This window comes from Pseudomonas sp. RAC1 (assembly GCF_030658255.1).
Lineage (GTDB): Bacteria > Pseudomonadota > Gammaproteobacteria > Pseudomonadales > Pseudomonadaceae > Aquipseudomonas > Aquipseudomonas boreofloridensis.
Genome location: NZ_JAUTXS020000029.1, coordinates 56,673 through 114,343, shown reverse-complemented (window position 1 = coordinate 114,343; position 57,671 = coordinate 56,673). Strand labels below are relative to the sequence as shown.

Sequence of the window (57,671 nt, the reverse complement as noted above, 5' to 3'; positions counted from 1 at the left end):
GCGCCATCACCGGCCGTGCCATCTACGAAGGCACTCTCGACGTCGCCCAGGCCCAGGGCTTCTGCGACAACTACTAAGAGCTGCAAGCTACAAGCGGCAAGCTGCAAGATGGAGAGCGCTATGCGAGCCGCTTGCAGCTTGAAGCTTGAAGCTTGCCGCTGCCTTCAGGAGGCTGACCCATGGCTTTAGCCAAACGCATCATCCCTTGCCTGGACGTGGACAACGGCCGGGTGGTCAAGGGCGTCAAGTTCGAGAACATCCGTGATGCCGGCGATCCGGTGGAGATCGCCCGGCGCTACAACGAGCAGGGCGCCGACGAGATCACCTTCCTCGACATCACCGCCAGCGTCGATGGTCGCGACACCACGCTGCACACCGTCGAGCGCATGGCCAGCCAAGTGTTCATCCCCCTGACCGTCGGCGGTGGCGTGCGCAGCGTGCAGGACATCCGCAACCTGCTCAACGCCGGGGCCGACAAGGTGTCGATCAACACCGCTGCGGTCTTCAACCCGGAGTTCGTCGGGGAAGCGGCCGATCGCTTCGGCTCGCAGTGCATCGTCGTCGCCATCGACGCCAAGAAAGTCTCGGGCCCCGGCGAAGTGCCGCGCTGGGAGATCTTCACCCACGGCGGGCGCAAGCCGACCGGGCTCGATGCCGTGGAATGGGCGAAGAAAATGGAAGCGCTGGGGGCGGGGGAGATCCTGCTGACCAGCATGGATCAGGACGGCATGAAGAACGGCTTCGACCTGGGCGTGACCCGTGCCATCAGCGATGCGCTGGGCATTCCGGTGATCGCATCGGGTGGTGTAGGCAACCTGCAGCACTTGGCCGACGGCATTCTGGAAGGGCATGCCAGCGCGGTGCTGGCGGCGAGTATCTTCCACTTCGGCGAGTACACGGTGCCGGAGGCCAAGGCCTACATGGCTTCGCGCGGGATCGTGGTGCGCTGATTCAGTGAAGCGGGCCGCCAGGCGGCCCAATCGCGGGGCACGCCCGCCCCCTGGGGCGGGGGGGAGGGGGCTTGCCCCGCGATGGCTTCAACCGTGGTTCTTGCCCAGCAACGCGTGGTACAGCTCGGTGTCGCCGAGGATGCCGACCACCTTGTCGTTCTCCTGCAACACCAGCTTGTTGCCCGTGTGATAGCGGATCTGCAGCGCCTCGCGCATGCCGATGTCGGCATGCACCAGGGTCGGCCTGCGACCGAGGCTTTCCACGTCCTGACCCGGTGCCCAGTTCTGCAAGTCCAGCCCGTTCTGCCCCTGACGTGCACGTTGCAGCGAACCGCCTTCGCCCAGGTCCAGCCACGAATCGCCGCTGGGGTCCAGGCACACCGAACCGTTGATCCGCTTGCAGTCGTTGACGCTGCGCATCAGGCTGCGGCCGCACAGCACGTTGAGTGGGTTGGTGTGGGCGACGAAGGTGCGCACGTACTCGTCGGCCGGGTTGAGCACGATTTCTTCGGGCTTGCTGTACTGGATGATCCGACCGTCCTTCATGATCGCGATACGGCTGCCCAGTTTCAGCGCCTCGTCCAGGTCGTGGCTGACGAAGACGATGGTCTTGCTCAGCTTGCGCTGCAACTCCAGCAGTTCATCCTGCAGACCTTGGCGGATCAGCGGGTCGAGTGCCGAGAAAGGTTCGTCCATCAGCAGGATGTCGGCATCCATCGCCAGTGCCCGGGCCAGGCCCACGCGCTGCTGCATGCCGCCGGACAGTTCGTCGGGCTTCTTGTTGCGCCACTGGGTCAGGCCCACCAGCTCGAGTTTCTCGTCCACCAGCTTGCGCCGCTCCTTCTCGGGGCGGCCCTGCATTTCCAGGCCAAAGCTGATGTTCTCGCGCACCGTCAGCCAGGGCATCAGGGCGAACTTCTGGAACACCATGGCGATGCGCTTGGTGCGCATCATCTTCAGTTCCGCCGGGGTGCAGTGGGCAATGTCGATGTGCTTGCCTTCGTGCTCGACGAACAGCTTGCCGCGGCTGACGGTGTTCAGGCCGTTGATGCAGCGCAGCAGGCTCGACTTGCCCGAACCGGACAGGCCCATCAGCACGCAGATCTCGCCCTTCTGGATGTCCAGGTTGGCTTTTTCCACGCCGACCACCAGGCCGGTCTGCTTGAGGATCTGCTCGCGGGTCTTGCCTTCGTCGAGCAGCGCCAGCGCTTCGCGCGGCTTGGTGGAGAAGATGACATCGACATCTTCGAAGCGAATGATGCTCATGCTTCACTCCTTGCCGGCTGTTCCGGTTGCTTGCAGATACGGTCGAGCATGATCGCCAACAGCACGATCGCCAGGCCCGCTTCGAAGCCGAGCGAGATGTCGGCGGTGTTGAGTGCGTTGACCACAGGCTTGCCCAGGCCATCGGCGCCGACCAGCGCGGCGATCACCACCATCGACAGCGACAGCATGATGCACTGGGTGACCCCGGCGGCGATGCTGGGCATGGCGTGGGGCAGTTCGATGCGCGTGAGCAACTGGCGGCGCGAGCAGCCAAAGGCCTTGCCGGCGTCCATCAGCTCCTGCGGTACGTCGCAGATGCCCAGGTAGGTCAGGCGAATCGGCGCGGCGATGGCGAAGACCACGGTGGAGATCAGGCCGGGCACCACGCCCAGGCCGAACAGGGTCAGGGTCGGGATCAGGTAGACGAAGGTGGGGACGGTCTGCATCAGGTCCAGCACCGGACGCATGGCGGTGTAGAACATCGGCTTGTGCGCGGCGACGATGCCCAGCGGCACACCGATGGCCACGCAGACCACCGTGGCGAAACTGACCTGGGCGAGGGTCTCCATGGTTTCCTGCCAGTAGCCCAGGTTGAGGATCAGCAGGAACGACACCGCGACGAACACGGTCAGCGCCACTTTTCGCTGAATCAGGTGCGCCAGGGCGGCGAAAATGGCGATGAGCACGAGTGGATTGAACCAGGTCAGCGTACTGGTGACGCCGTGGATCATGAACTCCAGCCCTTGGGCGATGGCATCGAAGTAGTTGGCGCCATGTTGGGTCAACCACTCGACGAATGAGGCCATGTACTGCCCCAAAGGTATTTTCTGATCGATAAGCATGATAGCGAGCTTCCACCTGCAAAGATTGAAATCAGTCCGGGACGTCACGGTGGCGTCCCGAGGTAGTGCCTAATGGCCGTTGGCGACCATTACTGCTACTGCGTATTTCATTGTTATTGCGTGAGCTTGGCCTTGGCCGCCTCCAGGCCCGGTTTGCCATCCACGGTGGTCACGCCCGCGAGCCAGGCATCCAGCTTGCCAGGGTTGTCCTTGATGAAGCGCTTGGCGGCGGCGTCGGGTTTCATCTTTTCGTCCAGGACATAGCCCATCATGGTGCTCTCGTCCTTGAGATCGAACACCAGGTTCTTCAGCAACTGGCCGACGTTGCTGCACTGCTCGGTGTAGCCTTTGCGGGTGTTGGTGTAGACGGTGGCCTTGCCGAAGTCGGGACCGAAATAGGCATCGCCGCCGGTCAGGTACTGCATCTTGAAGCGGGTATTCATCGGGTGGGGTTCCCAGCCGAGGAAGACGATGGCCTCGTTCTTGCGCTGGTCCTTGTCGACCTGGCTGAGCATGCCCGCTTCGCTGGACTGGACGATCTTGAAACCGGCGTCCTTCAGGCCGAAGGCGTTGTCGTCGATCATCTTCTGGATGGTGCGGTTGCCATCGTTACCCGGCTCGATGCCGTAGATCTTGCCGCCCAGTTCCTGCTTGAACTTGGCGATGTCGCTGAAATCCTTCAGGCCCTTGTCGTACAGGTACTGCGGCACGGCCAGGGTGTACTTGGCGTTTTCCAGGTTGGCGCGCACGGTCTCGACGGTACCGGCGTCGCGGTACGCCTTGATGTCGTTTTCCATGGTCGGCATCCAGTTGCCGAGAAACACGTCCAGGTCTCTGCCGTTGGCCAGCGACTTGTAGGTCACCGGTACCGAGATCATGGTGGTGTGGGTCTTGTAGCCCAGCGCCTCGAGGACGGCGCTGGTGGTGGCGGTGGTCACGGTGATGTCGGTCCAGCCGACGTCGGAAAAGCGAACCGTCTGACATTGCTCGGGTTCGGCGGCCTGGGCCAGCAGCGGGGCTGCGAGCAACGCGGCCAGTAACAGCGAGGGCGAAGCGTTCATGGGTGGACTCCTGTGATTTTTTCTTCGGGTTCGCGCAGTACGCCAGTCCTTTCTCGGGGGCTGATCGTCCGGGCCTGCAGAGGGCAGGTTGCGAGGCCGTGCAATACGAGTCGCTTTCGATAATCCACCAGCGTTCGGCAATCGCCTACTGGTGGAGTCGTAACCAGTGCAGGACAGGTCGCATCCAGTACGGGCAATGTCGTTTACGGATTTTTCCCTCCCCGAGGCCGTGCAATTGCGTCATTGGCTCGCCTGAAAGCGGCCAGACAGTGGCCATCCCCACAGGGCGCTGCCGGACAAAATCAGGTCGGTTGCAGACGGCGAAGGCTGGGTTAAAACCCCGATCATGCGTGCATTCGCGGCACCCGCCGCCCTCAGCCTAGCAGCTGGCTGCGCCGCCACCTGGCGCGCAGGAACAAGCCCATCAAGAGGTGATTCGACAATGGCCATCAGCGTGTTCGACCTGTTCAAGATCGGTGTCGGGCCTTCCAGCTCGCATACCGTCGGCCCCATGCGCGCCGCCGCGCTGTTCGTCCAGGGGCTGCGTGAGCGCGGCGAACTGGAGCAGGTGAGACGCGTCGAGGTGCGCCTGTACGGCTCGCTGTCGGCCACCGGTATCGGCCATGGCACCGACAACGCCACGATCATGGGGCTGATGGGCGAATGGCCCGACTCCATCGACCCGACCCAGATCACCCCGCGTATCGCCGACCTGCGCGCAACCGGCACGCTGTTGCTGGACAACCGCCTGCCCATCGACTTCGTCTGGGCCCGCGACATGCTGCTGCTCGACGAGAACCTGCCGTATCACCCCAACGCCATGACCCTGGTCGCCGAGGGCACCGCCGGTGAGCTGCACCGCGACACCTACTACTCGGTCGGCGGCGGCTTCGTGGTCGATGCGCAGCAGGCCGCCAGTGGCGTGCTGGATGCCGACCAGACCGTGCTGCCCTACGATTTCAACAGCGCCGCCGAGCTGCTCCGGCTGTGCAAGCAAAACGACATGCGCGTGTCGCAATTAATGATGGAGAACGAAAAGGTCTGGCGCAGCGAGGCGGAGATTCGCGCCGGTCTGCTCAAGCTGTGGCAAGCCATGCAGGAATGCGTGAACAACGGCCTGAAGTACGAAGGCACGCTGCCCGGTGGGCTCAACGTGCGGCGCCGTGCGGCCAAGCTGCACCGCAGTCTGCAAGAGATCGGCAAGCCCAACGTGATCGGCTCGACCATGAGCGCCATGGAGTGGGTCAACCTGTTCGCCCTGGCGGTCAATGAAGAAAATGCCGCCGGTGGGCGGATGGTCACCGCGCCGACCAACGGTGCGGCAGGCATCATTCCGGCGGTGCTGCACTACTACATGCGCTTCTCCGACGCGGTGGACGAGTCCAACGTGGTGGACTTCTTCCTGGGGGCGGCGGCGGTGGGCATCCTGTGCAAGAAGAACGCCTCGATCTCCGGCGCCGAAGTGGGCTGCCAGGGCGAGGTCGGTTCGGCGTGCGCCATGGCCGCCGCTGGGCTTGCCGACGTGCTCGGCGCCACCCCGGCGCAACTGGAGAACGCCGCCGAGATCGCCCTGGAGCACAACCTCGGGCTGACCTGCGACCCGGTCGGCGGTCTGGTCCAGGTGCCCTGCATCGAGCGCAACGCCATCGCGGCGGTGAAAGCCATCAACGCCGTGCAGATGGCCCTGCGCGGTGACGGCGAGCACTTCATCTCCCTCGATCACGTGATCCGCACCATGCGCGACACCGGCGCCGACATGCACGACAAGTACAAGGAAACCTCGCGCGGCGGTCTGGCCGTCAACGCCGTCGAGTGCTGATGCGCCGATCTGGCCCTTTTCTGGCCGCTGTGCTGCATCGTTGTGCAGCGGCCAACGCGACCGACCGTCGGCTGTCGCTATCGAGCGTGTCATTGTCGGTGACACTCATGGATGTCGCTTCTGAGCAACCTTCCCACAAGTGCTACCGAATTGCTCAGCCGTCACACGCAGAGGCGCTGGCGCGCTGCTTTGCGTTCTATGACCACCTCTTACAGAAAGGCCCTACAAGACGCACGGTAACGTCGTTTTTAGGTTTTTTTGGATAGCCGTTCAATTTCAGGCACGGCGTTTGCGTGGAGTTGGGTATAGCCCCCGCACAAGGATAGGGGGCAATAACAAGAAAACGGTGCCCGCCTGAGGCACACCCTGCATTTGTGTGAGGAGAAATCGCGATGACGTCGTACACCTCCGGGCCAACCCAGAACCGCACAGCTCCACAGTCCATCGGGTTTCTCCTTCTGGACAACTTCACCCTCATTTCCCTGGCGTCGGCGGTCGAGCCGCTGCGCATGGCCAACCAACTGTCCGGGCGCGAGCTGTATCGCTGGCACACCCTGACCGTGGATGGCGGACAGGTCTGGGCCAGCGACGGTCTGCAGATCACCCCCGATGCGCCGATGCACAGCGCGCCGGCCATCGACACGGTGATCGTCTGTGGCGGCGTTGGCATCCAGCGCGCCGTCACCCGTGAACACGTGACCTGGCTGCAGGCCCAGGCCCGCCAGTCGCGCCGTCTGGGCGCGGTCTGCACCGGCAGTTGGGCGCTGGCCTGTGCCGGTCTGCTCGATGGCTTCGACTGCAGCGTGCACTGGGAATGTCTGGCCGCGATGCAGGAAGCCTTCCCGCGGGTCAACATGAGCACGCGCCTGTTCACCCTCGACCGTAACCGCTTCACCAGCTCCGGCGGCACCGCGCCGCTGGACATGATGCTGCACCTGATCAGCCGCGACCACGGCCGTGAGCTGTCGGCAGCCATCTCCGAAATGTTCGTCTACGAGCGCATTCGCAACGAGCAGGATCACCAGCGCGTGCCGCTCAAGCACATGCTCGGCACCAACCAGCCAAAGCTTCAGGAAATCGTCGCGCTGATGGAGGCCAACCTCGAGGAGCCGATCGACCTGGACGAGCTGGCGGTGTACGTCAACGTGTCGCGTCGTCAGCTCGAGCGCCTGTTCCAGAAGTACCTGCACTGCTCGCCGTCGCGCTACTACCTGAAGCTGCGACTGATCCGGGCGCGGCAACTGCTCAAGCAGACGCCGATGTCGATCATCGAAGTGGCGTCGGTGTGCGGCTTCGTCTCCACGCCGCACTTCTCCAAGTGCTACCGCGAATACTTCGGCATTCCGCCGCGTGACGAGCGCGTCGGTTCCAACACCGCGCAGCAGGTGGCGATGATGCCGATTCCGCAGGCCATGGCGCTGTCGCCGCACAGCGGCCCGATGGCGGCGCTGAGCCAGGCGCGCAACGAGTCGACCTTTGCCAGTGTGAGGCTCTGAGCGGGCGCAGGTCTTATCGCGGATGATGTGCCGCGTCGATAAGGCCTGCGCCGAGCGCGCGGCTAGCCGCGCTGACTGAACTGCGCCAGCGCCGGCAGTAACTGCTTGTCGATGGCCTGGCGCACGGCCGGCAGGATCGTCGCGCTGCCGGTGTACATCTGCTCCACCATCCCCTTGAGCGCGCGTGCGTTGGGCTCGGTCAGCCCACGCACCGCCGCTTCGCAGGCTTGCTCGGCGCTGGCGCCGGCAGGAATCTCGAACCCGCGTGCGCGCAGGTGGCCCAGCAGGTCGTCCTGATCGATCAAATCGGCATGCATCATGGTGAAGGTCCTTGTCTGCGGTCAGTGATGACCGATTCTGTGACCACCACGACAGGCCCGCAAGCACCGCGCGTGGCGATGGCTGCCATGACTAAGAACAGGTCGTTTCCGGCTAAATCCATCCCCGTGGAAGTCAGCACACTGGACTCATTCACGGCACCGAGGGTTTGGTCACCCTCACTCTGGCACAGTGGATGTTGCTCGCTCTCTGCCCCGGATGCTCACGGCTTCCGGGGCTTTTTTTGTGTCGCAGTCGGCTGGCGTCACTCTGGCTATAGTCGAGCTTAAGCATTAGGATGACCAATAATAGAGTCGATGGCAGTTTGCTATCATTTTGAGATTATCCGTTGCTTGATGATTTCAATCGCATCAAGTTAGACGACATAGGGTATCCGTAATGTTGAAAACTCTTTCCTTGAAGGGGGTCGGGCCGGCGGAAGTTTTTGGTCCGGTCGAGTTTGCGCCTAGATTGAATTTCATTACGGGTGACAATGGGTTGGGTAAGAGCTTTTTGCTTGATACGGCCTGGTGGGTACTCACGCGTACTTGGGCTCGCGGCGTGGCGATGCCACAACGTGATCATCCACATCCCAGTATTGCATTCACCTTCAGCAAAGTGACGGCGGGTGACAAATCGGGCGAGGTAGAGTTTAAAAATGGTGCCTGGCCACAGCCCAAGGCTCGACCTCCCATACCCGGTGTGGTCATCTATGCTGGGGTGGATGGAAGTTTCTCCGCTTGGGATCCTGAGCGAAATTATTGGACGGATAAAGACTCTAGTTCAGACGAGAAAATTAGAGCGTTCAACTTCAATCCTGATCAGGTGTGGTACGGCGCTCGCTCGGCACAAGGCACCAATATTTGTAACGGTTTAATTTCTGACTGGGTCACCTGGCAGCTTGAGCAGGATCCAGCGTTCGATGAACTGTGCAATGTGTTGAATGCATTGTCACCCTCGGGTGTCGAGAAGATCCTGCCTGGTAAACCGCGCAAATTGATAGGACCGGATCAAACTCGCTATCCACATTTGAAAATGCCTTATGGTCAAGATGTGCCGTTGATTCACGCGTCGGCGGGTATGCGTAGGATCGCCGCGTTGGCTTACATGCTCGTATGGACTTGGAATGCCCATAAGGAAGCCAGTCGAGATCGTCGAAGTAAGCCCGCTAAGGAAATCATTTTTCTGATCGATGAGGTTGAGTGCCATCTTCACCCGCAATGGCAACGGCGGATAATTCCTGCGTTGTTGAACGTCATGCGCGTCATGACGGGCGAGGAGGTGGCCGTCCAGTTGATTGTTGCTACTCATTCACCGCTGGTACTTGCGTCCTCAGAACCCGATTTCGATGAAGACCGTGATGCGGTTTTCAATATTCAACTCGAATGCGGTAAGGCTGTTGTAACTAAGGAGGTTTGGGCGAAGCAAGGGGATGTCGTGAATTGGCTGGTGTCAGACGCATTTGGTCTCGCGCAGGCTCGCTCCGTCGAAGCTGAACAGGCCATTGAAATCGCGGAAGCGTGGATGCGTGGTGAACACGGTGGACTGCCTCGGAATCTGGATAATGCTCAAAAAATCCATGACGAACTGGTTCGCGTCTTGCCGGGAGGTGATCATTTCTGGCCTCGCTGGATCGGTAGTATGCATGTTAAATCCGTTGTGGATGGGGGCGTCCAATGATTCCGGTCATTGCGGTTGAAGAACCAGATGGTTTTGATGAGGCGTGTCGCAAGGCGGGTACTACCTGGCTTCAAAATAACCCCAATGCCAAGCGCCCACGCGATTTTTGGTCTCCATTCAGGTTGAAGCTGGCAGAGGCATTCAAGGACCGCTGTGGGTTTGGCGCGATGTGGATTTCCAGCGGCACCGTCGATCACTTCATGAGTTGCCATGAGGATAAAAATCTTGTCTATGAGTGGTCAAACTATCGATATGTCGAAGGGTGGCTGAATAGCTCCAAAAGCAAGAAAAGGCTGCGGAGTTGCTGGATCCCTTCTCCGTCGCTGATGGGTGGTTCGAGATCGTGTTGCCTTCAATGCAGATGGTTGTAAGTCAATGTATTCCGGAACCGTTTCGTGCTTTGGCGGAGCGCACTTTGACATTGCTACCGCTCCGCGACGACGAGCGTATATTGCGAACCCGACGTCAGTGGTTGGAAGCATACGAGAAGGGCATGCCTTTGGAGGTGCTTCGCGAGAAGGCACCTCTGATAGCTATCGCTGTAGAAAAAAGAGATCTGGCTCGAAAACTGATTGGGCGATAAAAACGCTATCCAGCGGAGGGTTTCGCTTGGGATAGAATTTCTTATTTCAGCTTCATCAAGCATCCCACCAATTCGTCACCTTTGAAGCCACTTTGCGTATCTACCAATTCTTGAATTTTTAGCGTTCGTTCATCGGTGAACGGCGCCGACTTCGGCCCCGCCAAGTCCACATGCAGCAGCATCTGCTCACTGGCCGCCAGCGCGCCGTCGAAGTCGGCGCGGTGCAGGCTGTGGTAGAGATGCAGGCGCTTGCGGTCGAAGCCGATGATCTGCGTCTGCACCCACACCTCGGTGCCGAGCTTCACCTCGTGCAGGTAATTGATGTGCGCCTCCAAGGTGAACAGCGAGTGCCCGCTCTGCCCGCGACTGTCGGCATCCAGACCGATGCGCGCCATCAGCGCATCGGTGGCGTAGCTGAAGATCAGCAGGTAGTAGGCGTCGCGCAGGTGCCCGTTGTAGTCCACCCAGTCCGGCTGGACCGTGGTGCGGTAGGTGAGCAGTACCGTCATCGATTTCTCCTCAGTCGCCGAAGGCCATGCCGTGGGCGGTCTTGCTCTGCTTCACCGCGTCCAGCACCGCCAGCAGGGTGTCGTCGCGGTAGCGCTCCAGCGCAGCGATGCTGTGCTCGCCGAGTTGCTCGGTAGTGCCTTCGACCACATCGTCGATCAACCGCTCGGTGAGCTCCGGGGCAGGCAGGTACGTCCAGGGTAGCTTGAGCGCCGGGCCGAACTGCGCCATGAAGTGACGCATGCCTGCATCGCCCCCGGCCAGGGTGTAGGTGAGGAAGGTGCCCATGAACGACCAGCGCAATCCGGCGCCAAAGCGGATCGCATCGTCGATCTCGCCGGTGCTGGCCACGCCGTCGTTGACCAGGTGCAGGGCCTCGCGCCACAGCGCTTCGAGCAGCCGGTCGGCGATGAAGCCGGGCACTTCCTTGCGCACGTGCAGGGGGCGCATGCCCAGTGCGCTGTACACCGTCCTGGCGGCGTCGATGGCGCTGGCGTCGGTGTGCCTGCCGCCGACGATCTCCACCAGCGGCAGCAGGTACACCGGGTTGAACGGATGGCCGACCACGCAGCGTTCCGGGAAGGTGGCGGTGGCGTAGAAGTCGCTGGGCAGCAGGCCCGAGGTGCTGGAGGCGATGATCGCCTCAGGCTTGGCGGCGGCGCTGATGCGTGCGTGCAGCTCGAGCTTCAGTTCCAGGCGCTCGGGCGCGCTTTCCTGGATGAAGTCAGCGTCGCGCACGCAGTCTTCCACGCTGGCCACGACGCGCAGACGGTCCTGACTGGCGCCGGGGGCCAGGCCCTGTTTCTCCAGGGCGGGCCAGGCATTGGCGATGCGCTTGCGCAGGGCCTGCTCGGCGCCGGGGGCCGGGTCCCAGGCGATGACGTCCAGCCCGTGGGCCAGCGCGCGGGCGACCCAGCCGCTGCCGATGACGCCGCTGCCGAGCGCGGCGAAGGTCTTGATCTCGGTGATGTAAGGCATGTGCTGCAACTCCTGGAACAAGGCTCAGCGGCGCTTGAGGTTCATTTTTTCGCGGCCTTCGGCCGGGGTGAGCACGCGCGCGCCGAGGCGCGAGATGATCTCCACCGCGCGCTCGACCAGTTGCCCGTTGCTGGCCAGCACGCCGCGGTCGAGGTAGAGGTTGTCTTCCAGGCCCACCCGCACGTTGCCGCCGAGCAGCACCGCTTGCGCGGCCATGGGCATCTGCATGCGACCGATGCCGAAGCCGGCCCAGGTGACGTCGGCTGGCAGGTTGTCGACCATGGCCTTCATGGTGGTGGTGTCGGCCGGGGCGCCCCAGGGAATGCCCAGGCACAGTTGAAAGAGGGGATCGTGCAGCAGGCCTTCCTTGATCATCTGCTTGGCGAACCACAGGTGGCCGGTGTCGAAGATTTCGAGTTCGGCTTTCACCCCCAGCTCGGTGATGCGCTTGGCACCTGCGCGCAGTTGGGCCGGCGTCGATACGTAGATCGAATTACCGTCGCCGAAGTTGAGGGTGCCGCAGTCCAGTGTGCAGATTTCCGGCAGCAGCGCCTCGACATGGGCCAGGCGTTCCAGCGGGCCGATCAGGTCGGTGCCGGTGCCGAACGCCATGGGGTTCTCGTCGGGACCGATTTCCAGGTCGCCACCCATGCCGGCGGTGAGGTTGACGATCACGTCCACGTCGGCCTCGCGGATGCGCTCCATGACCTCGCGGTACAGCGCGACATGGCGGCTGAAACGGCCTGTTTGTGGGTCGCGCACGTGGCAGTGGACCACGGTGGCACCGGCCTTGGCCGCCTCCACGGCCGCGGCGGCGATCTGCTTGGGGGTGACAGGGACCAGGTGGCTCTTGGCGGCGGTGTCGCCGGCACCGGTCAGGGCGCAGGTGATGATGACGTCATGGTTCATGGCGGGGCCTTGGGTTCGATGTGCTGGGATTCGAGGTGAAGGTGTCGCGAGCGCATTGCAGGGGGGGCGCGCGGCGCCCCACGCGGTTCAGTTGGCGCTGAGCTTGAGGTGCTCTGCCGCTGGCTGGCCATCGAAGGTGGTCACGCCTTCGAGCCAGCGGGCCTTGTCCTGGGGGTGGTCCTTGAGCCACTGGCGCGCCGACACCAGCGGGTCTTTATGATCGAGCAGCGGCTGCATCATGCGGCTCTCGTCCTCGGCACTGAAGGTCAGGTTGGCCAGCAGGCGGCTGGCGTTCGGGCAGCGCTGGGCGTAGTCGGGGGCGGTGACGGTCCATACCGTGGCGCGGCCCTCGTCCGGGCCGAGCGCGTCCTGGCTGTCGCCCAGGTAGACCATGTCGAGGTTGACGTTCATCGGGTGCGGCTTCCAGCCGAAGAACACCACGGCCTCCTTGCGCCGCACCGCGCGGTCCACGGCGGCGAGCATGCCTGCTTCGCTGGACTCCACCAGCTGGAACTTGCCCAGGCCGAACTGGTTCTTGGCGATCATCGCCTTGATCTGGGTGTTGGCGCCGGAGCCGGGTTCGATGCCGTAGATCTTGCCTTTGAGCGCCTTCTCGAAGGTGTGGATGTCGGCGAAGGTCTTCAGGCCCTGGTCGGCCAGGTACTTGGGCACCGCGAGGGTGGCGCGGGCATCTTCCAGGCTGGGCTTTTCCAGCACCTTGAGCTGGCCCGCCTCGATGAACGGGGTGATGGTCTGGGTCATGATCGGGTTCCAGTATCCCAGGAACATGTCCAGGCGCTTGTCGCGAATGCCCGCGAAGATGATCTGTTGCGAGGCGCTGGTCTGGGCAGTCTGGTAGCCCAGGCCGTCGAGCAGCACTTGGGCCATGGCACTGGTGGCGATGACGTCGGTCCAGTTGACCACGCCCAGGCGCACGTTCTTGCAGACCGCGGGTTCTGCGGCGAAAAGCGGGGTGACCAGGGTGCTGCTCAGGGCGAAGGACAACAGGCTGCGGCGGATCAAGCGATGCATGGTGGCTCTCCATCGGCAGTGCGTATTGTTATGGGATCCGGCCTCTGCGGGCCGTGGGAAAAACGTTACGCCCATGGCACAGTGGGCAATCGCACGCTGGCGACCAAGAGTTGCACTGCAGCGACCATCCATCTCCCAGGAGTCAGCGATGCCGGACACCATCCAGTTTCTGCTCTTGCCAGGGTTTTCCGCGCTGGGCTTCATCAGTGCGCTGGAGCCATTGCGGGTGGCCAACCGCTTTCGCGGTGCGCTGTATCGCTGGCGGGTGCTGAGCCTGGACGGCGGGCCGGTGCAGGCCAGCAATGGCATGTCGGTCAATGCCGACCTGGCGCTGGCCGACAGCGAGCGTGGCGCGATGCTGTTGGTGGTGGCCGGTTTCGAGCCGCTGGCGTGCCACGGGCCGGCATTGCAGCAGGCGCTGCGGCGGGTCGAGCACGAGGGCGGCATCCTCGGTGGCATCGACACCGGCGCGGTGGTGCTGGCCGAAGCCGGCCTGCTCGACGGTTACCGCGCCACCTTGCACTGGGAGGCGCTGGAGGCGTTCAAGGAGCGTTATCCACGCCTGCAGGCCACCCAGGAATTGTTCGAGATCGACCGTCGGCGCATCACCTGCGCAGGTGGCACTGCGTCCATCGACTTGATGCTCGATCTGATCGCCCAGGCCCACGGCAGCGAACTGGCGATCCAGGTGTCGGAGCAGTTCGTGCTCGGGCGCATCCGCCCACGCCAGGACCACCAGCGCATGGAAATCGCCACGCGCTACGGCATTCGCAACCGCAAGCTGGTGAAGGTGATCGGCGAGATGGAGCGCAATACCGAGCAGCCGCTGGACACCCTGGCGCTGGCCGAGACGATTCAGGTCACCCGGCGCCAGTTGGAGCGCCTGTTCCGCGTGCACCTGGACGACACGCCACGCGGTTTCTACCTAGGCCTGCGCCTGGACAAGGCCCGGCAACTGCTGCGCCAGACCGACATGGGCGTGCTGCAGGTGGCGGTGGCGTGCGGCTTCGAGTCGGCGTCGTACTTCACCCGTTGCTACAGAGCACGCTTCGCCCAGTGCCCACGGCAGGACCGCCTGGCGCGGGCGGTGTCCGCCTTGGCCTGAACCGGGCAGGGGCGGGTTCAGGCTGGACATTCACTGCTGCCCGATGGACTGCAGGTACTCCGAGCGCTCGTCGCTGCGCTGTGCCAAGCAGGTGTTCCAGGCGGCCTCGAAGGCCTTGCTGCCGGGCTTCTCGGCGTAGGTCTCGACCTTGCAGTCGGCGTCACGCAGTTGTGCCCAGAGCTTCTGCGCCGCGTCCATGCGCGCCGTGAGCGCGCTGGCCTTGTCGTTCTCGTCGGCGTACTGATCGCGGATGCGCTGCAGCAGGTCGTCGTAGGCCGACTTCAGCTCGCGCTCGGCCGTCTGCTTGTTATAGGTCGCGCACGCATAGGCCTGCTGGTCGTTCTCGACGCTGTCGCAGGGCGTGCTGTCTTCCTCGGCGGCCTGGGCGCCCAGCGCCACGCACAGCAGGACCAGCCATGCCTTTGATTTCATCCGTTTTCTCCTGAACAGACTGACGAATCGTCAGGGATTCTCGCTCAGCCTCGGGCTGGGTGATAGGGGGGGCGAAAAATGTTCATCGACCGCCCTTGTCGAGACTCGCTCTCATCGACCAACGGCAGGCCAGAGCGTGCCGTTCGCCGCCTTGACGCTTTCGGCAAACCCCCTGTCGTTTTTGCACCGAGGCGACACAGGCCGCAGGCATATGCTGGCCCCAAACCGCCGGCACCTGGTTCGGCGCGACCCATTACAAGCCTCACGATAAAAGGGGACAGCCTGATGAGCCCAGCCGAATTACACGCCGACAGCATCGTCATCGATGGCCTGATCATCGCCAAGTGGAACCGCGAGCTGTTCGAGGACATGCGCAAAGGCGGCCTGACCGCGGCCAACTGCACCGTGTCGGTCTGGGAAGGCTTCAAGGCGACCGTCGACCAGATTGCCGCCAGCCAGAAGCTGATCCGCGAGAACGGCGACCTGGTGATGCCGGTGCGTACCACCGCCGACATCCGCAAGGCCAAGGAGCTGGGCAAGACCGGCATCCTCTTCGGCTTCCAGAATGCCCACGCCTTCGAAGACCAGATCGCCTACGTCGAGATCTTCAAGCAACTGGGCGTGGGCATCGTGCAGATGTGCTACAACACCCAGAACCTGGTGGGCACCGGCTGCTACGAGCGTGACGGCGGGCTGTCGGGCTTCGGTCGCGAGATCGTCGCCGAGATGAACCGCGTAGGCATCATGTGCGACCTGTCGCACGTCGGCTCCAAGACCTCCGAAGAAGTCATCCTCGAATCGAAGAAGCCGGTGTGCTACTCGCACTGCCTGCCGTCGGGCCTCAAGGAGCACCCGCGCAACAAGTCCGACGAGGAACTGAAGTTCATCGCCGACCACGGCGGCTTCGTCGGCGTGACCATGTTCGCGCCGTTCCTGGCCAAGGGCATCGACTCGACCATCGACGACTACGCCGAAGCCATCGAATACACCATGAACATCGTCGGTGAAGACGCCATCGGTATCGGTACCGACTTCACCCAGGGCCACGGCCAGGACTTCTTCGAGTACCTGACCCACGACAAGGGCTACGCCCGTCGCCTGACCAACTTCGGCAAGATCATCAACCCGCTGGGGATCCGCACCGTCGGCGAGTTCCCCAACCTCACCGAGACCCTGCTCAAACGCGGCCATTCCGAGCGCGTGGTGCGCAAGATCATGGGCGAGAACTGGGTGAACATCCTGAAAGATGTCTGGGGCGAATAAGCCGCTCTCCAAGCCTGCAAGCCCCGGCCAATAACGCTGGGGCATCCAACACAAAAAATTCTGGAGTTAAGTTTCCATGGCCAAGATCGCCCCGCAATTGCCCATCGAAGTCGACAGCGAGACCGGTGTCTGGACCAGCGACGCCCTGCCGATGCTGTACGTGCCGCGCCACTTCTTCGTCAACAACCACATGGGTATCGAGGAAGTGCTGGGCGCCGACGCCTACGCTGAAATCCTCTACAAGGCCGGCTACAAATCGGCCTGGCACTGGTGCGAGAAAGAAGCCGAGTGCCACGGCCTGGAAGGCGTCGCGGTGTTCGAGCACTACATGAAGCGCCTGAGCCAGCGTGGCTGGGGCCTGTTCGAGATCCAGGACATCGACCTGGACAAGGGCACCTGCAGCGTCAAGCTCAAGCACTCCGCGTTCGTGTACGTCTATGGCAAGTGCGGCCGCAAGGTCGACTACATGTTCACCGGCTGGTTCGCCGGTGCCATGGACCAGATTCTCGCTGCCCGCGGCAGCAAGATCCGCACCGTGGCCGAACAGGTCTACGGCGGATCGGAAGAAGGCCACGAAGATGGCCTGTTCATTACGAAGCCGTTGTAAGCCGGAGAGAGCGTCATGGCATTCGAAGCAATGTTCCAGCCGATCCAGATCGGCAAGCTGACCATCCGCAACCGCGTGCTCAGCACCGCGCACGCCGAGGTCTACGCGACCGACGGCGGCATGACCACCGACCGCTATGTGAAGTACTACGAAGAGAAGGCCAAGGGCGGCATCGGCCTGGCCATCTGCGGCGGTTCCTCGGTGGTGGCCATCGACAGCCCGCAGCAGTGGTGGGCGTCGGTCAACCTGTCCACCGACCGCATCATCCCGCACTTCCAGAACCTGGCCGACGCCATGCACAAGCATGGCGCCAAGATCATGATCCAGATTACCCACATGGGGCGTCGCTCGCGTTGGGACGGCTTCAACTGGCCGACCCTGATGTCGCCGTCCGGCATCCGTGAACCGGTACACCGCGCCACCTGCAAGACCATCGAGGTGGAAGAGATCTGGCGCGTGATCGGCAACTACGCCCAGGCCGCGCGCCGGGCCAAGGAAGGTGGCCTGGACGGCGTCGAGCTGTCGGCGGTGCACCAGCACATGATCGACCAGTTCTGGAGCCCGCGCGTCAACAAGCGGACCGACGAGTGGGGCGGCAGCTTCGAAGGCCGCATGAAGTTCGGCCTGGAAGTGCTCAAGGCGGTACGCGCCGAGGTCGGCGACGACTTCTGCGTGGGCATGCGTATCTGCGGTGACGAGTTCCACCCCGATGGCCTCAGCCACGAGGACATGAAGCAGATCGCTGCGTACTACGATGCCACCGGCATGCTCGACTTCATCGGCGTGGTGGGCTCGGGGTGCGACACCCACAACACCCTGGCCAACGTCATCCCGAACATGAGCTACCCGCCGGAGCCGTTCCTGCACCTGGCCGCTGGCATCAAGGAAGTGGTCAAGGTACCGGTGCTGCACGCACAGAACATCAAGGACCCGAACCAGGCCACGCGCATTCTCGAAGGCGGCTACGTGGACATGGTCGGCATGACCCGTGCACACATGGCCGACCCGCACCTGATCGCCAAGATCAAGATGGGTCAGATCGACCAGATCAAGCAGTGCGTCGGCGCCAACTACTGCATCGACCGTCAGTACCAAGGTCTGGATGTGCTGTGCATCCAGAACGCCGCGACCTCCCGTGAGTACATGGGGGTGCCGCACATCATCGAGAAGTCCACCGGGCCCAAGCGCAAGGTGGTGGTGGTCGGTGCCGGCCCTGCCGGCATGGAAGCTGCGCGCGTCGCTGCCGAACGTGGCCACGACGTGACCGTATTCGAGAAGCGCGAGCAGATCGGCGGGCAGATCACCATCGCCGCCAAGGCGCCGCAGCGTGACCAGATCGCCGGTATCACCCGCTGGTATCAACTGGAGTTCGCCCGCCTGAAGGTGGACCTGCGCCTGGGCACTGCGGCGGATATCCCGACCATCCAGGACCTGCGTCCGGACATCATCGTGCTGGCGGTGGGCGGTCATCCGTTCGTCGAGCAGAACGACCATTGGGGCGCTGCCGAAGGGCTGGTGGTGAGCAGTTGGGACGTGCTCGACGGCAAGGTCGCGCCGGGCAAGAACGTGCTGGTGTACGACACCATCTGCGAATTCACCGGCATGTCGGTGGCTGACTTCATCGCCGACAAAGGCAGCCAGGTCGAGATCGTCACCGACGACATCAAGCCGGGTGTGGCCATGGGCGGCACCACCTTCCCGACTTACTACCGCAGCATGTACCCCAAGGAAGTGATCATGACCGGGGACATGATGCTGGAGAAGGTCTACCGCGAAGGCGACAAGCTGGTGGCGGTGCTGGAGAACGAATACACCGGGGCCAAGGAAGAGCGGGTGGTCGACCAGGTGGTGATCGAGAACGGCGTGCGTCCCGACGAGGAGCTGTACTACGGCCTCAAGGACGGTTCGCGCAACAAAGGCCAGATCGACATCGAAGCCCTGTTCGCGATCCAGCCGCAGCCAATCCTCAGCCAGCCGGGCGAAGGTTACCTGCTGTACCGCATCGGCGACTGCGTGGCCCAGCGCAACGTGCACGCGGCGATCTACGATGCCTTGCGCCTGTGCAAGGACTTCTGAAGCAGCGGCAAGCTTCAAGCTGCACGCTGCAAGGAGAAGCGCCCACTGTGGGCTTCACTTGCAGCTCAGCTTTTGGGAGTTGCTTGGGAATGATTCTGTAACGCAGCGGTGGACTGCAAGATACACGCACGAAGCAGGGGCGACGCCGCTTCTTCTTGCAGCTTGTAGCTTGCAGCTTGCAGCTCAAAGGTGCCTGCCATGTTGAACACCCTTCTACCCATCCTGCTGTTCGCCGCGCTCGGCCTGGCCGTGCTCGGCGCCGTGCGTCGTGTGAGCATGTGGCGTCGTGGTCGGCCTGCGAAGGTCGACCTGATCGGCGGCCTGCTGGCCATGCCGCGCCGCTACCTGGTGGACCTGCACCACGTGGTCGAGCGCGACAAGTACATGTCCAAGACCCACGTCGCCACCGCCGGTGGTTTCGTGCTGTCGGCGCTGCTGGCGATCCTGGTGCACGGCTTCGGCCTGCAGAGCAAGATCCTCGGCTACGCCCTGCTGGTGGCCACGGTGATCATGTTCAGCGGCGCCATCTTCGTCTTCAAGCGTCGCCTGACCCCCCCTTCGCGCCTGTCCAAAGGCCCGTGGATGCGTCTGCCCAAGAGCCTGCTGGTGTTCGCCGCGAGCTTCTTCATCGCCACCTTGCCGGTGGCGGGTATCCTGCCGGCCAACACCGGCGGCTGGGTGATGGTCGGCATTCTCGGCCTGGGCGTGCTGTGGGGCGTGTCGGAGCTGTTCTTCGGCATGACCTGGGGCGGGCCGATGAAGCACGCCTTCGCCGGTGCCCTGCACCTGGCCTGGCACCGCCGCGCCGAACGTTTCGGCGGCGGGCGCTCCACTGGCCTCAAGCCGCTGGACCTGGAAGACCCGAGCGCGCCGCTGGGCGTGGAAAAACCGGTGGACTTCACCTGGAACCAACTGCTGGGCTTCGACGCCTGCGTGCAGTGCGGCAAGTGCGAGGCCATGTGCCCGGCCTTCGCCGCTGGCCAGCCGCTGAACCCGAAAAAACTGATTCAGGACATGGTCATCGGCCTGGCCGGTGGCACCGACGCCAAGTTCGCCGGCAGCCCTTACCCCGGCAAACCCATCGGCGAGCACGGCGGCCATCCGCACCAGCCGATCGTCAACGGCCTGGTCGATGCCGAAACGCTGTGGTCGTGCACCACGTGCCGGGCCTGCGTCGAGGAATGCCCGATGATGATCGAGCACGTCGATGCCATCGTCGACATGCGCCGTCACCTCACCCTGGAGAAGGGCGCGACCCCGAACAAGGGGGCCGAGGTGCTCGACAACCTGATCGCCACCGACAACCCCGGCGGTTTCAATCCGGGTGGTCGGATGAACTGGGCGGCAGACTTGAACCTCAAGTTGCTCTCGGACGTGAAAACCACCGAGGTGCTGTTCTGGGTGGGTGACGGCGCCTTCGACATGCGCAACCAGCGCACCCTGCGCGCCTTCGTCAAAGTGCTCAAGGCCTCGGGCGTGGACTTCGCCGTGCTCGGCCTGGAAGAGCGCGACAGCGGGGACGTGGCACGTCGCCTGGGCGACGAGGCGACCTTCCAGCAGTTGGCCAAGCGCAACATCCAGACCCTGGCCAAGTACCGGTTCCAGCGCATCGTCACCTGCGACCCGCACAGCTTCCATGTCCTCAAGAACGAGTACGGCGCTTTGGGCGGCGACTACCAGGTGCAGCACCACAGCACCTACATCGCCGAACTGATCGCTGCCAAACGCCTGAACCTTGGCCAGCACAAGGGCGGCAGCGTCACCTACCACGACCCGTGCTACCTGGGGCGCTACAACGGCGAGTACGAAGCCCCGCGTGAAGTGCTCAAGGCGCTCGGTATCGACGTGCGCGAGATGCAGCGCTCGGGCTTCCGTTCTCGCTGCTGCGGCGGTGGCGGCGGTGCGCCGATCACCGACATTCCCGGCAAGCAGCGGATTCCCGACATGCGCATGGACGATATCCGCGAAACCGAGGCCGAGCTGGTGGCGGTGGGTTGTCCGCAGTGCACCGCCATGCTCGAAGGGGTGGTCGAGCCCCGCCCACAGATCAAGGACCTGGCCGAGCTGGTCGCCGACGTGTTGATCGAAGAACAAGCGCCAGCAGCGACCAGCAAACCGGCTGCGGCCAAACGTGAACCTGCGGAGGTGCACTGATGAGCGACATCGTCCGCCGCGACCCACGCGCCGAGTGGATCGCCCGTAACCGTCTGCATCCGTTGCACGCCGCGATGCAGACGCAACAGACTAGCTGGATGGGCCCCAACGGGCTCATGCGCAAGAACCCTCACGCACTGGCAGCCGGCTTCGTCGGCCCGGCCGGTCTCAAGCGTATCGACCGCAGCGGCGCCCAGCAGGGCACTGCCGGTGGCGCACGGCGCACGGCAGCGGCCGAGGTGCAGTTGCCGCTGCACCAAGTGGCGGATCCTGCCTTCTACATCACCGTGGTACCGGACATGGTCGGTGGCCGCCTGGGCAGTCACGACCGCGACCTGCTTGGCCTGGCCCGCAGCCTGGCCGGCAACGACGGCGCGGTGCTGGCCGTGGTGTTCGGTGAACACAAGGAAAGCAACTTCGCCAACGCCGGGGTGGACCGCTTGCTGGTCATCGAAGGCGATGCCTACAGCGGTTACGCCCCCGAACAGCTGGTTCAAGGCCTGCGTGCTGTGGATAACCAGTTCACACCGCGCCACTGGCTGTTGCCCGATAGCCGCACCGGTGGCGGCGAGTTGGGCCGACGCCTGGGCGCCGCGTTGGGCGAACGTCCGGCCACGCGGGTCTGGCAGGTCAAGGACGGCCAGTGCATCGGCCGCGCTGGGGCCGGTCAGCAGGACCTGCAACGCGGCCTGCCGCGCCTGATCCTGGCCGCAGCCGAATGCGCCGACCCGGTCAGCGAAACCCGTCACGAAGCCTTGCCGGTGGCGTTGTCCACAGGCGTGGCCCGTAGCCTTTCGCGCATCGAGGACTTGGGGCCGGTGGCCGTGGATCCGGCGGCCATCGCCATGGCCGAGGCCGAGTTCATCGTCTCCGGTGGCAACGGGGTCAAGGACTGGGCGCTGTTCCACCAGGCCACGGCGGCGCTGGGCGCCACCGAAGGCGCGTCGCGGGTGGCGGTGGACGACGGCTTCATGCCGCGCAACCGTCAGGTCGGGGCGACCGGCACCTGGGTCACGGCGCGGGTGTACATGGCCGTGGGCATCTCCGGGGCCATCCAGCACCTGCAAGGCATCGGCGCCTGCGACAAGGTGGTGGCGATCAACATGGACCCTGGCTGCGACATGATCAAGCGGGCCGACCTGTCGGTGATTGGCGACAGCGCGGCGATTCTCAAGGCCCTGATCGAGGCTGTGGACAACTTCCGCAGCGGCGCTCAGCGCGACGCGGCATAAGGGCACGACATGAGTACGAAAGTCATCAGCCTGGTTTCCATCGGTGCCCACCCCAGCTCTGGTCGCGCCCGTCGCGCCGAGCAGGATTCGCGCGCCGTTGAACTCGGCCTGCAACTGGCAGGCAACGACCTGCAGGTGGTGCATGCCGGTAACCCCGCCGAGGAGGCGCTGCGCGGCTACCTGGGCATGGGCCTGGAACACCTGGACGTGCTGGAGCAACCCGCTGGCGCCGACGTGCTCGGCGTGCTCGGCGACTACCTGCGCGACGCCGGCGCCCAGTTGGTGCTGACCGGCAGCCAGGCCGAAACCGGCGAAGGCTCTGGCATGCTGCCGTTTCTCCTGGCCGAGAAGCTGGGCTGGCCGCTGGTGGTGGGGCTGGCCGAGGTGGAGTCGATCGACAATGGCACCGCGCAGGTGCTGCAAGCCTTGCCGCGCGGTCAGCGGCGTCGCCTGAAGGTGCGCCTGCCGTTGCTGGCCACTGTGGATAACGCTGCGCCCAAGCCGCGGCAGAGCGCGTTCGGTCCGGCACGCCGGGGTGTGCTGGCGGCGCGCGATGTCGCGGTGGTCGAGGACGAGGTGTTGGACGGCGATGCCCTGCAACCCGCGCGGCCACGCCCCAAGCGCTTGAAAGTGATCAAGGCCAAGAGCGGTGCCGACCGTATGAAGGCGGCGACGGCCAAGGCCAGTGGCGGGGGCGGCAAGGTGCTCAAGGACGTTTCTCCACAGGAAGGCGCTGAAGCCATTCTCAAGCTGTTGGTGGAGGAGGGTGTGCTGCGCTGAGCCGCATCTGCCTGTGAATAACTCTGGGGCCGCTTTGCGGCCCTTTTTTGTGGCTTCGGGCCGCTCTCACGGGCTATTTAGTGGGTTTGCGCCATCTCGTGACGTGAAATCAGCGCAAAGGTCCCACCGCCTGCAAACTGTCCCCCGAAACTGTTCGCCAGCCTGTGAATAACGTGTTCGCTTGTTGCTCAAGCCTAGAGCGGACGAGGGCTGGAGGGTTATGATCAAAAAATGTACAGGTCTGTGCGTCGTTCAATAGCCTGACTTACGTCGGACCCTCTGCGACTTTCCCACAATCGCTGTTCATCCCTCTGTGGATAATATGTTGGGCAAGCGCTGGAGGCCACGGTTGACGCGGCTTTCAAAGATTAGGTCAAAAAATGATCAATCTGCTCGCAATCACCTCATAACCCCAGAAATACAGGGCTTAGCGAGCATTATCCACAGCGCATTTGAACCGTCGTGAGTCATGCCCACAGTTTCTGTTGGCGTCCCTGTGGACAAGGTGTTCGATAAAGGCTGTAGCCCACGTGAATAAAGGCTTCCAAGGGTTTGGTCAAATAATGATCAGTCGAACCAGCCTGCTTGGGTTTCGAGTGTCCACAAGGCCTCTCAGTGCAAGCTGTGGATAACCTGTTCGCACCCTCTGTACAACACACAAAAACGCCACGGCCGATCACTCGGCCGTGGCGTTTTCAACAACCTCGCAGGTTTACTGCGACTTCACTTCCTTCAGGTACGGCGCAGGTTCCGCTCCCAGGTTGGCCAGCACGCGATCGCTGTACCAGTCGATGAAGTTGACCACGCCGAACTCGTAGGTCTTCGAGTACGGGCCTGGCTGATAGGCGGTGGAGTTGATACCGCGCTGGTTCTCTTCGGCCAGGCGGCGGTCCTGGTCGTTGGTGGCGTCCCACACCTTGCGCATTTGCTCAGGGTCGTAGTCCACGCCTTCGACCGCGTCCTTGTGCACCAGCCATTTGGTGGTGACCATGGTTTCCTGGGCGCTGATCGGCCACACGGTGAACACGATCATGTGGTCGCCCATGCAGTGGTTCCACGAGTGCGGCAGGTGCAGGATGCGCATCGAGCCCAGGTCCGGGTTCTTGATCCGGCCCATCAGCTTCTTGCATGCCTGCTTGCCGTCCATGGTCATCGACACGGTGCCCTTGAGCAGCGGCATGCGCACGATGCGGTTACGCAGGCCGTGGCTCTTGTGCAGGTACGGGATCTTCTCGGCGTCCCAGGCGGCGGCGGAGGCGGCCACGTGGTCCTTGAATTCCTGGCTGGCGCGCGGGTCGTTGGTGTCGTCCCACTCCAGCAGGGTCTTCAGCAGTTCCGGGTGCGAACCGTTGCAGTGGTAGCACTCGCGGTTGTTTTCCAGCACCAGCTTCCAGTTGGCCTTTTCCATCAAGGTGGTTTGCACCGCCACCTTGGCGTTCTCCATGTCGTACGGTTCCATGTAGTGGTCCAGCGTGGCCAGGAACTCGTCGATGGCCGGCGGGTTCTGCGCCAGGCTGATGAAGATGTAGCCGCCGGCCGTCTTCACGTTGATCGGCTTGAGGCCGTACTGATTCATGTCGAAGTCGGCGCCCATCTCGGTGCCGGCGAACAGCAGGCGGCCGTCGAGCTCGTAGGTCCACTGGTGGTACGGGCAGACCAGCTTGGCCACCTTGCCCTTGTCGCTGACGCACAGGCGCGAACCGCGATGGCGGCAGACGTTGTGGAAGGCGTGCACCTTGCCCTCGGCGCCACGGATCACGATCACCGGGTTCTTGCCGATCTGCAGGGTGAGGTAGTTGCCCTTCGCCGGAATCTCGCAGGTCATCCCCGCGATCAACCACTCTTTGTGGAAGATCTCCTGCATGTCGATCTGGAACAGGCGCTCGTCGCAGTAGAAGGGCTGCGGCAGCGAGTACGTGCGCTCGCGGGTCTGCAGCATCTCGGCGGTGGCCTTGCGTGCAGGTTCCAGTGGATCGCCCAGGCTCAGGGTTGCGGTGACGTCCATCGTTTTATCCTCAAGGCCGTTGTCGGCCGGCGAAAGGTGGCTAATCGTTGTTGTGTTTGCCGCAAGGCTATCAGCAGAAAAACAGCCGTTCTATTTGCGGTGGAGTGTGCGTTCGCGCCGTGGCCGGGCCATATCCATGGGCGACATGGCCGAATCGAATTCCGACGCCCCAACCCTTGTGTCTCGGGGCTGGTCGCGATAAGCACGCCGATGTCGCGGATGGGAATGTGCGACACATCGGGCTTGAGCATTATCGCAGCCATAAGAAAGCCGATAGTCGGCTGCTGGAGATGAACATGTCCGAAACCTTCCTCAATCCGGTCACCACCCAGACCTGGGCCAACGGCCGCCATATCGTGCGCTGCGTCAAGGTCATCCAGGAGACCTGGGACGTGCGCACCTTCTGCTTCATGGCCGACCAGCCGATCATGTTCTTCTTCAAGCCGGGCCAGTTCGTCACCCTGGAGCTTGAGATCGAAGGCAAGCCGGTGATGCGTTCGTACACCATCTCCAGTTCGCCGTCGGTGCCGTACAGCTTCTCGATCACCGTCAAGCGTGTGCCGGGCGGGCTGGTGTCGAACTTCCTCCACGACACCATGCATGAAGGCGCCGAGTTGCCGGTGCACGGTCCGGTCGGTCTGTTCAATGCCATCGACTACCCGGCGGCCAAGGTGCTCTACCTGTCCGGCGGTGTCGGCATCACCCCGGTGATGTCCATGGCGCGCTGGTTCTACGATACCAACGCCAATGTCGACATGGTCTTCGTGCACAGCGCCCGTTCGCCCAAGGACATCATCTTCCACCGCGAGCTGGAGCAGATGGCCTCACGCGTGCCGAACTTCAGCCTGCACATCGTCTGCGAGAAGCATGGTCTGGGCGAGCCGTGGGCGGGCTATCGCGGCTACCTGAACCAGCGCCTGATGGAGCTGATCGCGCCCGACTATCTGGAGCGGGAAATCTTCTGCTGTGGTCCGACGCCGTACATGAGCGCGGTCAAGCGCATGCTCGAAGCCGTGGGCTTCGACATGAAGAACTACCACGAGGAATCGTTCGGCGCCACGCCACCGGAGGCCAAGGCCGATGCCGTCGAGCACGCCGAAGCCGCCGCCGAGGCCCCGGAAGTGGACGCCGCCGACCTCAACCTGGTGGAGTTCATCGGCAGCGACAAGAGCATCCGCATCGCCCCGGGCGAAACGGTGCATGCCGCCGCGGCAAAAGTCGGCCTGATGATCCCCAAGGCCTGCGGCATGGGCATCTGCGGCACCTGCAAGGTGCTCAAGCTGGGCGGTGAAGTGGAGATGGAGCACAACGGCGGCATCACCGAGGAAGACGAAGCCGAAGGCTACATCCTCTCGTGCTGCAGCGTGCCCAAGGGCGACGTGCGCATCGATTACTAGCCGCGCGTAGCGCGGCAGCGGCAAGCGGCAAGCGACAAGCGACAAGCGACAAGCTGCAAGCTGCAAGCTGCAAGCGGCAAGCGGCAAGCTGCAAGCGGCAAGCGGCAAGCGACAAGCTGCAAGCTGCAAGAAAAAGCAAGCTCTACACCGGCCCGCTTCTTCTTGCAGCTTGAAGCTTGCAACTTGCCGCTGCTCTCAGGTGCGGAAACGGGCAACCATGCTGTTGAGGCCGACGGCCAGGCGTGACAGTTCGGCGCTGGCCATCGTGGTCTGGTGGGCGCCGGTGGCGCTCTGCACCGACAGATCGTTGATGTTCACCAGGTTGCGGTCCACCTCGCGGGCCACTTGAGCCTGCTCCTCCGCGGCGCTGGCGATCACCAGGTTGCGCTCGTTGATCTGGCCTACCGCACTGGCGATGGTGTCCAGCGCCAGGCCGGCGCCACGGGCGATGTTCAAGGTCGATTCGGCGCGTTCGGTGCTGGTGCGCATCGACTCCACTGCCTGTTCGGTGCCGCCCTGGATGCTGCCGATCATCCGCTCGATTTCGCTGGTCGATTGCTGCGTGCGATGCGCCAGTGCCCGCACTTCATCGGCCACCACCGCAAAACCACGTCCGGCCTCGCCGGCACGCGCGGCCTCGATCGCTGCGTTGAGCGCCAGCAGGTTGGTCTGGTCGGCCAGGCCGCGAATCACGTCCAGCACCTTGCCGATATCGCGTGATTGCCCGGCCAGGTCTTCGACCAGACGGGCGGTGTTCTGCACGTCGCCGCTCATGCGCTCGATGGCGCTTACGGTCTCCAGCACCAGGTCGCGGCCGTCACCGGCCGAACGGCTGGCTTCGCCCGACGCCTCGGAAGTGCTTACGGCGTTGCGGGCCACTTCCTCCACTGCGCTGGTCATCTCGGTCACGGCAGTTGCTGCCTGCTGGATCTCGTTGTTCTGCTGGGCCAGGCCGCGGGCGCTCTCGTCGGTGACGCTGTTGAGCTCTTCGGCCGCCGAGGCGAGCTGGGTAGCGGAGCCGGAGATCTGCTGCAGCGTGTCGCGCAACTGCACCTGCATCTGGTCCATGGCCTGCAACAGGCGCGCGGCCTCGTCGGTGCCGGCGGTGTCGATGGCGTGGGTCAGGTCGCCTTTGGCGATCCACTCGGCGGCCGCCAAGGCCTGGTCGATCGGCTTGACGATGCTGCGGGTCAGCAGCAGGGCGAACAGCACCATCAGCGCGGTGGCGACCACCAGCAACGCGATGACCAGCATGAAGGCACGGTCGTACTGCTGGGCGGCATCGGCGTTGGCCGAGCGGGTCTGGGTGGCGTTGAACTGAAGGAGCTTTTCCATGGCCTTGTTGATCTGCTCGGAATTGCTCAGCAGGTCATGGTTGAGCAGTTCGCGCATCGCTTCGAGCTGATCGGCCTGGCTGTAAGCGCGCAGGCGCATTTCCAGTTGACGGTACTGGGCCAGGACCTGGCCGAGTTCGTCGAAGGCGGCGCGCTCACCGGGTTCGAGAATCAACGGCGCATAAGCGTCGCGGGCCTTGTCGATCTGCGCGTTACGCTCGTCCATGAGGCGCAAGGTTTCGTCCTGCAGGTTGCGATCGACCATCAGGCGGTAGGAGAGGGTGCGCAGGCGCTGGTTGTTGGCGGTCAGTTCGTCGAGCAGCTTGATGCTGGGAATGTTGATCTGTTCGATGTTCACGCCCGCTTGACGGATATGCCCCATCTGCAGCAGTGAAAACACACCCAGGCCCAGCATCAGCAAGCCTATGAGGGAAAAACCGAGAAGTGCGCGCGGCGCGATGTTCAGCGTACGTAGCGACATGACGTCGAGTCCGGAAGGATGGCTCGCGTCCATGCGAAAGAATTTGTCTTACAAACCTATCGGTAACGGACTACCAGTCTTTAGGATCGGCCAAAAAAATGAGCCTTCTACAATCGCTTGGACGGACGGGCGGTTGACCCAGGTCGGAACAAGACCCCGCTTACCCTGTCAATGTGCCGGAACGAGAGCCTTCGATCCTGATTTTTAATGGCGGGGGCGCATGCTTTTCTTTATCGTGTGCGCCCTTTGCAACAACCCGAGATAGACGCATGTTGGAAGCTTCCCTGAATCAACTCGAGCAACTGGTCGCCGACCTGATGCACAAGAACGCGCAACTGACCGAGCAGAACCAGCAGCTCGACCAGGCACTGGCCCAGGCCAAGGAAGAAAATGAGACCCTGCAACTGTCGCTGATGGAGCAGGAAGAGCAGAACGGCGCCACCGCCGCCCGCATCCAGGCCTTGGTCGAGCGTGCCAGCGCAGGTGCCGTCAGCGCATGAGCCTGCACTCGCAGTCGATCAACGTGGTGAACATCCTGGGCACCGAGTATTCGCTCAAGGCGCCCGAGGGTGAGGAGCAGACGCTGTCGCAGGCTGCGCACATGCTCAATGTGGCGTTGAGCGAAACCAAGCGTAAGTTTCCGACGCTGATCGGTGACAAGCTGCTGGTGCTGGCGGCGCTGAACCTGTGCTCACGGCAGATCGAACTGCAGCGCGAGCATCAGCGCACCCTCGAGCAGACCCAGGCCAAGGTCGACGCGGCGGTCGATGCCATCGCCAGGACCTTGGGCGAGCCGTAGCGCCGCGCTGGCGGCGCGCCCCGTCCTGCTCGGTAGCGCCGCTCAGCCGCTGATGATCGCGCGGATGTCCGCCGCCAGTTCACGCACACGGTCCTGCTCGGTATCCCACGAACACATGAAGCGCGCGCCGCCGCTGCCGATGAAGGTATAGAAGCGCCAGCCCCTGGCGCGCAGGGCTTCGAGGGCCAGTTCCGGCAATTGCAGGAACACGCCATTGGCCTGCACCGGGAACATCAGTTGCACGCCCGGCAGATCGCTGACCAGCGAGGCCAGCAACTGCGCGCACTGGTTGGCGTGCTGGGCGTGGCGCAGCCAGGCGCCGTCTTCCAGCAGCCCGACCCAGGGCGCGGAGAGAAAACGCATCTTCGACGCCAACTGTCCGGCCTGCTTGCAGCGGTAGTCGAAGTCTTCGGCCAGCTCGCGGTTGAAGAACAGGATCGCTTCGCCCACGGCCATGCCGTTCTTGGTCCCGCCAAAACACAGCACATCCACGCCGACCTTCCAGGTCAGCTCGGCCGGCGAACAGCCGAGGAACGCGCAGGCGTTGGCAAAGCGCGCACCGTCCATGTGCAGGTTCAAGCCCAGGTCCTTGCAGGTGGCGCTGATGGCCTTGAGTTCTTCGGGGCGGTAGACGGTGCCGACTTCGGTGGCTTGGGTGATGGTCACCACACGTGGCTTGGGGTAGTGGATGTCCTGGCGCTTGAGCGCCACTTCGCGAATCGATTCGGGGGTCAGCTTGCCACCGACGCTGGCAGCGGTGAGCAGCTTCGAGCCGTTGGAGAAGAACTCCGGCGCGCCGCATTCGTCGGTCTCCACGTGGGCGGTCTCGGAGCAGATCACGCTGTGGTAGCTCTGGCACAGCGACGCCAGGGCCAGCGAGTTGGCGGCGGTGCCGTTGAAGGCGAAGAACACCTCGCAGTCGGTTTCGAACAGCGTGCGAAAGTGCTCGGCGGCGCGCTCGGTCCATTGGTCGTCGCCGTAGGCGCGCTGGTGGCCCTGATTGGCCTGCGCCATGGCCGTCCAGGCTTCGGGGCAGATGCCGGAGTAGTTGTCGCTGGCAAATTGTTGGCTCTTGTCTGTCATGGCAGGTCCTGTAAACCGTGGGCACCCCGGTACTGTAGCGAAGTTTCTGGTCAGGGCTATAGCGGTGTTGGTCAGTTCGGGAGTTTAGTGAGAAAACGATTGGAGCTGAAAATCTGAACTTCAGAAGTCTCTATCTTACTTGTGGGAGATTTCTTTCGGACCATGATTAAACTCACTAACAACCGATCTTTGGTCCATTGCAGGTGATGTATGTTTGAAACGTCACTGTTCATTCGAACGCTCCCAAAATCCTTGTCAAAGGCACATTGGGTTATCCCGTTTGGGTAGCGCTTCAGGCACGCAAGATCAATCTGAGCAGTCGGTCAGTTCACGGGGCATTTGCGCACCGCGCGGCGGCCTGGTTTGAGCGCTCGAGTGGTGGCTGTCTGAAAACGCCTAGGCGTCGAGAAACGGCTGGTTTTCAGGAAGCTTCCTGTGCAACTCGGTAGTGTTTCGATGAGTGCAAATATGAACTTAGAAGGCAGACGATCATTCGACGCGGTGGCTTCCAGGCAAGGACTGTGGCCACTCGTGCATCGAAACGCGTGCCGGGAGTCCCCCACTGAACATTGCATGAAACTGCTCATTACCTGCGCCGCGCACCTTTGTTTGGGCATGACAAATGTCTCTACCGCGTATCGCCTGACCCAGGCCGCGCGCGCTGCATCGGCACCATGACCCGCTCCCTGTCACTGCTCCTGCTGCTGGTCCTCAGCGCCGACGCCTTGCTGGTGTTCCTCCTGCCGGTGATGGTCTACGCCCATACCGCCAGCCTGGCGTGGTCGGGCCTGGCATACGCCATGACGTGGCTGCCGCGGATAGGGGTGACGCCGCTGGTCGGCCGCTCCATCGATCGCTGGGGTGTGCGCAAGGTCTCGGTGCTGTCGGATGTGCTGAAGTGTGCAGGGTGCCTGTGCGTGGTGCTGATGCTCAGTGCGGCGCCGGACGCCCTGACCGTGACGCTGCTCGGCGGACTGTTGAGTGGGTTGGTCGCGATCGGCAATGCGCAGAGCCTGATTGCCTACGAAAAGATGATCGCCCTGGTCAGCCGCGACGTGGATCGGGATGTGAACCTGCTCTGTCGCATCGATCAACTGGCGATGGTCACCGGGCCGTTGTGCGGATTCCTCTGCTACGCCGCTGGCGTTGAAGCCTTGTTGCTGCTGGCGGCTGTGCTGTATGTCAGCAACGCCCTGTGCTACGCCTTTAGCCGGGTGGTGCCGGACAATCGCTGCGAAGCTGCGCCCGACGCCACAGCGCCTGGGCCTGGCAACCTGAAGCTGATCCTGTCGACGCCGGTGCTGGTCAGCTCGGTGGTCCTGGCCGTCGGCAACAATGCCTTCGACGGACTGGTGGAGGCGGGCGCGGTGAGTTTGATCGACCGTGCCATGCAGTTGCCCATCGAGTACTTCGCCTTCGTCGATGTCTGCGCGGGAATCTGCGGGGTGGCCGCGACCTTGCTCTACCCGCGCCTGGCCGCCGCCGTGCCGGCGCTGCGGCTGTTCAGTGCGGCGGCGCTGCTGACGGTGCTGGCCAGTGCCCTGATGATCCTGTCCCAGGCCTACTTGCCAGGTTTTCTCGTGCTGTACGCCCTGAACATCGCTGGCAAGGTGTTCATGACCAACTTCTGTCGCGGCCTGCGCATTCGCCTGGTGCCGGTCGAGCGCCTGGCGAGTGTGTCCTCGCTGATGGTGTTGATGAACCAGGCCGTGCTGCCTGTGGTGGGCATGACCCTCTACCTGCTCGGCGAACAGGCGCGCAGCCTCTCTGTTCTGCTGATCGCGGCCATTGCCATCAGCGTGCTGGGGGCCTGGAAGGTTCGCGCTCAGGCGGGCTCGCGACCGGTAATCGAGCCCTCGCCCTGCATGCCCGTCGATGGGCGCTGAAGCAATGTCGTAAACGCGCCATTGCAAGGCGCGCGCAGGCATCTGTGTACAACGGCCCGGCCATACCATCGCCGCAAAGGGTCATTGAACCCTCCCAACAAAAAATGATCGCTGCCGGGAGAGACACGATGTTCAGCAAGCAAGACCAGATCCAGGGTTACGACGATGCACTGCTGGCGGCGATGAATGCCGAAGAACAGCGGCAGGAAGATCACATCGAGCTGATCGCCTCGGAGAACTACACCAGCAAGCGCGTGATGCAGGCCCAAGGCAGCGGCCTGACCAACAAATACGCCGAAGGCTATCCAGGCAAGCGTTACTACGGCGGCTGCGAGCACGTCGACAAGGTCGAGGCGCTGGCCATCGAGCGCGCCAAGCAGCTGTTCGGCGCTGACTACGCCAACGTCCAGCCGCACTCCGGCTCGTCGGCCAACGGTGCCGTGTACCTGGCGCTGCTGCAGGCCGGCGACACCATCCTGGGCATGAGCCTGGCCCACGGCGGTCACCTGACCCACGGCGCCAAGGTGTCGTCCTCGGGCAAGCTGTACAACGCCGTGCAGTACGGTATCGACACCAACACCGGCCTGATCGACTACGACGAGGTCGAGCGCCTGGCCGTCGAGCACAAGCCGAAGATGATCGTCGCCGGCTTCTCGGCCTACTCCAAGACCCTCGATTTCCCACGCTTCCGCGCCATCGCCGACAAGGTCGGTGCGCTGCTGTTCGTCGACATGGCCCATGTCGCCGGCCTGGTAGCCGCTGGCCTGTACCCGAACCCGATTCCCTTCGCCGACGTGGTCACCACCACCACCCACAAGACCCTGCGCGGTCCACGTGGCGGCCTGATCCTGGCCAAGTCCAACGAAGAGATCGAGAAGAAGCTCAACGCGGCGGTCTTCCCCGGCGCCCAGGGCGGCCCGCTGATGCACGTGATCGCGGCCAAGGCCGTGTGCTTCAAGGAAGCGCTGGAGCCTGAGTTCAAGAGCTACCAGAAGCAAGTGATCGAAAACGCCCAGGCCATGGCCCAGGTGTTCATCGACCGTGGCTACGACGTGGTCTCCGGCGGCACCGACAACCACCTGTTCCTGGTCAGCCTGATTCGCCAGGGTCTCACCGGCAAAGACGCCGACGCCGCCCTGGGCCGCGCGCACATCACCGTCAACAAGAACGCCGTGCCGAACGACCCGCAATCGCCGTTCGTGACCTCGGGCCTGCGGATCGGCACCCCGGCCGTCACTACTCGCGGCTTCAAGGTCGCCCAGTGCGTGGCCCTGGCCGGCTGGATCTGCGACATCCTCGACAACCTCGGCGACGCTGACGTGGAAGCCGATGTGGCGAAGAACGTCGCGGCGCTGTGCGCAGATTTCCCTGTTTACCGCTGAGTGGAGTCCCACACCATGCAACGTTACTCGGGCTTCGGCCTTCTCAAGCACTCCCTCAGCCACCACGAGAACTGGCAGCGCATGTGGCGCACGCCGACGCCGAAAAAGGTGTACGACGTGGTCATCGTCGGCGGTGGCGGCCATGGCCTGGCCACGGCCTACTACCTGGCCAAGGAACACGGCATCACCAACGTGGCGGTGATCGAAAAGGGTTACCTGGGCGGCGGCAACACCGCCCGTAACACCACCATCGTGCGTTCCAACTACCTGTGGGACGAGTCGGCGCACCTCTACGAACACGCCATGAAGCTGTGGGAGGGCCTGTCCCAGGACATCAACTACAACGTGATGTTCTCCCAGCGCGGCGTCTACAACCTGTGCCACACCCTGCAGGACATGCGTGACTCCGAGCGCCGCGTCAGCGCCAACCGCCTCAACGGCGTGGACGGCGAGTTGCTCAATACCGCCCAGGTCGCGGCCGAGATCCCGTACCTGGACTGCTCCAAGAACACCCGCTACCCGATCCTCGGCGCCACCGTACAGCGCCGGGGCGGCGTGGCCCGTCACGATGCCGTGGCCTGGGGCTATGCCCGTGCCGCCGACGCCTTGGGCGTGGACCTGATCCAGCAGACCGAGGTGACCGGTTTCCGCAAGGAAAACGGCGCCGTGATCGGCGTCGAGACCAGCAAGGGATTCATCGGCGCCAAGCGCGTCGGCGTGGTCACCGCCGGTAACTCCGGGCACATGGCCAAGCTGGCCGGCTTCCGCCTGCCGCTGGAGTCGCACCCGCTGCAAGCACTGGTCTCCGAGCCGATCAAGCCGATCATCGACAGCGTGATCATGTCCAACGCCGTGCACGGCTACATCAGCCAGTCCGACAAGGGCGACCTGGTGATCGGTGCCGGTATCGACAGCTGGGTCGGCTACGGTCAGCGCGGCTCGTACCCGGTGATCGAGCACACCCTGCAGGCCATCGTCGAGATGTTCCCCAACCTGTCGCGCGTGCGCATGAACCGCCAATGGGGCGGCATCGTCGACACCTCGCCCGACGCCTGCCCGATCATCACCAAGACCCCGGTCAAGAACCTGTTCTTCAACTGCGGTTGGGGAACGGGCGGCTTCAAGGCGACCCCGGGTTCGGGCAACGTCTTCGCTGCGAGCCTGGCCAAGGGCGAAATGCACCCGCTGGCCGCGCCGTTCTCCATGGACCGTTTCTACAACGGCGCACTGATCGACGAACACGGCGCTGCTGCCGTCGCCCACTAACCGGAGACACCGTCATGTTGTATATCTTCTGTCCCCACTGCGGCGAGCTGCGCTCCGAAGAAGAGTTCCACGCCTCGGGCCAGGCGCACATCGCCCGTCCGCTGGACCCCAACGCCTGCTCAGACCAGGAATGGGGCACCTACATGTTCTACCGTGACAACCCGCGCGGTATTCACCATGAGCTGTGGGATCACGTTGCCGGCTGCCGTCAGTACTTCAACGTCACCCGCAACACCGAGACCTACGAGATCCTGGAAACCTACAAGATTGGCGAGAAGCCGCAGGTCAGCGCCCGCGAACACACACCTGAGCGCTCGGCGGCCGTAAACGAACGGGGAGTCAACGTATGAGCCAGACCTATCGCCTCGCCAGCGGCGGCCGTATCGACCGCAGCAAGGTGCTGAACTTCACCTTCAACGGCAAGACCTACCAGGGTTATGCCGGCGACAGCCTGGCCGCTGCGCTGCTGGCCAACGGCGTCGACATCGTCGGGCGCAGCTTCAAGTACTCGCGCCCGCGCGGCATCATCGCGGCCGGTACCGAAGAGCCGAACGCCATCCTGCAGATCGGCGCCAGCGAAGCCACCCAGATCCCCAACGTGCGTGCCACCCAGCAGGCGCTGTATTCGGGCCTGGTGGCCACCAGCACCAACGGCTGGCCGAACGTCAACAACGACGTCATGGGCATCCTCGGCAAGGTCGGCGGCAGCATGATGCCGCCGGGCTTCTACTACAAAACCTTCATGTATCCCAAGTCGTTCTGGATGACCTACGAGAAGTACATCCGTAAAGCCGCCGGTCTTGGCCGGGCGCCGCTGCAGAACGATCCGGACAGCTATGACTACATGAACCAGCACTGCGACGTGCTGATCGTCGGTGCCGGCCCGGCGGGCCTGGCCGCTGCCCTGGCCGCTGCGCGCAGCGGTGCCCGGGTGATCCTGGCCGACGAGCAGGAAGAGTTCGGTGGCAGCCTGCTCGACACCCGCGAAACCCTCGATGGCAAACCCGCTGCCGAGTGGGTCGCCAGCGTCGTCAGCGAGCTCGAAGGCCTGCCGGAAGTGACCCTGCTGCCGCGCGCCACGGTCAACGGCTACCACGACCACAACTTCCTGACCATTCACGAGCGCCTCACCGATCACCTCGGCGACCGCGCGCCGATCGGCCAGGTACGCCATCGCGTGCACCGCGTGCGGGCCAAGCGCGTGGTCCTGGCCACCGGCGCCCACGAGCGTCCGCTGGTGTACGGCAACAACGACGTGCCGGGCAACATGCTGGCCGGTGCGGTCTCCACCTACGTACGCCGCTATGGCGTGGCGCCGGGCCGTAAGCTGGTGCTGTCGACCAACAACGACCATGCCTACCGCACTGCGCTGGACTGGCACGATGCCGGCCTGCAAGTGGTCGCCATCGCCGATGCACGCCACAACCCACGCGGTTCGCTGGTCGAGGAAGCACGTGCCAAGGGCATCCGTATCCTCACCTCCAGCGCCGTGATCGAAGCCAAGGGCAGCAAGCACGTCACTGGCGCCCGCGTGGCGGCCATCGATGTGCAGGCGCACAAGGTCACCAGCCCAGGCGAAACCCTCGAGTGCGACCTGATCGCCACGTCCGGCGGCTACAGCCCGGTGGTTCACCTGGCCTCGCACCTGGGCGGTCGCCCGGTGTGGCGTGACGACATTCTCGGCTTCGTGCCGGGCAATGCCCCGCAGAAACGCGAATGCGTCGGCGGCATCAACGGCGTCTACCCGCTGGGCGATGCCATTGCCGATGGCTTCGAAGGCGGCGTGCGCGCAGCCACCGAGGCCGGCTTCAAGGCCACCGTCGGCACCTTGCCGAAAACCGTGTCGCGCAAGGAAGACGCCACCGTGGCGCTGTTCCAGGTGCCGCACGACAAGGGCACCGCCCGTGCGCCCAAGCAGTTCGTCGACCAGCAGAACGACGTCACTGCTGCAGCCATCGAGCTGGCCACCCGCGAAGGCTTCGAGTCGGTCGAGCACGTCAAGCGCTACACCGCGCTGGGCTTCGGTACCGACCAAGGCAAGCTGGGCAACATCAACGGCCTGGCCATCGCCGCCCGTTCGATGGGCATCACCATCCCGCAGATGGGCACCACCATGTTCCGCCCCAACTACACGCCAGTGACCTTCGGCGCGGTAGCGGGTCGTCACTGTGGCCACCTGTTCGAGCCCGTCCGCTTCACCGCCTTGCACGCCTGGCACGTGAAGAACAGCGCCGAGTTCGAGGACGTGGGCCAGTGGAAGCGTCCGTGGTACTTCCCCAAGGCCGGTGAAGATATCCATGCCGCCGTGGCCCGCGAGTGCAAGGCCGTGCGCGACAGCGTCGGCTTCCTCGACGCCTCGACCCTGGGCAAGATCGACATCCAGGGCGCGGATGCGCGCGAGTTCCTCAACCGCGTGTACACCAACGCCTGGACCAAGCTGGATGTGGGCAAGGCCCGTTACGGCCTGATGTGCAAGGAAGACGGTATGGTCTTCGACGACGGCGTCACCGCCTGCGTCGGCGAGAACCACTTCATCATGACCACCACCACCGGCGGCGCTGCCCGCGTCCTGCAGTGGCTGGAGCTGTACCACCAGACCGAATGGCCGGACCTGAAGGTGTACTTCACCTCGGTCACCGACCACTGGGCCACCATGACCCTGTCCGGTCCGAACAGCCGCAAGCTGCTCAGCGAGCTGACCGACATCGACATGGACAAGGAAGCCTTCCCGTTCATGACCTGGAAGGAAGGCAACGTCGGCGGTGTACCGGCTCGGGTGTTCCGTATCTCCTTCACCGGTGAGCTGTCGTACGAAATCAACGTGCAGGCCAACTACGCCATGGGCGTGCTGGAACAGATCATCGAGGCAGGCAAGAAGTACAACCTGACCCCGTACGGCACCGAGACCATGCACGTACTGCGCGCCGAGAAGGGCTTCATCATCGTCGGTCAGGACACCGACGGCTCGATGACCCCGGACGACCTGAACATGAGCTGGTGCGTGGGCCGCAACAAACCGTACTCGTGGATCGGCCTGCGTGGCATGAACCGTGAAGACTGCGTGCGCGAGAACCGCAAGCAACTGGTCGGGCTCAAGCCGGTGGACCCGAATGTCTGGCTGCCCGAAGGCGCCCAGTTGGTGTTCGATCCCAAGCAGCCCATTCCGATGGACATGGTCGGCCACGTCACCTCCAGCTACAAAGCCAACTCCCTGGGCTATTCGTTCGCCATGGGTGTGGTCAAGGGCGGCCTCAAGCGCATGGGCGAGCGTGTCTACTCGCCGCAGGCCGATGGCAGCGTGATCGAGGCGCAGATCGTGTCTTCGGTGTTCTTCGATCCGAAAGGTGAGCGGCAGAACGTCTAAGGACTTTGGAAGACCGCACCGGACCCTGTGGGAGCGGGCTTGCCCCGCGATGCGAGGGTGGCCTCCCGGCCCCATCGCCCACAGGTTCGGTGTCGTTCCTGGCACAAGAATTCAAGGCAGGTAAGAAATGAGCGCTATCAACGTCTTCCAGCAAAATCCCGGCAGCGAGGCCAAGGCCCAGTCGCCGCTGCACCATGCCGATCTGGCCAGCCTGGTCGGCAAAGGCCGCAACAACGCAGGCGTGACCCTGCGCGAACGCAAGTTCCTCGGTCACCTGACCCTGCGTGGCGATGGTCACGACGCCGAATTCGCCGCCGGTGTGCACAAGGCCCTGGGCCTGGAACTGCCGGTGGCCCTGACCGTCGTCGCCAACGACGAGATGTCGCTGCAATGGGTCGGCCCGGACGAATGGTTGCTGATCGTCCCCGGCGGTCAGGAACTGGCCGTCGAGCAGAAACTGCGCGCGGCCCTCGAAGGCCAGCACATCCAGGTGGTCAACGTCAGCGGCGGGCAGAGCCTGCTGGAACTGCGCGGCCCGAACGTGCGCGACGTGCTGATGAAGTCCACCAGCTACGACGTACACCCCAACAATTTCCCGGTGGGCAAGGCGGTCGGCACGGTGTTCGCCAAGTCGCAACTGGTGATTCGCCGCACGGCTGAAGACACCTGGGAGCTGGTGATCCGCCGCAGCTTCTCCGATTACTGGTGGCTGTGGCTGCAGGACGCCTCGGCCGAGTACGGTCTGGCCATCGAGGCCTAAGGAGCGCAGCACATGAGTCGGGCACCGGATACCTGGATTCTCACCGCCGATTGCCCGAGCAAGCTGGGCACGGTGGATGTGGTGACGCGCCATCTGTTCGAGCAGAGCTGCTATGTCACCGAGCACCATTCCTTCGATGACCGGCTGTCGGGGCGCTTTTTCATCCGCGTCGAGTTCCGTGCGCCGGAGGGCTTCGATGAAGAGGCCTTCCGTGCCGGCCTCGGCGAGCGCAGCGCCAGCTTCGGCATGGCCTTCGAGCTGATCGCGCCAAATCATCGCCCCAAGGTGGTGATCATGGTGTCCAAGGCCGACCACTGCCTGAACGACCTACTCTACCGTCAGCGCATCGGTCAGCTGGGCATGGAGGTGGTCGCGGTGATTTCCAATCATCCCGACCTGGAACCGCTGGCGCACTGGCACAAGATCCCCTACTACCATTTCGCCCTCGACCCGAAAGACAAGCCGGGTCAGGAGCGCAAGGTGATCAAGGTGATCGAGGAAACGGGCGCGGAGCTGGTGATCCTCGCCCGCTACATGCAAGTGCTGTCGCCGGAGTTGTGCCGTCGTCTCGACGGCTGGGCGATCAACATCCATCACTCGCTGTTGCCTGGATTCAAGGGCGCCAAGCCCTACCACCAGGCTTACAACAAGGGTGTGAAGATGGTCGGCGCCACGGCGCACTACATCAACAACGACCTGGACGAAGGCCCGATCATCGCCCAGGGCGTCGAGGTGGTGGACCACAGCCACTACCCCGAGGACTTGATCGCCAAGGGGCGTGACATCGAATGCCTGACCCTGGCGCGGGCGGTGGGGTATCACATCGAGCGGCGGGTGTTCCTCAACGCCAATCGCACTGTCGTGCTCTGATCGGTCTCATCGCAGGACAAGTCGCCGCGCTCACAGGAATGCCACGGGTTTCGAATCCGCTGAACGCCCTGTGGGGGCGGGCTTGCCCCGCGATGGGCTGCACCGCTTTCGACCTGCCGTAAACAGGCATCCCTCTGTCGCATCCAGTCAGTGCAGCGACACCCATCAGGCCCACAATTCCCCCATTCCAGTAACGCATGCCGCCCATGGATGGCGGCGCTTCAACCACCGCTGCATAAGTACAAATCAAGCGAGGTAAGAGCATGTCTGGTAACCGTGGAGTGGTGTATCTCGGCGCAGGCAAGGTCGAGGTGCAGAAGATCGACTACCCCAAAATGCAGGACCCACGCGGCAAGAAGATCGAGCACGGCGTGATCCTCAAGGTGGTTTCCACCAACATCTGCGGCTCCGACCAACACATGGTCCGTGGTCGCACCACCGCTCAGGTCGGCCTGGTCCTGGGTCATGAAATCACCGGTGAAATCGTCGAGAAAGGCCGCGACGTAGAGCGCATGCAGATCGGCGACCTGGTCTCGGTGCCGTTCAACGTAGCCTGCGGTCGCTGCCGTTCCTGCAAGGAAATGCACACGGGCGTGTGCCTGACCGTCAACCCGGCTCGCGCTGGCGGCGCCTACGGCTATGTCGACATGGGCGACTGGACCGGTGGCCAGGCCGAGTACGTGCTGGTGCCCTATGCCGATTTCAACCTGCTCAAACTGCCTGAGCGCGACAAGGCCATGGAGAAGATCCGTGACCTGACCTGCCTGTCCGACATCCTGCCCACCGGCTATCACGGCGCCGTCACCGCAGGCGTCGGCCCGGGCAGCACCGTCTATGTGGCCGGTGCCGGTCCGGTCGGTCTGGCAGCGGCCGCCTCGGCGCGCCTGCTGGGTGCGGCCTGCGTGATCGTGGGCGACCTCAACCCGGCGCGTCTGGCCCATGCCAAGGCCCAGGGCTTCGAGGTGGTCGACCTGTCCAAGGACACCCCGCTGCACGAGCAGATCGTCGACATCCTCGGCGAGCCGGAAGTGGACTGCGCGGTCGATGCGGTGGGCTTCGAGGCCCGCGGCCACGGCCACGAGGGCGCCAAGCACGAGGCCCCGGCCACCGTGCTCAACTCGCTGATGCAAGTCACTCGCGTGGCCGGCAGCATCGGTATCCCGGGCCTGTACGTGACGGAAGATCCAGGTGCGGTAGACGCTGCGGCGAAGATCGGTGCGCTGAGCATCCGCTTCGGCCTGGGCTGGGCCAAGTCGCACAGCTTCCACACCGGCCAGACGCCGACCATGAAGTACAACCGCCAGCTGATGCAGGCGATCATGTGGGACCGGATCAACATCGCCGAAGTGGTGGGTGTGCAGGTCATCAGCCTGGATCAGGCGCCGGAAGGCTATGGCGAGTTCGATGCCGGCGTACCGAAGAAATTCGTCATCGACCCGCACAAGACCTTTAGCGCTGCCTGACGGTCACTAGGCCGCTCGGCGGTCATGCTGTTCATCCAGGGCTATCGGTTAGTCCAGGGTCAGCAGCATGATTTGCCCTGCGGCCTTTTGCTGTCTGTCTGTGGCTGGCCGCTTTCATGAAGCCTGCTGCCCACCCCGGAACAAACCCCCGACCCTCCAGTCCAACGCCTCGTTTCCCAGGCCATCCCGGCCGACGAGGTCCGCGCAATGAAAGCCATCACTCTGGCAACCCTGATGACCCTGGCCGCAAGCCCGGTGTTCGCCTTCAATCTCAATGACGCCGCCGATGTGGTCTCCGCGCTGCAAGGGCCGAATCAGAAGACCGAGGCGCCGGCGCCTCAAGCCAACTTGCTCAATACCTTGGGTCGCGATCTGAAGATCACCCCCGAACAGGCCGTCGGCGGCGCGGGTGCCATGCTGGGCCTGGCACGCAACAACCTGAGCAAAGCCGATTACGGCCAGTTGACCCAGGCCGTGCCGGGCCTTGACCAGTTGACTGGGGCCAATGCCTTGGGTGGATTGCAGGGACTGGACGCCTTGCTTGGCAAGGGCAGTGGGCATCAGTCGGCGCTGAGCAGCGCGCTGGGCAATGTGGAAAACCGCAACGACCTGGACAGCGCGTTCAAGGCGCTGGGCATGGACACCGGGATGATCGGCCAGTTCGCGCCGCTGATCCTGCAGTACCTGGGTCAACAGGGCGTGGCTGGGTCGCTGCTGCAGAACCTGAGTAGCCTGTGGACGACACCTGCGCGCACGGTGCCGTCAGTCTGAGGGCTGCGCGATTCAGCGCAGTTCGGCGCGCAGTTGCTCGATGCGCTGGTCCTTGTCTTCCCACAGCTGGTTCACCCAGGCCTGAACCTTCTGCCGGAACACCGGATCGCTCTCGTAGTCGCCTTCGCACAGTGCCGGGTCCAGCTCGCGCACGCGGATATCGATGATCACCCGCTCGATGCTGCCATTGAGCAGCGCCCAGAACCCCGGTGCCTTGTTCCCCGGATAGACGATGGTCACATCGAGCAGGGCATCGAGCTGCTGGCCCAGGGCCGCCAGCACGAAGGCCACGCCGCCGGCCTTGGGCTTGAGCAGGTGGCGATAGGGCGACTGCTGCTCAGCGCGCTTGGCCTCGGTGAAGCGGGTGCCTTCGAGGTAGTTGACCACGGTCACCGGCTGGCGCTTGAACAGCTCGCAGGCCGCTTTGGTGATTTCCAGGTCCTTGCCTTTGAGCTCGGGGTGCTTCTCCAGGAAGGCCTTGCTGTAGCGCTTCATGAACGGATAGTCCAACCCCCACCAGGCCAGCCCCAGCAGCGGCACCCAGATCAGTTCTTTCTTGAGGAAGAACTTGAAGAACGGCACCCGCCGGTTGAGGCTTTCGATCAGCGCCGGGATATCGACCCAGCTCTGGTGGTTGCTGATGCACAGGTAGGAGGTGTGCGGGTGCAGTTCGTCGACGCCGCGAATGTCCCATTGGGTGGGAATGCACAGGGCGAAGATGGCCTTGTCGATTTCCGACCAGGTCTCGGCGATCCACATCACCGCCATCGAGGCGTAATCGCGTCCACGTCCGGGCAGCACCAGCTTGAGCAGGGCAAAGACCAGCAAAGGGCAGATCAACACCACGGTGTTGAGCAGCAGCAGGGCGGTGGTGAGAATGCCGGTCAGCAGGCGACGCATAGATAAACTCTTGTTGTGTGAAATTTCTGGTTGGCAATGATAAGCAGGCCAACGCCTTACGCCAAACGCCCGTTGCTCGACGGCACGGACAAATGTTTCACATTATGTGGGGTAGGTTAGAGGCAGCGGCAAGTTGCTAGCGGCAAGCGGCAAGACAAAGCCGTCGCACCCTGTCCAGCTTGCAGCTTGCAGCTGAAGCCCCCTCCGTTCGACCTCAAGGAAATGTGTTCTGTGAAATCCATGCTTGCTCTCCTTTCACTGCTCGCGCTGCCGGTCATGGCGGCCGAGCCGACCCTGTATGGCCGCTACGAGTACATCAAGCTCCCCGAGATCGGCCAGACCCTCAAGGCCAAGATGGACACCGGTGCGTACACCGCCTCGCTGTCGGCCAAGGACATCGAGACCTTCACCCGTGATGGCGAGGACTGGGTGCGTTTCCGCCTCGCCACCAAGGATGCCGATGGCAAGGTCTACGAGCACAAGGTGGCGCGCATCAGCAAGATCAAGGCCCGTGTCGGCGATGACGAGGACGAGGACGAACCCTCTGAGGCCGCGCGCCGCCCGGTAGTGGACCTGGAGCTGTGCCTGGGCGACGTCAAGCGCACGGTCGAGGTCAACCTCACCGACCGCAGCAACTTCAACTACCCGCTGCTGATCGGCGCCAAGGCCCTGCGCGAGTTCAAGGCCGCCGTGAACCCCGCCCGCCGCTACACCGCCGATAAGCCGGGCTGCTGATGCAGCAGCTGCAAGCGGCAAGCGGCAAGCGGCAAGCGGCAAGAAAAAAGCGGATCGGTATAGGCTCGCACGCAGCGCTTTTTCTTGAAGCTTGTCGCTTGCAACTTGAGGCTGCCAATGCAGCAGCTTTGAGCTGCAAGCTTCAAGCTGCAAGAAAGAGCGGATCGGTATAGGCTCGTGCGCAGCGCTTTTTCTTGAAGCTTGAAGCTTGTGGCTTGAAGCTTGTGGTTTGCAACCCGAGGCTTTCCCGTGCCGCACATCCTCATCGTCGAAGACGAATCCGCCATTGCCGATACGCTCGTTTATGCCCTGCAGGCCGACGGGCACAGCACCACCTGGGTGAGCCTGGGTGGGCAGGCGCTGGAGCAGATGCGCCTGCGGCCGGCCGATCTGGTGATCCTCGACATCGGGCTGCCGGACATCAGCGGGTTCGAGACCTGTCGGCAACTGCGGCGCTTCAGCGAAGTGCCGGTGATGTTTCTCAGTGCCCGCGACAGCGAGATCGACCGCGTGGTGGGCCTGGAGATCGGCGCCGACGACTACGTGGTCAAGCCGTTCAGCCCGCGTGAGGTCAGTGCGCGGGTGCGGGCGATCCTCAAACGCATGGCCCCGCGCGTGGAGGCGAGCGCAGCGGTGGCTGCGTTCGAGGTCGATACCCTGGCCATGCGCATTCTTTACCAAGGCCAGGCGTTGACGCTCACGCGCCATGAGTTCCGCCTCCTGCAATGCCTGCTCGAGCAGCCACGGCGGGTGTTCAGCCGCGAGCAATTGCTCGACGGCCTGGGCGTGCCGTCCGATGTCGGCTATGAGCGCACCGTCGACAGCCACATCAAGAGCCTGCGCGCCAAGCTGCGTCAGGTGGTGCCTGAGGCAGAGCCGATCCAGACCCATCGCGGGCTGGGCTACAGCTACAGCCCGGACCACACCTGATGCGCCTGGGTATTCGCATCTTTCTGGTGTATTTCCTGTTCGTCGGGCTGTCGGGCTACTTTCTGCTCAACACCGTGCGCGAGCAGATTCGCCCGGTGGTGCGCCAGTCCTCCGAGGAAACCCTGGTGGACACCGCCAACCTGCTGGCCGAGATCGTCCATGACGACGTCAAGGCTGGCACGCTTGGACAAAGTCATCTGCCGCAGGTGATGAAGTCCTACGGGCAGCGCCGCCCTGGCGCCGAGATCTGGGGCTTGGCGAAGAATCAGGTCAGCCACCGCATCTATGTCACTGACGCCCAAGGCATCGTCTTGCTCGATTCCAGCGGTCAGGCGCTGGGCCAGGACTACTCGCGCTGGAACGACGTCTACCTGACCTTGCGCGGCCAGTACGGCGCCCGCTCGACCCGCAGCGACCCAAACGACGAAAGCACTTCGGTGATGCATGTGGCGGCGCCGATCCTCGACGCAGGGCGCATCATCGGCGTGGTGACCGTGGCCAAGCCCAACAGCTCGCTGCAACCCTACATCGACCGTTCCGAGCGGCGCTTGCTGGCGCTCGGCCTGGGCTTGATCGTGCTGGGCCTGCTGGTGGGCGCGGCGTTGTCCTGGTGGCTGGCGCGCTCGCTGCGCCGACTCACCCGCTATGCCCAGGCCGTCAGCGAGGGCCAGCGCGCGGCGCTGCCGCACTACAAAGGGGGCGAGTTGCTGCAGTTGGCCACGGCGGTCGAGCGCATGCGCACGCAACTGGAGGGCAAGGCGTATGTCGAGCGCTACGTGCACACCCTGACCCACGAGTTGAAGAGCCCGCTGGCGGCGATTCGCGGCGCATCGGAGCTGCTACAGGCGCCGATGGCCGACGAGCAGCGCGCCCGCTTCGCCGGCAATATCGAGCGCGAGAGCGAGCGTTTGCAGCAGATGATCGAGCGCCTGCTGAATCTGGCGCGGGTCGAGCAGATGCAGACGCTGGAGGATGAGCAGCAGGTCTCGGTGGCGCTGCTGATCGAAGACATGCTGCACAGCTATGCGCCACGTATCGAGAGCGCCGCTGTGCAGGTCGCCCAGCAGGTGCCGCACGGCCTGCGCTTGCTGGGCGACCCCTTCCTGTTGCGTCAGAGCCTGGCCAACCTGCTGGATAACGCCCTGGACTTCACGCCGCCGGGCGGTGCGCTGGTGTTCGCCCTGGAGCGTGCAGGCGAGCGCGTGGCCCTGAGTCTGTTCAATCAGGGCGAGCCCATTCCGGATTACGCCCTGGAGCGGGTCAGCGAGCGCTTCTATTCACTGCCGCGGCCGGGCACCGGGCGCAAGAGTACCGGCCTGGGGCTGAACTTCGTCGCCGAGGTGATGCACCTGCATGGCGGCACGCTGGCTGTCGACAACGTCGAAGGCGGTGTGCGGGTTCGCCTGTGGCTGCCGATGCGACGCATCAGCTGACACCCCAACTCCACACACTCTCCACAGAACCTCCCCATTGGCTCCACGTGCCGGGCGCAACCTGCCGTCCATCACCCTCGGAGTCCAACCCCCATGAACAAGACCCTCGGTTTCAAGCTCGGCCTGATCGGCGTGCTGATGCTGTTGTTGCTCATTCCCCTGCTGATGATCGGCAACCTGATCGACGAGCGCCAGAACCTGCGCGACAGCGTGTTGCAGGACATCGCCCAGCGCTCGAGCTTCGACCAGCAGATCAGCGGCCCGCTGCTGGTGGTGCCCTATCGCAAGTTGCAGCGGCGCTGGATCGAGAAGGACGGCAAGCGCGTCGAGGAAACCAGCTCCATCGCCGGTCACCTGTATTTCCTGCCGGAAACCTTCGACGTGCAGAGCCAGGTGGATACCGAGCTGCGCGCTCGCGGGATCTATCAGGCGCGGCTGTTTCATGCCAAGAACCAGATCGGCGGGCGCTTCAAGCTGCCCGCGCGCTGGGGGATCGAGAAAGACTTCGACGACTACCGTTTCGACACCCCGTTCGTGGCGGTGGGCGTCAGCGATATCCGCGGCATCGAGCATGCCACCGAGTTCAGCTTCGACGGCCAGCGCCTGCCGTTCGAGGCCGGGACCGGTCTGGACTGGATGAGCGGCGGCCTGCATGTCGCCCTGCCGCAGCTCGACGGTGAGCAGGCCCGCGCGTTCGACTATGGTTTCGACCTCGGCCTGCAGGGCACCGGGCAACTGCAGGTGCTGCCCGTGGGCCGCAGCAGCCGGGTGCAGATGCACGCCAACTGGCCGCACCCCAGCTTCATCGGCAGCTACCTGCCGGCCAGCCGCGACATCGACGCCAACGGCTTCACCGCGCACTGGCAGACCTCGATTTTCGCCACCAACCTGGAAGACGCCTTGCGCCAGTGTGCCGAGTCCGACAAATGCGCAGCGTTCAGCGAGCGCACCTTCGGCGTGAGCTTCGTCGACCCGGTGGACCAGTACCTCAAGAGCGAGCGGGCGATCAAATACGCGCTGCTGTTCATCGCCCTGACCTTTGCCGGCTTCTTCCTGTTCGAGGTACTGAAGAACCTCAGCGTGCACCCGGTGCAATACGTGCTGGTGGGGGTGGCGCTGGCGCTGTTCTACCTGCTGCTGCTGTCGTTGTCGGAGCACCTGGGCTTTGCCCTGGCGTATGCGCTGTCGGCGGCGGCCTGCGTGCTGTTGATCGGTTTCTACCTGAGCCATGTGCTGCACAGCCTCGGCCGCGGAATCGGCTTCGCGGCCGGACTGGCGGCGCTGTACGGGCTGCTCTATGGCCTGCTCAGCGCTGAGGACTATGCGCTGCTGATGGGCTCGCTGCTGTGCTTCGGTCTGCTGGGCGTGTTCATGGTGCTGACCCGCCGGCTGGACTGGTCGCGGGTGGGGAGGGGCGCATGAGGGAGGACAAGGAGATCGGGAGCTGGTTGGCGCTGCGGGTGGGGTTGTTGTTTGCGCTCAGACGCAGGCCACTGCGGCTGAAACGCCCCTGATGGTGTTCACTCAAGCGATGTATGGCTGGGATTGGGGCTGCTGTGCAGCCCATCGCGACACAAGGCCGCTCCTACAGGGTCCGGACAGCCTCATGTTTCAGGGATTACGCGCACGTTGTGGGAGACCTAGGCCACTGCGGCTGAAAGGCCTCTGATGGTGTTCACTCAAGATAGGTATGGCTGGGATTGGGGCTGCTGTGCAGCCCATCGCGACACAAGGCCGCACAGGGGGTGCGCAGCATCATGTTTCAGGGTTTACGCGGACGTTGTGGGAGCGGCCTTGTGCCGCGAAAGGGCCGCGAAGCGGCCCCATCTTACTTCTGCTGTCAGGCCACCGGCACGGTAGCGAGCATCGAGGGTCGCTGGCTCACCTCGGCATACCAGGCCGCCAGCCCTGGCTGTTGCTCGCGCCAGCCGAACGCAGGCTGGCGCAGGTCCAGATAACCCAGTGCACAGGCCACGCCGATGGCGACGATGTCGAAGCCCGAGGCGATTTCCGCCAGGTGCTGCTGTTCCAGGTTCGCCAGGCTGCGACGGATCTTCTGCGATTGTGCCTGCAACCAGCCGTCCCACTGTTTGTCTTCGGGACGCAGGAAGCTTTCGTAGCGGCTCGACACCGCCGCGTCGAGGATCGCATCGGCCTGTGACGCCAGGGTCAGGCGCCGCCAGCGTGCCGAGCCCTCGCGCGGAATCAGGGGCTGGCCGACGTGCTGGGTGTCGAGGTATTCGCAGATCACCCGGCTGTCGTGCAGCACCGTGCCGTCGGTCAGGCGCAGGGCCGGGATCTTGCCGATCGGGTTGTCCTGGTCGAGTTGCGCATCGCCATTGACCGGGCTGATGTTGACCGCCTGCAAGGTCACGCGCGACAACTGCCCGGTTTCGTGCAGCACCAGCATGACCTTGCGCACGAACGGCGACAGCGGCGAATGAAACAGCACCATGCCCACGGTTCAGTTGCCTTGCAGGCTGGGTGGCAGGCAGACGCCCGTGCCGCCGATGCCGCAGTACCCTTCCGGATTCTTGGCCAGGTACTGCTGGTGATAGGCCTCGGCGAAGTAGACCGTCGGCGCCTGCTCGATCTCGGTGGTGATCTGGCCGAAACCGGCCTTGTCCAGCTCGGCCTGGAACGCTTCACGGCTGGCCTTGGCCTGCTCCAGTTGTTCGGGCGAGGTGCAGAAGATCGCCGAGCGGTACTGGGTGCCGACGTCGTTGCCCTGGCGCATGCCCTGGGTTGGGTTGTGCAACTCCCAGAACATCGCCAGCAGTTCGCGGTAGCTGACCTTGTCCTTGTCGAACACCACCAGCACCACCTCGGTGTGGCCGGTCAGGCCCGAGCACACTTCTTCGTAGGTGGGGTTGGGGGTGAAACCGCCGGCATAGCCGACCACCGTGCTGACCACGCCGTCGCGCTGCCAGAAGCGCCGCTCCGCGCCCCAGAAACAGCCCAGGCCGAAGATCGCGAAGTCGACGTCCTGGAAGAACGGGCCGAGCAGCGGCGTGCCTTCGAACACGTAGTGGAACTCAGGCAGCGCCATCGGCGTTTCACGGCCGGGCAGGGCCTGTTCGGCGGTGGGCAGGACGTTTTTGTTCACCAGGATTTCCGAGCGCAGGACCATGGAAGGCTCCTCTGTTTGGCAATGGGACAGTGCGATGGGCTGATCGCCGACAATTGCGCGATCAACTGCGAATAGACCTATAGTGCCCGAGCTTTGAGCGGCTGTCAGGCCACCGGACCGCGTGGGTAGCGCTTGAGCTTGTCGACCAGCTCGCGGCCGGGGATCGGCCGGTCGAACAGGTAGCCCTGGCCGACATCGCAACGGTGGCGACGCAGGAAGGCCAGTTGCTCGGACGTCTCGATGCCTTCGGCGACCACCTTGAGCTTGAGGTTGTGGGCCATGGCCACCACCGCCGAGGTGATCTCCATGTCGTCCTGGTTGGCCGGAATCTCGCTGATGAAGCTGCGATCGATCTTGATGATGTCGATGGGAAACTTCTTCAGGTAGCTCAGCGACGAGTAACCGGTGCCGAAGTCATCCATGGCCAGGGTCAGCCCCAGCTGCTTGAGTTCGTCCAACTGGCGCCGCGTGTCCTCGGTGGCCTCCAGCAGCAGCCCTTCGGTCAACTCCAGCTCCAGCAGGTGCGAGGGCAGGGCTTCTTCCTTGAGGATGGTGCCAATCGAGCTGACCAGCTCGGGATCGGAGAACTGCTTGGGCGACAGGTTGATCGCCACGTGCAGGTTGCCCAACCCGGCCTCGCGCAGCTCCTGGCTCATGCGGCAGGACTGGCGCACCACCCACTTGCCGATGGGGATGATCAGCCCGGTTTCCTCGGCCACGCTGATGAACTGGTCCGGGCGGATCATGCCGCGTTCCGGGTGGTTCCAGCGCAGCAACGCTTCGAGCCCCAGCAGACGCCCGCTGCGCAGGCACAGCTTGGGTTGGTAGAACACTTCCAGCTCGTTCTGGGTCAGCGCGCGGCGCAGGTTGTTCTCCACGAACAGCTTGTAGCTGGCCTCGGCGTTCAGCACTTCGGTGAAGATCTGCACCTGATGCTTGCCGTTGGCCTTGGCCTTGTGCAGCGCCAGGCCGGCGTTTTTCATAAGGGTCTGCGGATCGGCGCCGTGCAGCGGTGCGCAGGCCAGGCCCACGGAGGCGGTGACGTTGATCAACTGGTTGTCGACGAACATCGGTTTGTCGAGGGTGCGCAGCAGTTGCAGCGCCACGGCCTGACCGTCTTCCAGGCTGGTGTCGTCGAGCAGCACGGCGAACTCGTTGCTGGCGAAGCGCGCCAGGCTGCCACCACTGTTCAAACTGTTGCGCAGGCGTCGGGCGAGGCTGATCAGCAGCTTGTCGCCGGTCTGGTGGCCGAGGCTGTCGTTGATGCGCTTGAAGTTGTCGATGTCCACCAGCAGCAGGCAGATGGGAATGCTGCCCTCGCGGGCGAAGCGTTCGTCGAGGCTGCGGATGAACGCTGGGCGGTTACCGAGGCTGGTGAGGTTGTCGGTATAGGCCAGCCGCTCGATGCGCTGCTGGGCGAGCTTGTTCTGGGTGACGTCCTCGTAGATGCCGATGTAGTGGGTCAGCTCGCGATTGTCGCCGTACACCCTGGAAATCGACAGTTGTCCCCAGTAGGGCTCCAGGCTCTTGCGCCGGCTCTTGAACTCACCCTGCCAACTGTTGCCGGCAGCCAGGCTGGAGGGTGGGTCGAAGATCAGGTGGCTGAGGTTCTCCAGCGCCGGCAGTTCGGCCAAGTGATGGCCTTGGACTTCCTCGGTGCTGTACTGGGTGATGGCGGTGAAGCTGGGGTTGACGTACTCCACCACGCCGTCGCGGTTGACCAGCAGGAAGGCACTGGCGCTCTGTTCCACCGCGCGCTGGAACAGGTGCAGGGCACTGGTGGCGGTGCGCCGGTTGTGGTTGGTGATGACCTGGGCGAACTGGTCGGCCAGCTCGCCGGCGAAAGCGATCTCGTCGGATTGCCAGGCGCGCGGCTGGCCGGTCTGCTCCAGGCACAGCACGCCGACCACCTGACCGTCGACACGGATGCTGGCATCGAGCATGGCGTTGTCGAGGGTGTTCGACAGGCCTTGCACCAGATCGCGGGTGCGCGGGTCGTGACTGGCATTGTGCGCGTCGATGGCGCGGCTGGCGTGCAGCGCCTCGAGGTAGTCGGGGTAATGGCTGGCGTCGATCGGCTGCGGTAGGCGGTGGGCCTGTTCGCCCTGATACCAGGCGGTGATCGGCTCCAGGCGCTGTTCGTTGAGGTACCAGATGCTCGCGCAGTCGAGTCGATAGATCTCGCAGGCGCTGCGGGTGATCAGCTCGGCGGCTTCGAGCAGCGAGTTGCTGGCACTGTAGCGCTGGCGCGCCAGGCGCAGGATCAGGTCCTGCTGGGCGCGGACCCGCTCCAGGTGTTCGAGTTGTTCCTGCTGGGCGCGCTGGTTGAGCTGCAGGGCCAATTGCAGGTGGCTGTTGCGCGACTCCAGAGCGTTGGCATCCTGGGTCGAGAGGTCTTCGACCTGATCGTCGAGCACCGTCAGGTAGCCGCGCAGCAATTGACGGTTGTGCTGGGCATAGGCTTCGCCGGCTTCGAGCACGCGCAGCGGACCGCGAGCACCGTGCAGGGTGTAGCGCACCCGGTAGTGCTTGCGCCGGGCCAGTTGGCGCTGGATCTCGTCGTGCAACTGATAACGCGCCTCGGGTTCCATGAGGCTGGCGTAGGGCGAGCCGACCAGCGCGCAGAGCTCGGCGGCGGGCAGGCCGAACTGGCGGTCGCAGGCCGGATCCAGGTACAGCATCGCCCAGCTCGCTTCGTTCAGCCGCTCGTAACGCAGCATGCCGAGCCGCGAAGGCACGGGTAACTGCGTCACGACCTCGGCCGCCACACAGCTGGCGACATCGGGTTGGCTATTCATCGAGAACTCGCTTGAACAAGGCGGTTGGCGCGGACTGCCGCAGAGGTGCGACGACGCGTTGAGCAAGGGTGCATCATGTCCCCTGAGCTGGCAAGCGGCCATAATACGGGCTTTGTCGGGTTATCGGCGGGGGCGCAGGAATCTGAAGCACGGGGCCGCATGGACAGCCTGCAAAAAAAGCCCCGCCAGAACATGGCGGGGTTGAGGTACGAGCGTGGCAGCTCGAAATCGATGCCCGCCTCCCCAGCGAGGGGAGGCGGTTGCTGCGTTACAGCAGCAGGGTGCGGATGTCCGCCAGCAGGTCGCTCAGGCGCTTGGTGAAGCGCGCGGCGGCGGCACCGTTGATCACCCGGTGATCGTAGGACAGCGACAGCGGCAGCATCAGCTTGGGCTGGAAGGCCTTGCCGTCCCAGACCGGCTGGATGGTGGCCTTGGACACGCCGAGGATCGCCACTTCCGGTGCGTTGACGATCGGGGTGAAGCCGGTGCCGCCAATGTGACCGAGGCTGGAGATGGTGAAGCAGGCGCCCTGCATGTCGTCGGACGACAGCTTCTTGTTGCGCGCCTTCTCGGCCAGTGCGGCCGCTTCGCCAGCCAGTTGCAGCAGGCTCTTCTGGTCGACGTTCTTGATCACCGGGACCAACAGGCCGTCCGGGGTGTCCACGGCGAAGCCGACGTTGACGTACTTCTTGCGGATGATGGCCTTGCCGCTTGGCGCCAGCGAACTGTTGAAGTCCGGCAGCTCCTTGAGCAAGTGGGCGCAGGCCTTGAGCAGCAGCGGCAGCACGGTCAGCTTGACGCCGGCCTTTTCCGCCACGGCCTTCTGCGCAACGCGGAAGGCTTCCAGCTCGGTGATGTCGGCCGAATCGAACTGGGTCACGTGGGGCACGTTCAGCCAGCTGCGGTGCAGGTTGGCGGCGCCGACCTGCATCAGACGGGTCAGGGCGACTTCTTCGACTTCGCCGAACTTGCTGAAGTCCACGACCGGGATCGGCGGGATGCCAGCACCGCCGGTCGCGCCGCCTGCGGCAGGCGCTTCCTTGGCTTTCTGCATCATCGCCTTGACGTAGACCTGCACGTCTTCCTTGAGGATGCGGCCGTGCGGGCCGGTCGGGCTGACGGCGCCCAGCTCGACACCGAATTCACGGGCCAACTGACGCACGGCAGGGCCGGCGTGGACCTTGGCGTTGCTGGCAGCGGCAGGTGCGCTGGCAGCCGGCGCAGGTGCCGCCGCTTGGGCAGCGGCCGGCGCGGGCGCTGCGGCTGGGGCGGCTTCGGTCTTGGCGGCAGCGGGTGCTTCGGCCGGGGCCGCAGCGGCTGCCGGCGCAGCACCGGCCACTTCCAGCTTGAGGATCAGGTCACCGGTGCCGACTTCGTCGTCCAGCTTGGCGATCACTTCCTTGACCACGCCAGCGGCGGGGGAAGGGATCTCCATGGACGCTTTGTCCGACTCCAGGGTGATCAGCGACTGGTCGGCTTCGACGGTGTCGCCCGCCTTGACCAGCACTTCGATGATCTTGGCCTTGCCCGACGAGCCGATGTCCGGCACGTGGATGTCCTGCACGCTGGCTGCCGCAGGGGCAGCCGCTGGCGCTGGAGCGGCCTGTTCGGCCGGCTTCTCGGCAGCTGCGGGGGCGGCTGCGGGTTTTTCCTCGGCGGCGGCCGCCTCAGGCGCCGCAGCGGCGCCCTCGGCTTCCAGCACCAGCAGTTCGTCGCCTTCTTTCAGGCGGTCGCCCAGCTTGACCTTCAGTTCCTTGACCACGCCAGCCTTGGGAGCTGGAATTTCCATGGAGGCCTTGTCCGACTCCAGGGTCAGCAGGCTCTGGTCGGCCTCGATGCGGTCGCCGACCTTGACGAACAGCTCGATGATTTCACCTTCACCGCTGCCGATGTCAGGTACGCGAATGAGTTCGCTCACTTAAAAATACTCCTCAGCAGTCCAGTGGGTTGCGCTTGTCCGGATCGATGCCGAACTTGACGATGGCGTCAGCCACAACCTTGGGTTCGATCTCGCCGCGGTCAGCCAGGGCTTCCAGGGCAGCCAGCACCACGAAGTGGCGGTCGACTTCGAAGAAGTGACGCAGCTTCTTGCGGCTGTCGCTGCGACCGTAACCGTCGGTACCCAGGACCTTGAACTCTTTGCTCGGCACCCACTGGCGGATCTGCTCGGCGAACAGCTTCATGTAGTCGGTGGAGGCGATGACCGGCCCTTTGCGGCCGCTCAGGCACTGCTCGACGTAGGTCTGCTGTGGCTTCTGGCCAGGCTTGAGGCGGTTGGCGCGTTCCACGGCCAGGCCGTCGCGACGCAGTTCGTTGAAGCTGGTGACGCTCCACACGTCGGCACCGACGTTGAACTCTTCACGCAGGATCTTCGCTGCCTCGCGCACTTCGCGCAGGATGGTGCCCGAGCCCATCAGCTGCACGTGGTGTGCGGCGTCGCGGGTGTCTTCTTCGAGCAGGTACATGCCCTTGATGATGCCTTCCTCGGCACCGGCCGGAATGGCAGGCTGCTGGTAGGATTCGTTCATCACGGTGATGTAGTAGAAGATGTCCTGTTGCTCTTCGGTCATCTTCTTCATGCCGTCCTGGATGATCACCGCCAGCTCGTAGCCGTAGGTCGGATCGTAGGTACGGCAGTTCGGAATGGTGCCCGCCATCATGTGGCTGTGACCGTCTTCGTGCTGCAGGCCTTCACCGTTGAGGGTGGTACGGCCGGCGGTACCGCCGATCAGGAAGCCACGGGTGCGGCTGTCGCCAGCGGCCCAGGCCAGGTCGCCGATACGCTGGAAGCCGAACATCGAGTAGAAGATGTAGAACGGCAGCATCGGCTGGTTGTGGCAGCTGTACGAGGTACCGGCCGCGATGAACGACGACATGGCGCCGGCTTCGTTGATGCCTTCCTCGAGGATCTGGCCCTTCTTGTCCTCGCGGTAGAACATCACCTGGTCTTTATCGACAGGCTCGTAGAGCTGACCGACCGAGGAGTAGATGCCCAGCTGACGGAACATGCCTTCCATACCAAAGGTACGGGCTTCGTCCGGGATGATCGGCACGATGCGCTGGCCGATTTCCTTGTCCTTGACCAGCTGCGCCAGAATACGCACGAAGGCCATGGTGGTGGAGATTTCGCGGTCGCCCGAGCCGTCCAGGATCGCTTTGAGCGTTTCCAGTGGCGGGGTCGGCACGCTGAAGCTCTTGGCGCGACGCTGCGGCACGAAGCCACCCAGGGCGGCGCGACGCTCGGCCAGGTACTTGGCTTCGGCGGAGCCTTCCTCAGGCTTGAAGAACGGCAGGTTCTCGAGCTCGGCGTCCTTGACCGGGATGTCGAAGCGGTCGCGGAATTTGCGCAGGCTGTCGACGTCGACCTTCTTGGTGTTGTGCGCGGTGTTCTTGGCTTCGCCAGCACCGGTGCCATAACCCTTGATGGTCTTGGCCAGGATGACGGTCGGCTGTTCCTTGTGGTTCACCGCCTGGTGGTAGGCCGCATACACCTTGTACGGGTCGTGGCCGCCACGGTTGAGCTTCCAGATCTCGTCGTCGGACAGGTCTTCGACCATGGCCTTGAGCTCTGGGGTGTTGAAGAAGTGCTCGCGCACGTAGGCGCCGTCTTTGGCCTTGTAGTTCTGGTATTCGCCGTCGATGACTTCGTCCATGCGGCGCTGCAGGGCACCGTTGGTGTCCTTGGCCAGCAGTGGGTCCCAGAAGCGACCCCAGACCACCTTGTTGACGTTCCAACCACCGCCACGGAACACACCTTCGAGTTCCTGGATGATCTTGCCGTTGCCGCGCACAGGGCCGTCGAGGCGCTGCAGGTTGCAGTTGATGACGAAGATCAGGTTGTCCAGCTTCTCGCGGCCGGCCAGGGAGATCGCGCCCAGGGATTCCGGCTCGTCGCACTCGCCGTCGCCCATGAAGCACCAGACTTTCTGCTTGCCGGCCGGGATGAAGCCACGGGCTTCCAGGTACTTCATGAAGCGTGCCTGGTAGATGGCCTGGATCGGACCCAGACCCATGGATACGGTCGGGAACTGCCAGAAGTCAGGCATCAGCCAGGGGTGCGGGTAGGAGGACAGGCCATTGCCGTCCACTTCCTGGCGGAAGTTGTTCATCTGGTCTTCGTTGATGCGACCTTCGAGGAAGGCGCGGGCGTAGATGCCGGGGGAGGCATGGCCCTGGAAGAAGATCAGGTCGCCGCCGTGTTCTTCGGTCGGGGCCTGGAAGAAGTAGTTGAAGCCGATGTCGTACAGGGTGGCGCTGGAGGCGAAGCTCGAGATGTGTCCGCCCAGGTCCGAATCCTTCAGGTTGGTACGCATGACCATGGCCAGAGCGTTCCAACGCACCATCGAGCGAATGCGGCGTTCCATGAACAGGTCGCCAGGCATGCGTGCTTCGTGGGTGACAGGGATGGTGTTGCGGTATGGCGTGGTGATGGCATAGGGCAGCTGCGAACCACTGCGGGTGGCCAGCTCGCCCATACGGGTCATCAGGTAATGAGCGCGGTCTTCGCCTTCTTTGTCGAGGACCGACTCCAGGGCATCCAGCCATTCCTGGGTTTCGATAGGATCGAGGTCTTGCATGGCTTGCTCCAGGGCGGAAAGGCAACCAGAATCGGAAGCCTGAGTTTGCGACTGGCCTTTTGGGCAGACGTCGTGAATTCTTGGATTTGCCGGAGCGTCTTCCGGCGCCGTGTAGTTTTACTACAAATGCTTCGGCATTTCATGCTTTTGAGCAGACATGGGAGTAGTAACACTACAGGAATGCGGCATGTGGCCGCCTTCCGGGTTGTGGAGAAAATCGTTCCTCGTGGTTGGATTTGCACGCTAGTGCGAGGTTTGCTGGTGAATCGTACCAATGATTCGTATTTTTCAGCTATTTACCACTTTTGTATGACAGTCCAACCTTGGCGCTTCTCCCCCTCCACCGCGACTACCCCTCCTTTCACGCCGATCAAGGATAGACCATGCGCCTGCCTTTGCCGTCCGATCTGCCCGCCGCCTTGCAACCGCTGGTCGCCCGTAACCGCCAATTCCTGCGCGAGGCCCTGGCGGCACACGCCGACCTCGACCCTGCCGTCTTGAGCGATGCCCACTGGGCTCAGTTCGACCAGGTCGCTGCCGCCAGCGAGTTCGTGCTCGAGCAGGTGCAGCGCGAGCCAGGCATGCTGCTGGAGCTGGTCGCACGCGGTGAGTTGGCGCAGGGTTATGCCCCCGGACAATTACGCAGCCATATAAAGGCAGCGGCCGACGCGGCGCAGAGCGAAGACGAGCTGGCGCGCAACCTGCGCCGTGCGCGCAACCGCCAGCAGGTGCGGATCATCTGGCGCGACCTCAGCCGTCAGGCCGACCTCGGCGAGACCTGCCGCGACCTCTCGGACCTGGCCGACGCCTCGATCGACGAAGCCTACCAGTGGCTGTACCCGCGTCACTGCCAGCAGTTCGGCACGCCCATCGGCAGCCGCAGCGGCCAGCCCCAGCACATGGTGGTGCTGGGCATGGGCAAGCTGGGCGCGGTGGAGCTGAACCTGTCCTCGGACATCGACCTGATCTTCGCTTTCCCGGAAGGCGGCGAGACCGAGGGCGTCAAGCGGGCACTGGACAACCAGGCGTTCTTCACTCGCCTGGGCCAGCGGCTGATCAAGGCGCTGGACCCGGTCACCGTCGACGGCTTCGTGTTCCGTGTCGACATGCGCTTGCGCCCCTACGGCTCGGCCGGCGCCCTGGTACTGTCGTTCAATGCCCTGGAGCAGTACTACCAGGACCAGGGGCGGGACTGGGAGCGCTACGCGATGATCAAG

The 57,671-nt window shown here is 63.7% G+C and carries 47 protein-coding genes (2 of these 47 cut by a window edge); 29 read left to right on the top strand and 18 right to left on the bottom strand.

All coding sequences use genetic code 11. The annotated features are described in order from the left end of the window. Window positions 1–77 carry the end of a 1-(5-phosphoribosyl)-5-[(5-phosphoribosylamino)methylideneamino]imidazole-4-carboxamide isomerase gene (gene hisA / locus Q7C30_RS09765; RefSeq protein ID WP_317871383.1) on the top strand. The gene continues 655 nt to the left of window position 1, outside the view, so 77 of the gene's 732 nt are visible here — the last part of the coding sequence; its start codon lies off the left edge, out of view; its stop codon occupies window positions 75–77. 102 nt (window positions 78–179) lie between these two features. Then, window positions 180–950: an imidazole glycerol phosphate synthase subunit HisF gene (hisF, locus tag Q7C30_RS09760; protein ID WP_029612904.1), complete on the top strand. Its 771-nt coding sequence runs from the start codon at window positions 180–182 to the stop codon at window positions 948–950. An 87-nt stretch (window positions 951–1,037) separates the two neighbouring features. Here hisF and choV read toward each other — a convergent pair whose 3' ends face one another. From choV to Q7C30_RS09745, 3 genes are all read right to left on the bottom strand, one after another. Further along, a complete protein-coding gene (gene choV, locus Q7C30_RS09755; RefSeq protein WP_029612905.1) occupies window positions 1,038–2,216 on the bottom strand; it encodes a choline ABC transporter ATP-binding protein in 1,179 nt (392 codons plus the stop codon). Continuing rightward, entirely contained in the window at window positions 2,213–3,061 is an 849-nt protein-coding gene (gene choW / locus Q7C30_RS09750; RefSeq protein ID WP_209435542.1) for a choline ABC transporter permease subunit, read from the bottom strand. Before choW ends, choV begins: the two co-directional genes overlap by 4 nt. Before the next feature lie 110 nt (window positions 3,062–3,171). Beyond that, window positions 3,172–4,119 (bottom strand): choline ABC transporter substrate-binding protein, encoded by a 948-nt coding sequence (locus Q7C30_RS09745; protein ID WP_317871382.1) that lies wholly within the window; start codon window positions 4,117–4,119, stop codon window positions 3,172–3,174. A 442-nt stretch (window positions 4,120–4,561) separates the two neighbouring features. Between Q7C30_RS09745 and Q7C30_RS09740 the strand changes: the two genes are divergently transcribed. Next, window positions 4,562–5,938, top strand: coding sequence for an L-serine ammonia-lyase (locus tag Q7C30_RS09740; RefSeq protein ID WP_317871381.1), 1,377 nt, complete (start codon window positions 4,562–4,564; stop codon window positions 5,936–5,938). A 392-nt stretch (window positions 5,939–6,330) separates the two neighbouring features. Further along, window positions 6,331–7,434, top strand: a complete 1,104-nt coding sequence (locus Q7C30_RS09735; RefSeq protein ID WP_039581333.1) for a GlxA family transcriptional regulator — start codon at window positions 6,331–6,333, stop codon at window positions 7,432–7,434. A gap of 62 nt (window positions 7,435–7,496) precedes the next feature. Here the strand turns inward: Q7C30_RS09735 and Q7C30_RS09730 are convergent, their stop codons facing one another. Next, the gene (locus tag Q7C30_RS09730) at window positions 7,497–7,754 is read right to left on the bottom strand and encodes a hypothetical protein (protein WP_029615122.1); all 258 of its coding nucleotides are present in this window, start codon (window positions 7,752–7,754) and stop codon (window positions 7,497–7,499) included. Window positions 7,755–8,151: 397 nt separating this feature from the next. Here Q7C30_RS09730 and Q7C30_RS09725 point away from each other — a divergent pair, with 397 nt between their 5' ends. Further along, window positions 8,152–9,432, top strand: a complete 1,281-nt coding sequence (locus tag Q7C30_RS09725; protein WP_317871380.1) for an ATP-binding protein — start codon at window positions 8,152–8,154, stop codon at window positions 9,430–9,432. Between the two features lie 624 nt (window positions 9,433–10,056). On the opposite strand, the gene Q7C30_RS09720 is transcribed toward Q7C30_RS09725, so the two are convergent. From Q7C30_RS09720 to choX, 4 genes are all read right to left on the bottom strand, one after another. Next, entirely contained in the window at window positions 10,057–10,524 is a 468-nt protein-coding gene (locus tag Q7C30_RS09720) for a thioesterase family protein (RefSeq protein ID WP_317871379.1), read from the bottom strand. Window positions 10,525–10,534: 10 nt separating this feature from the next. Next, a complete protein-coding gene (locus Q7C30_RS09715; RefSeq protein WP_116889643.1) occupies window positions 10,535–11,500 on the bottom strand; it encodes an L-carnitine dehydrogenase in 966 nt (321 codons plus the stop codon). 24 nt (window positions 11,501–11,524) lie between these two features. Then, window positions 11,525–12,409, bottom strand: a complete 885-nt coding sequence (locus tag Q7C30_RS09710) for a 3-keto-5-aminohexanoate cleavage protein (RefSeq protein ID WP_317871378.1) — start codon at window positions 12,407–12,409, stop codon at window positions 11,525–11,527. Between the two features lie 87 nt (window positions 12,410–12,496). After that, window positions 12,497–13,441, bottom strand: coding sequence for a choline ABC transporter substrate-binding protein (gene choX, locus Q7C30_RS09705; RefSeq protein ID WP_116889641.1), 945 nt, complete (start codon window positions 13,439–13,441; stop codon window positions 12,497–12,499). A 148-nt stretch (window positions 13,442–13,589) separates the two neighbouring features. Here choX and Q7C30_RS09700 point away from each other — a divergent pair, with 148 nt between their 5' ends. After that, window positions 13,590–14,546 (top strand): GlxA family transcriptional regulator, encoded by a 957-nt coding sequence (locus Q7C30_RS09700; protein WP_039581318.1) that lies wholly within the window; start codon window positions 13,590–13,592, stop codon window positions 14,544–14,546. Window positions 14,547–14,576: 30 nt separating this feature from the next. On the opposite strand, the gene Q7C30_RS09695 is transcribed toward Q7C30_RS09700, so the two are convergent. Then, window positions 14,577–14,978 (bottom strand): lysozyme inhibitor LprI family protein, encoded by a 402-nt coding sequence (locus tag Q7C30_RS09695; RefSeq protein WP_039581316.1) that lies wholly within the window; start codon window positions 14,976–14,978, stop codon window positions 14,577–14,579. Between the two features lie 285 nt (window positions 14,979–15,263). Between Q7C30_RS09695 and Q7C30_RS09690 the strand changes: the two genes are divergently transcribed. The 6 genes from Q7C30_RS09690 to Q7C30_RS09665 all read left to right on the top strand — a co-directional run bounded on the left by Q7C30_RS09690 (window position 15,264) and on the right by Q7C30_RS09665 (window position 23,090). Next, the gene (locus Q7C30_RS09690; RefSeq protein WP_039581315.1) at window positions 15,264–16,241 is read left to right on the top strand and encodes a dipeptidase; all 978 of its coding nucleotides are present in this window, start codon (window positions 15,264–15,266) and stop codon (window positions 16,239–16,241) included. A 76-nt stretch (window positions 16,242–16,317) separates the two neighbouring features. Further along, the gene (locus Q7C30_RS09685) at window positions 16,318–16,848 is read left to right on the top strand and encodes a DUF5943 domain-containing protein (protein ID WP_021782648.1); all 531 of its coding nucleotides are present in this window, start codon (window positions 16,318–16,320) and stop codon (window positions 16,846–16,848) included. A gap of 15 nt (window positions 16,849–16,863) precedes the next feature. Further along, the gene (gene dgcA / locus Q7C30_RS09680) at window positions 16,864–18,924 is read left to right on the top strand and encodes a dimethylglycine demethylation protein DgcA (RefSeq protein WP_039581311.1); all 2,061 of its coding nucleotides are present in this window, start codon (window positions 16,864–16,866) and stop codon (window positions 18,922–18,924) included. Between the two features lie 198 nt (window positions 18,925–19,122). After that, complete coding sequence (gene dgcB / locus Q7C30_RS09675) at window positions 19,123–21,078, top strand: dimethylglycine demethylation protein DgcB (protein WP_317871377.1); 1,956 nt, start codon at window positions 19,123–19,125, stop codon at window positions 21,076–21,078. After that, the gene (locus Q7C30_RS09670; protein ID WP_317871376.1) at window positions 21,078–22,310 is read left to right on the top strand and encodes an electron transfer flavoprotein subunit alpha/FixB family protein; all 1,233 of its coding nucleotides are present in this window, start codon (window positions 21,078–21,080) and stop codon (window positions 22,308–22,310) included. The genes dgcB and Q7C30_RS09670 overlap by 1 nt, the downstream gene beginning before the upstream one ends. A 9-nt stretch (window positions 22,311–22,319) precedes the next feature. Beyond that, a complete protein-coding gene (locus Q7C30_RS09665) occupies window positions 22,320–23,090 on the top strand; it encodes an electron transfer flavoprotein subunit beta (protein ID WP_317871375.1) in 771 nt (256 codons plus the stop codon). A 712-nt stretch (window positions 23,091–23,802) separates the two neighbouring features. Here Q7C30_RS09665 and gbcA read toward each other — a convergent pair. Beyond that, a complete protein-coding gene (gene gbcA / locus Q7C30_RS09660) occupies window positions 23,803–25,095 on the bottom strand; it encodes a glycine-betaine demethylase subunit GbcA (RefSeq protein ID WP_317871374.1) in 1,293 nt (430 codons plus the stop codon). Between the two features lie 296 nt (window positions 25,096–25,391). On the opposite strand from gbcA, the gene gbcB reads away from it, so the two are divergent. Then, window positions 25,392–26,492, top strand: a complete 1,101-nt coding sequence (gene gbcB, locus Q7C30_RS09655; RefSeq protein ID WP_029614881.1) for a glycine-betaine demethylase subunit GbcB — start codon at window positions 25,392–25,394, stop codon at window positions 26,490–26,492. A 195-nt stretch (window positions 26,493–26,687) separates the two neighbouring features. Here gbcB and Q7C30_RS09650 read toward each other — a convergent pair whose 3' ends face one another. Continuing rightward, window positions 26,688–28,307, bottom strand: coding sequence for a methyl-accepting chemotaxis protein (locus tag Q7C30_RS09650; RefSeq protein ID WP_317871373.1), 1,620 nt, complete (start codon window positions 28,305–28,307; stop codon window positions 26,688–26,690). A gap of 269 nt (window positions 28,308–28,576) precedes the next feature. On the opposite strand from Q7C30_RS09650, the gene Q7C30_RS09645 reads away from it, so the two are divergent. Continuing rightward, the gene (locus Q7C30_RS09645; protein ID WP_029614877.1) at window positions 28,577–28,807 is read left to right on the top strand and encodes a hypothetical protein; all 231 of its coding nucleotides are present in this window, start codon (window positions 28,577–28,579) and stop codon (window positions 28,805–28,807) included. Beyond that, a complete protein-coding gene (locus Q7C30_RS09640) occupies window positions 28,804–29,106 on the top strand; it encodes a cell division protein ZapA (RefSeq protein ID WP_029614876.1) in 303 nt (100 codons plus the stop codon). Before Q7C30_RS09645 ends, Q7C30_RS09640 begins: the two co-directional genes overlap by 4 nt. 42 nt (window positions 29,107–29,148) lie before the next feature. Here the strand turns inward: Q7C30_RS09640 and Q7C30_RS09635 are convergent, their stop codons facing one another. Next, on the bottom strand, window positions 29,149–30,189 hold the full coding sequence (locus tag Q7C30_RS09635; protein WP_317871372.1) for a low specificity L-threonine aldolase: 1,041 nt from the start codon (window positions 30,187–30,189) through the stop codon (window positions 29,149–29,151). Between the two features lie 674 nt (window positions 30,190–30,863). Here Q7C30_RS09635 and Q7C30_RS09630 point away from each other — a divergent pair. The 9 genes from Q7C30_RS09630 (at window position 30,864) to Q7C30_RS09590 (ending at window position 41,951) form a co-directional block, all read left to right on the top strand. Beyond that, window positions 30,864–32,075, top strand: a complete 1,212-nt coding sequence (locus Q7C30_RS09630) for an MFS transporter (RefSeq protein ID WP_317871371.1) — start codon at window positions 30,864–30,866, stop codon at window positions 32,073–32,075. Window positions 32,076–32,203: 128 nt separating this feature from the next. Further along, window positions 32,204–33,457, top strand: a complete 1,254-nt coding sequence (locus Q7C30_RS09625; RefSeq protein WP_039581293.1) for a serine hydroxymethyltransferase — start codon at window positions 32,204–32,206, stop codon at window positions 33,455–33,457. 15 nt (window positions 33,458–33,472) lie between these two features. Further along, window positions 33,473–34,723 carry a sarcosine oxidase subunit beta family protein gene (locus Q7C30_RS09620; RefSeq protein WP_029615229.1) on the top strand — a complete coding sequence of 417 codons (1,251 nt, stop codon included), beginning with the start codon at window positions 33,473–33,475 and terminating at the stop codon, window positions 34,721–34,723. 14 nt (window positions 34,724–34,737) lie between these two features. Further along, window positions 34,738–35,073, top strand: a complete 336-nt coding sequence (locus tag Q7C30_RS09615; protein WP_039581290.1) for a sarcosine oxidase subunit delta — start codon at window positions 34,738–34,740, stop codon at window positions 35,071–35,073. Continuing rightward, complete coding sequence (locus Q7C30_RS09610; protein ID WP_317871370.1) at window positions 35,070–38,087, top strand: sarcosine oxidase subunit alpha; 3,018 nt, start codon at window positions 35,070–35,072, stop codon at window positions 38,085–38,087. The genes Q7C30_RS09615 and Q7C30_RS09610 overlap by 4 nt, the downstream gene beginning before the upstream one ends. A gap of 127 nt (window positions 38,088–38,214) precedes the next feature. Continuing rightward, entirely contained in the window at window positions 38,215–38,847 is a 633-nt protein-coding gene (soxG, locus tag Q7C30_RS09605) for a sarcosine oxidase subunit gamma family protein (protein WP_029615231.1), read from the top strand. 12 nt (window positions 38,848–38,859) lie between these two features. Further along, window positions 38,860–39,717, top strand: a complete 858-nt coding sequence (gene purU / locus Q7C30_RS09600) for a formyltetrahydrofolate deformylase (protein WP_029615232.1) — start codon at window positions 38,860–38,862, stop codon at window positions 39,715–39,717. Between the two features lie 263 nt (window positions 39,718–39,980). Next, window positions 39,981–41,180, top strand: a complete 1,200-nt coding sequence (fdhA, locus tag Q7C30_RS09595) for a formaldehyde dehydrogenase, glutathione-independent (protein WP_039581282.1) — start codon at window positions 39,981–39,983, stop codon at window positions 41,178–41,180. 207 nt (window positions 41,181–41,387) lie between these two features. Further along, window positions 41,388–41,951, top strand: coding sequence for a DUF2780 domain-containing protein (locus Q7C30_RS09590; protein WP_029615271.1), 564 nt, complete (start codon window positions 41,388–41,390; stop codon window positions 41,949–41,951). Between the two features lie 12 nt (window positions 41,952–41,963). Here Q7C30_RS09590 and Q7C30_RS09585 read toward each other — a convergent pair whose 3' ends face one another. Next, a complete protein-coding gene (locus tag Q7C30_RS09585) occupies window positions 41,964–42,851 on the bottom strand; it encodes an acyltransferase (RefSeq protein ID WP_116889629.1) in 888 nt (295 codons plus the stop codon). A 231-nt stretch (window positions 42,852–43,082) separates the two neighbouring features. Here Q7C30_RS09585 and Q7C30_RS09580 point away from each other — a divergent pair, with 231 nt between their 5' ends. The 4 genes from Q7C30_RS09580 to creD all read left to right on the top strand — a co-directional run bounded on the left by Q7C30_RS09580 (window position 43,083) and on the right by creD (window position 47,371). Beyond that, entirely contained in the window at window positions 43,083–43,586 is a 504-nt protein-coding gene (locus tag Q7C30_RS09580; protein WP_029615273.1) for an ATP-dependent zinc protease, read from the top strand. Window positions 43,587–43,835: 249 nt separating this feature from the next. After that, on the top strand, window positions 43,836–44,516 hold the full coding sequence (gene creB / locus Q7C30_RS09575) for a two-component system response regulator CreB (protein WP_317871369.1): 681 nt from the start codon (window positions 43,836–43,838) through the stop codon (window positions 44,514–44,516). Continuing rightward, entirely contained in the window at window positions 44,516–45,949 is a 1,434-nt protein-coding gene (creC, locus tag Q7C30_RS09570; protein WP_317871368.1) for a two-component system sensor histidine kinase CreC, read from the top strand. The genes creB and creC overlap by 1 nt, the downstream gene beginning before the upstream one ends. Before the next feature lie 93 nt (window positions 45,950–46,042). Beyond that, window positions 46,043–47,371, top strand: coding sequence for a cell envelope integrity protein CreD (gene creD / locus Q7C30_RS09565; RefSeq protein WP_116889627.1), 1,329 nt, complete (start codon window positions 46,043–46,045; stop codon window positions 47,369–47,371). A 418-nt stretch (window positions 47,372–47,789) separates the two neighbouring features. Here creD and Q7C30_RS09560 read toward each other — a convergent pair whose 3' ends face one another. The 5 genes from Q7C30_RS09560 to aceE form a co-directional block, all read right to left on the bottom strand. Beyond that, a complete protein-coding gene (locus Q7C30_RS09560; RefSeq protein ID WP_317871367.1) occupies window positions 47,790–48,404 on the bottom strand; it encodes a glutathione S-transferase in 615 nt (204 codons plus the stop codon). Between the two features lie 9 nt (window positions 48,405–48,413). Next, on the bottom strand, window positions 48,414–49,079 hold the full coding sequence (msrA, locus tag Q7C30_RS09555; RefSeq protein ID WP_039581267.1) for a peptide-methionine (S)-S-oxide reductase MsrA: 666 nt from the start codon (window positions 49,077–49,079) through the stop codon (window positions 48,414–48,416). 104 nt (window positions 49,080–49,183) lie between these two features. Next, on the bottom strand, window positions 49,184–51,877 hold the full coding sequence (locus tag Q7C30_RS09550) for a GGDEF and EAL domain-containing protein (protein WP_295481196.1): 2,694 nt from the start codon (window positions 51,875–51,877) through the stop codon (window positions 49,184–49,186). A 268-nt stretch (window positions 51,878–52,145) separates the two neighbouring features. Continuing rightward, complete coding sequence (aceF, locus tag Q7C30_RS09545; RefSeq protein ID WP_039581261.1) at window positions 52,146–53,795, bottom strand: dihydrolipoyllysine-residue acetyltransferase; 1,650 nt, start codon at window positions 53,793–53,795, stop codon at window positions 52,146–52,148. A gap of 13 nt (window positions 53,796–53,808) precedes the next feature. Continuing rightward, window positions 53,809–56,454, bottom strand: coding sequence for a pyruvate dehydrogenase (acetyl-transferring), homodimeric type (aceE, locus tag Q7C30_RS09540; RefSeq protein WP_304485319.1), 2,646 nt, complete (start codon window positions 56,452–56,454; stop codon window positions 53,809–53,811). Window positions 56,455–56,837: 383 nt separating this feature from the next. Between aceE and glnE the strand changes: the two genes are divergently transcribed. Beyond that, window positions 56,838–57,671, top strand: the 5' end (the start) of a protein-coding gene (gene glnE / locus Q7C30_RS09535; protein WP_039581255.1) for a bifunctional [glutamate--ammonia ligase]-adenylyl-L-tyrosine phosphorylase/[glutamate--ammonia-ligase] adenylyltransferase. It continues 2,097 nt past the right edge of the window; the window shows 834 of its 2,931 coding nt (coding positions 1–834); its start codon is at window positions 56,838–56,840; its stop codon lies off the right edge, out of view.

Excerpts from the sequence above, each read along its gene's own strand:
- hisF (WP_029612904.1), top strand. The coding sequence starts at position 180 with ATGGCTTTAGCCAAACGCATCATCCCTTGCCTGGACGTGGACAACGGC.
- choV (WP_029612905.1), bottom strand. The coding sequence starts at position 2,216 with ATGAGCATCATTCGCTTCGAAGATGTCGATGTCATCTTCTCCACCAAG.
- Q7C30_RS09745 (WP_317871382.1), bottom strand. The coding sequence starts at position 4,119 with ATGAACGCTTCGCCCTCGCTGTTACTGGCCGCGTTGCTCGCAGCCCCG.
- Q7C30_RS09740 (WP_317871381.1), top strand. The coding sequence starts at position 4,562 with ATGGCCATCAGCGTGTTCGACCTGTTCAAGATCGGTGTCGGGCCTTCC.
- Q7C30_RS09735 (WP_039581333.1), top strand. The coding sequence starts at position 6,331 with ATGACGTCGTACACCTCCGGGCCAACCCAGAACCGCACAGCTCCACAG.
- Q7C30_RS09730 (WP_029615122.1), bottom strand. The coding sequence starts at position 7,754 with ATGATGCATGCCGATTTGATCGATCAGGACGACCTGCTGGGCCACCTG.
- Q7C30_RS09725 (WP_317871380.1), top strand. The coding sequence starts at position 8,152 with ATGTTGAAAACTCTTTCCTTGAAGGGGGTCGGGCCGGCGGAAGTTTTT.
- Q7C30_RS09720 (WP_317871379.1), bottom strand. The coding sequence starts at position 10,524 with ATGACGGTACTGCTCACCTACCGCACCACGGTCCAGCCGGACTGGGTG.
- Q7C30_RS09715 (WP_116889643.1), bottom strand. The coding sequence starts at position 11,500 with ATGCCTTACATCACCGAGATCAAGACCTTCGCCGCGCTCGGCAGCGGC.
- Q7C30_RS09710 (WP_317871378.1), bottom strand. The coding sequence starts at position 12,409 with ATGAACCATGACGTCATCATCACCTGCGCCCTGACCGGTGCCGGCGAC.
- choX (WP_116889641.1), bottom strand. The coding sequence starts at position 13,441 with ATGCATCGCTTGATCCGCCGCAGCCTGTTGTCCTTCGCCCTGAGCAGC.
- Q7C30_RS09700 (WP_039581318.1), top strand. The coding sequence starts at position 13,590 with ATGCCGGACACCATCCAGTTTCTGCTCTTGCCAGGGTTTTCCGCGCTG.
- Q7C30_RS09695 (WP_039581316.1), bottom strand. The coding sequence starts at position 14,978 with ATGAAATCAAAGGCATGGCTGGTCCTGCTGTGCGTGGCGCTGGGCGCC.
- Q7C30_RS09690 (WP_039581315.1), top strand. The coding sequence starts at position 15,264 with ATGAGCCCAGCCGAATTACACGCCGACAGCATCGTCATCGATGGCCTG.
- Q7C30_RS09685 (WP_021782648.1), top strand. The coding sequence starts at position 16,318 with ATGGCCAAGATCGCCCCGCAATTGCCCATCGAAGTCGACAGCGAGACC.
- dgcA (WP_039581311.1), top strand. The coding sequence starts at position 16,864 with ATGGCATTCGAAGCAATGTTCCAGCCGATCCAGATCGGCAAGCTGACC.
- dgcB (WP_317871377.1), top strand. The coding sequence starts at position 19,123 with ATGTTGAACACCCTTCTACCCATCCTGCTGTTCGCCGCGCTCGGCCTG.
- Q7C30_RS09670 (WP_317871376.1), top strand. The coding sequence starts at position 21,078 with ATGAGCGACATCGTCCGCCGCGACCCACGCGCCGAGTGGATCGCCCGT.
- Q7C30_RS09665 (WP_317871375.1), top strand. The coding sequence starts at position 22,320 with ATGAGTACGAAAGTCATCAGCCTGGTTTCCATCGGTGCCCACCCCAGC.
- gbcA (WP_317871374.1), bottom strand. The coding sequence starts at position 25,095 with ATGGACGTCACCGCAACCCTGAGCCTGGGCGATCCACTGGAACCTGCA.
- gbcB (WP_029614881.1), top strand. The coding sequence starts at position 25,392 with ATGTCCGAAACCTTCCTCAATCCGGTCACCACCCAGACCTGGGCCAAC.
- Q7C30_RS09650 (WP_317871373.1), bottom strand. The coding sequence starts at position 28,307 with ATGTCGCTACGTACGCTGAACATCGCGCCGCGCGCACTTCTCGGTTTT.
- Q7C30_RS09645 (WP_029614877.1), top strand. The coding sequence starts at position 28,577 with ATGTTGGAAGCTTCCCTGAATCAACTCGAGCAACTGGTCGCCGACCTG.
- Q7C30_RS09640 (WP_029614876.1), top strand. The coding sequence starts at position 28,804 with ATGAGCCTGCACTCGCAGTCGATCAACGTGGTGAACATCCTGGGCACC.
- Q7C30_RS09635 (WP_317871372.1), bottom strand. The coding sequence starts at position 30,189 with ATGACAGACAAGAGCCAACAATTTGCCAGCGACAACTACTCCGGCATC.
- Q7C30_RS09630 (WP_317871371.1), top strand. The coding sequence starts at position 30,864 with ATGACCCGCTCCCTGTCACTGCTCCTGCTGCTGGTCCTCAGCGCCGAC.
- Q7C30_RS09625 (WP_039581293.1), top strand. The coding sequence starts at position 32,204 with ATGTTCAGCAAGCAAGACCAGATCCAGGGTTACGACGATGCACTGCTG.
- Q7C30_RS09620 (WP_029615229.1), top strand. The coding sequence starts at position 33,473 with ATGCAACGTTACTCGGGCTTCGGCCTTCTCAAGCACTCCCTCAGCCAC.
- Q7C30_RS09615 (WP_039581290.1), top strand. The coding sequence starts at position 34,738 with ATGTTGTATATCTTCTGTCCCCACTGCGGCGAGCTGCGCTCCGAAGAA.
- Q7C30_RS09610 (WP_317871370.1), top strand. The coding sequence starts at position 35,070 with ATGAGCCAGACCTATCGCCTCGCCAGCGGCGGCCGTATCGACCGCAGC.
- soxG (WP_029615231.1), top strand. The coding sequence starts at position 38,215 with ATGAGCGCTATCAACGTCTTCCAGCAAAATCCCGGCAGCGAGGCCAAG.
- purU (WP_029615232.1), top strand. The coding sequence starts at position 38,860 with ATGAGTCGGGCACCGGATACCTGGATTCTCACCGCCGATTGCCCGAGC.
- fdhA (WP_039581282.1), top strand. The coding sequence starts at position 39,981 with ATGTCTGGTAACCGTGGAGTGGTGTATCTCGGCGCAGGCAAGGTCGAG.
- Q7C30_RS09590 (WP_029615271.1), top strand. The coding sequence starts at position 41,388 with ATGAAAGCCATCACTCTGGCAACCCTGATGACCCTGGCCGCAAGCCCG.
- Q7C30_RS09585 (WP_116889629.1), bottom strand. The coding sequence starts at position 42,851 with ATGCGTCGCCTGCTGACCGGCATTCTCACCACCGCCCTGCTGCTGCTC.
- creC (WP_317871368.1), top strand. The coding sequence starts at position 44,516 with ATGCGCCTGGGTATTCGCATCTTTCTGGTGTATTTCCTGTTCGTCGGG.
- creD (WP_116889627.1), top strand. The coding sequence starts at position 46,043 with ATGAACAAGACCCTCGGTTTCAAGCTCGGCCTGATCGGCGTGCTGATG.
- Q7C30_RS09560 (WP_317871367.1), bottom strand. The coding sequence starts at position 48,404 with ATGGTGCTGTTTCATTCGCCGCTGTCGCCGTTCGTGCGCAAGGTCATG.
- msrA (WP_039581267.1), bottom strand. The coding sequence starts at position 49,079 with ATGGTCCTGCGCTCGGAAATCCTGGTGAACAAAAACGTCCTGCCCACC.
- Q7C30_RS09550 (WP_295481196.1), bottom strand. The coding sequence starts at position 51,877 with ATGAATAGCCAACCCGATGTCGCCAGCTGTGTGGCGGCCGAGGTCGTG.
- aceE (WP_304485319.1), bottom strand. The coding sequence starts at position 56,454 with ATGCAAGACCTCGATCCTATCGAAACCCAGGAATGGCTGGATGCCCTG.